Origin of the sequence: Mesorhizobium sp. ES1-6, from assembly GCF_020164775.1 — a bacterium.
Taxonomy (GTDB): Bacteria; Pseudomonadota; Alphaproteobacteria; order Rhizobiales; family Rhizobiaceae; genus Mesorhizobium.
Map to the genome: position 1 here is coordinate 112,051 of NZ_JAIUGU010000015.1, position 56,533 is coordinate 168,583.

The following is a 56,533-nucleotide window of genomic DNA, read 5'->3' on the forward strand; positions in this document are numbered from 1 at the left end:
GTCCGCCTGTACGAATTCGACGCCATCGATGGGCTCCAGGGTTCCGCGGGCGGAAGTGATTACCCGGGCGCCGCCTGCCAGGAAGCGTTCGACGGTGGCGCGGCCCAGACCCTTGGTGCCGCCGCTGATAAGCACGCGCTTTCCCGTGAACTCGGTCGGATCAGCCTTGATGGTCATGCCGTGATCTCCAGCGCTTTGATGGCGTTGCTTTCGAGTGTGAAGCGGTAAGTGAAGCGGATCGGGCTGCCCCTGAAGTCGCCATGGGCAGGGCCTTCGACGACGACCTGACCGTTCTCGTGGCGAACGGCATCCGGCGTGAAGATCGCCTTGACCGGGATCACCGCTTCTTCGAACAAGGCCCGCATTCCGGCGTAGCCCTCGTGACGGCCTCCATCAGCAAAAAGGACCGCGTCGCGCGTGAAGGGGCTCAACATTCCGTCCACATCGAGACGGGCGTTGGCGGCGACATACGCGGCGATGGGCGATGGAAGTTCGAGCGTCATTGTTTTTTCCTTCTTACTGCGGGTGCAGCCTTGAACGCTGCAAGTGTGTTTGCCCTGCCAAGATAGCGATGGACAAATGGCGCGATAATCAGGACAATTCGGGATGTTGCATCACGAAGTTCGGGATAATTGTGCAAAGTAGCCTGATGGACTTAAACGCAGTTCTCATGGTTGCGCGCCGGGGCAAGTTTCGCACGGCTGCGCTTGAGCTAGGGGTTTCAACGACCGCGCTCAGCAATGCGGTGGGAAAGCTGGAGCGCACGCTCGGGGTACGGCTCTTCAACCGGACGACGCGAAGCGTCTCCTTAACGGAGGCAGGTCAGCGGTTCGTTGCGCAAGTCGCACCTGCCGTGCAGGACATTCATGAGGCGATGGAGGTTGCGCGCTCTCAACAGGCTACCCCTTCGGGCACGCTGCGCATCAACGCCTTTCCGACAGCGGCACGGGAAATCTTCTCGTGGCTCGTCCTACCGTTCCTGTGCGTGCACCCTCAGGTCCACATCGACATCGTCACAGAGGGTCGCCTGGTGGACATTGTAGCGGGCGGCTTCGACCTTGGCGTCCGTAGCTCAGACCTTGTACCGGCCGACATGATCGCATTGCCGTTAGGTGTCGCGCGGCGCAACGTTGTGGTAGGCGCACCGAGCTATTTGAAAGCGCACGGGACGCCCCTGATCCCCCAGGACCTCGCCGAGCATTCCTGTCTCCGCGTCCGGCTTCCCGATGGCGCGATCTACCGTTGGCCGTTCGAGAAGGATGGACAATCGGTCCATATCGACGTTGAGGGCCCCGTCACCCTCGACGAAGCGAGCCTCGCACGTACCGCCGCCCTCGCTTCCGTCGGCCTCACTCTGGCGATGGAATTCGACGTCCGCGACGACATCGAGGCAGGCCGCCTTGTGCGCGTGCTTGAAGATTGGACACCCACGCTCTCTCCCTTGAGCCTCTACTATCCCAGTCGCCGCAACCCAACCGCTGCCTTCAAGGCGTTCGTCGATTTCGCGCGGCGGCAAAGTGGAGCCAGCAACACCCTGAAGCCATCCATAGGTTGGGAAGCGCCATGAGCCCGCGCATGCTTTCCATGCTGGCGGCATAAAGCAGACCGGCAGCTTCCGACCCCGAATCAGTCATTGCCAAGAAGTCCGTGCCAGCTCGGTCGCAACTGGTATTTGTCACGGGTTCATGCTCCAGGCATGCTACGTTACGATGAAAATAGACAAACAGAACAATGGGTAAGTGGATCGTGCGCTGCATCTCTTCGGGCGCGCCAAATCGTCCTTGGACTTCAATTTGTTGGTTGCGCGGTCGATGGCATCGGCTTTGCGGCCCGTCCTTTCACCCCACCGAGCGTGCCGCCGCCCTTCCCGCACCGCGCCCCGAGAAAATACAGCCGCCGAGGAACGTGCCTTCGAGCGCCGCATAGCCATGCACGCCGCCGCCGCCGAAGCCCGCGGCCTCGCCGACGGCATAGAGGCCCGGCACCGGCTGGCCGTCGGTATCGAGCACGCGGCTGTCGAGATCGGTCTGCAGGCCACCCAGCGTCTTGCGGGTCAGGATGTTGAGGCGCACGGCGATCAGCGGGCCGTTCGCCGGGTCGAGCATCTTGTGTGGCTTGGCCGTGCGGATCAGCCGGTCGCCCAGATAGGCGCGGGCGCCGCGCAGCGCGGTGATCTGCATGTCCTTGGAGAACGGGTTGTCGAGTTGCCGGTCGCGGGCGCGGATTTCGCGCTCGACCGTTGCGACGTCAAGCAGCGGTTCGCCGCCGGCCAGCGCGTTCATGCGCGCCACCAGCTTCGAAAGGTCGGCCTCGACGATGAAATCCTCGCCCTTTTCCATGAACGCCTTGACCGGGCCAGGGATGCCCGACGTGGCCCGGCCGAGCACCTGGCGCCAGCTTTTTCCCGTCAGGTCGGGGTTCTGTTCGGAGCCCGACAGCGCGAATTCCTTCTGGATGATTTTTTTGGTCAGGATGAACCAGGAATAGTCGAAGCCGGTGCTCATGATGTGGCTCAGCGCGCCCAGCGTGTCGAAACCGGGATAGAGCGGCACCGGCAGGCGCTTCCCCCGGGCATCGAGCCACAGCGAGGACGGGCCGGGCAGGATGCGGATCGCATGCTCGGTCCAGAGCGGCGCCCAGTTCCTGATGCCCTCGACATAGTGCCACATGCGGTCGCGGTTGATGATCGAGCCGCCGGCTTTTTCTGATATGGCCAGCATGCGGCCGTCGACATGGTCGGGCACGCCGGTGATCATGCGCTTTGGCGCGCTGCCCAGCCGCTTGGGCCAGTTTGCCCGCACCAGCTCATGGTTGCCGCCGATGCCGCCGGAGGCGACGATCACCGCTTGCGCATGAAGCTCGAAATCGCCCGATATTTCGCGTGAACTCTTGTGGCCGCGCTCGACGGTGCTCGGCTCAAGGATATCGCCGCGTACGCCGGTCACGCCTGCGCCAGTCCGCGTCAGCTCATTGACCCGGTGACGGAACCTGAAGTAAATCAATCCACGCTTTTGCGCCTCGCGCACGCGCAGCACAAAAGGTTCGAGCACGCCGGGGCCGGTGCCCCAGGTGATGTGGAAGCGCGGCACCGAATTGCCGTGGCCAATGGCATTGCCGCCGCCGCGTTCGGCCCAGCCGACGACAGGAAAGAACTTCAGTCCGCGCTCCGTCAGCCAGGAACGCTTCTCGCCGGCGGCGAAACCGACATAGGCCTCCGCCCATTTGCGCGGCCAGTGGTCTTCGGGCCGGTCGAAGGCTGCGGTGCCCATCCAGTCCTCGAGCGCCAGATCATGGGAGTCGCGGATGCGCATGCGCCGCTGCTCCGGGGAATCGACCAGGAACAGCCCACCGAACGACCAGAAAGCCTGGCCGCCCAGCGACTGTTCCGGCTCCTGGTCGACGATGATGATTTTCTTGCCGGCCTCGGCAAGCTCGGCAGCGGCGACCAGCCCGGCAAGGCCGGCGCCGACAATGATGACATCCGCGTCGTCAGCCATTTTTCCTCCCCAGGATTAGCCGGCAAATTTAATACGAGGGCTTAGACGTTTTCCCAGCCGCCCTTGTTTTCGCCGGCGCGGAAGATGGCGTCGATGACCTTCTGGTTGGCGACCGATTCCTCCAGCGTGAAGACCCGCTCCTTGCCGCCCTGCGCCGCCCGCGCGAAGGTCTCGACCTCGAGCCTGTATTGCTGCGTGCCGGGGAAGCGGAACACCTGCGCTTCGCTGTGGTTCTGGTTGTGCAATTCGACGCGGTGATGGTCGTAGAGCCCGGCATTGAACGGCGAAAACACCTCGATGAAACCCTTCTCGCCGTGGAACACCATCACCTGGCGCGCCGCCATCTGGGTCGACAGGTAGAAGGACAGTTCGAAGTCGCCGAAATCGGCGCGGATCGAGGAGTAGATGTCGGTGCCGAATGTCTTGTCGCGCTCGATCGTCGCCTGGACGCGCAGCGGCTCCTTGCCGGTCGAGAACCGCGTCGACACGGTCGGGTAGACGCCGATGTCGGGCAGCGCGCCGCCGCCGAGATCGAGTTTGTTGCGCATGTTGTTGGGGTCGACATTGTAGTAGGAGAAAGCGCCCTGGACATGGCGCAGCCGGCCGATAGCGCCGCTGGCGATGAGGTCGCGCACCTTGATCCATTGCGGATGGTAGATGACCATGAAGGCTTCGCAGACCAGCACTTTCTTGCTGTCGCGCAGCTTGATCAGCGGTGCGATGTCCTTGGCGTCGAGCGCCAGCGGTTTTTCGACCAGCACATGCTTGCCGGCCTCGATGGCTTTTTCAGTCCATTCGACATGTTGCGAGGTCGGCAAGGGGATATAGACGCCGTCGACCTGGTCGGACGCGAGCAATTCCTCATAGGAGCCGAAGGCGTGGCGCGCACCGAAGCGCTCGCCCAAGGCCTTGGCCTTCGACAGGTCGCGGCTGGCGATCGCCGACAGCACGCCGTTCTCCGCCTCGACCATTGCCGGCAACAAATGCTCGCGGCCGATCTTGGCCGTCGACAACACACCCCATCGGAACATCTGGCTTCTCCATGTCGATTTATCGGTGACGAGGTTTGCCCGAAATCGAGGGAAAAGCCAATGAAAGACACGGGTCACAATGCACCTTCGTCCGTGACTTCGCCGAAGGATGCAACGGCGCAGAATTTTGGAGCGCCGCGATGCCTTGAGGTCACGGAATGGATCCTAGGGTTTCCGCGACGTCGCTTCGCGACTGCTCCACCCTAGGATGACGAAGTCACGGATGCCCGCTCTGAACCTATCCTCGCTTCCCCGTCAGCGTCATGTCGAAGTCGACGACATTGGAATAGAGCGGCGTGCCGACATCCATGCCGTAGCGCGACCTCAGCACCTTGCCGGTGACATGGAATTTGATCGTCCCGCCCTTCAGCCCATCGAGCTCGGCGGTGAATTTTTCCGCAAACGTCTTGCCGCGCGCCGTCAGCCGGCCGGTGACGAGCGCCGTCGTGTCGCTGGTGCGGGTCACGCTTGTCGAACGGAACTGGATTTCGGGGCTGTTGGCGGCATCGAACACCGCGTCGGAGCGCAGGAAGGCGTCGATGCGGCCTTGGCCGGTGGCGACGCTTTCGGGATAGATGGTGAGGTCGACCTTCGAGCGACCGACATCATTGTTGTCGATGCGGATCGTGCCCTTGAAGCGGGCGAAGGCGCCATCGAAGCCGCCGCCACCGGCTTTGCCGATGGTGAAGCGGATCGCGGAGCCGGCCTGGCTGATCGTGTAGCTGCCGGCGGCATCGCCGAGCATGACCGTCGCGTAGACGGGCATGGCAAGGCAGGCGGCGGCAGCCGCCAATCCGAGGATTCGCGCACGCATTGGGGTGTTCCTTGTTTAGGAGGCAACGCTCTCTCGCGTCCTCATCTCACAAACGAGACCAAAGCCCGTTCTATTCCCCGGCTGACGAAGGCGTGATCATGCGCGTGAGCACTTGGTCGCGCAGCAGGAAGTGGTGGCGCAGCGCCGCGGCGACATGCAGGGCAACAAGTGCCGCGCCGGCATAGGCGAGATACCAGTGCGCCGACGCCCAAAAGCCCTCGGCGGCGTCGGATTCGATGAGCGGCAGGTTCGGCATGACGAACAGGTTGAACGGCATGCTGGGGATTTCCAGTGTCGAAACCGACACCAGCGCCCAGCCGGACAGGGGCAGGGCGAGCTGGAAGGCATAGAGCGCCAGATGCGCCAGCGGCGCCGTCCGCCGCTCCAGGGCGCCAACGGAAGGCGGCAAGGGAGGCGCCTTGTTGCCGAGCCGCCAGGCGATGCGCAGGATGATGAGGCCAAGCAGCAGAAAGCCGAACGATTTGTGCAGTTGGATCAGTTCGAAGGCCGTGCGTTGGCTCTGGGTCCTGACCATGACCAAGCCGAGCATGAACTGGGCGATGAAGACAATCCCGATCAGCCAGTGCAGGACGATGGTTGCCCAGCCATAGCGGGTGGAGGTGTTGGTGATGGTCCGCATGGGAGGCGAACGAATGCCGGCGCGGGTTTCTTCCATCCCGCGTAGGGAAGGCGGCCTATCCGCTCACCTTGAAGAAATCCACGAAAGCCCTCAGCGCCGGCCGCATCTGGCGGCGGCTGGGATAGTAGACGAAGAAGCCGTCGAAGGACGGACACCAGTCCTCCAGCACGCGGATCAGCCGGCCGTCGGCGAGCGGCGCCCGCACATAGGGCTCGAAGACGAAGGCGACGCCGGCGCCGTCGATGGCGGCCTGGGCGATCAGATGATCCTCGTCGAGGATCAGCGGCCCTTGCGCGGCGATTTCGATCTCCTCGCCGCCCTTCTCGAATTCCCAGCGGTAAAGGATGCCGCTGGAGAAGCGGAAGCGGATGCAGCGGTGCTCGGCCAGCTCTCGCGGATGGCGCGGCGGCGGCATGGCCTTGAAATAGGAGGGCGCGCCGACGACGGCGCCGCGAAGATCGGGGCCGATGCGCACGGCGATCATGTCGCGCTGCAGGCTTTCGCCGAGCCGCACGCCCGCGTCGAAACCGCCTTCCACCACGTCGGTAAAGCGGTCCTCGATGACGATCTCCAGCACGATCTGTGGATACGCCGCCGCAAAGGCGCCGAGCCGTGGCGTCAGCGTCAGATGCGCGGCCGTGCGCGGCACGGTCAGCCGCAGGTTCCCGGCTGGTCGGTCGCGCGCCTCGACCGCTGTTTCCAGCGCCAGATCGATCTCGGACAGGGCCGGGCGCAATCGCTCCAGCAATTGCGCGCCTTCCTCGGTCGGGGCGACACTGCGCGTGCTGCGCGCCAAAAGGCGCACGCCAAGCCGTGCCTCCAGGCTGGAGACCGCATGGCTCACCGCCGAAGGCGCGATCGCCAGTTCCCTGGCCGCACCGCGAAAACTGCCGCATTGGGCAACGGTTGCCAGCACCGCAAGCTGTGAGAGATGTGCCCGATTCATTGATCTATTTCTTGGAACGACCCGTACTAAGAAGAGCCGATTATCGAACGGCCTGCAAGGCGCTATTTCTGCCGCATCACAACAAGGAGACGCGTGATGAAAACCCGCAAACTCGGTGCTGAACTCGAAGTCTTCCCGGTTGGCCTTGGTTGCATGGGCATGAGCTTCGCCTATGGCGGCCAGCCGGAGGCCGAGGCGATCGCCACCCTGCACCGCGCCGTCGAGATCGGTGTCACCTTCTTCGACACGGCGGAGGTCTACGGTCCCTACGAGAACGAGATCCTGCTGGGGAAGGCGCTGAAGCCGGTTCGTGACAAGGTGACGATCGCCACCAAATTCGGCTTCACGATCCTGGAGGAAGGCACCGGCTTGGATCGCATGGCCGGTGTCGACAGCCGTCCCGAGCACGTCAAGGCTGTTGCCGAGGCGTCGCTGAAACGGCTGGGCACCGATGTCATCGATCTCTACTACCAGCACCGCGTCGACCCGAACGTGCCGATCGAGGATACCGTCGGCGCCATGGCCGAGCTGGTGCGTGAGGGCAAGGTGCGCGCGCTCGGCCTGTCGGAGGCAAGCGCCGCCACCATCCGCCGGGCGCATGCCGTCCACCCGATCGCGGCCGTGCAGAGCGAATATTCGCTGTGGAGCCGCGACCCTGAAGACGATGTCTTCGCTGTCTGCCGCGAGTTGGGCATTGGCTTCGTGCCTTACAGCCCGCTCGGTCGCGGCCTTTTGACAGGAGCGATTGCCAAGCCCGAAACGCTTGACGACGGCGACTGGCGCCGCACCTTGCCGCGCTTCCAGGCCGAGGCCATGGAAGCCAATGCTGAGGTGATCGCCACGCTGGGAAGACTGGCGGCCGAAAAGGGCGTGACCTCGGCGCAACTGGCGCTCGCCTGGGTGCTGCACCAGGGCGATTTTATTGTCCCCATCCCGGGTGCCCGAAAAATCCGTCATCTGGAGCAGAACACGGCGGCGGCCGGGATCGAGCTGAGTGCCGCGGAGGTGGCGGCGATCGGCGATGCGCTGTCGCCTGACAAGGTGATGGGCAAGCGCTATACGGAGGAACTGTTGGCGCTGGTGAATGGGTGAATATCTAGGTCATGTGCGATGAAAAGGGCGCTTCGGCGCCCTTTTTGCGTAGCGCGCAACTCGGAAGATCGTCAAATCTCGGCGCGCGGCGCCTCGCGCCAACCTTTCTTCCTACCAAGGCACAACCGAAATCTCCGGCCAGTTCGCCTTTGCCCGCGCGCCCTTCACTTCATGCGTCCGCTGGTTGTCCATCACCCGGTTCGGCGTCATGCGAAAGGAGAAGAGATCGTCGAGCCCGAACGGCGCCACCAACTCAAACTGCCCATTGCCGTCGTACCGCACCCCCACCGCATGCGTCTTCGAGGCAAAAAAGCTGACGGACTCGCTGGCGCTCGCATAACGCGGGCAAGGCTGCCCGAATTTCCGCGGATACCACAGATGCACCCGGGCCTGGTTGCGCACCTCGACCGGCAGCGGCAGTCCCTCGAAATGTGCCGCCGCCCGGCGGATCACCGCGTCCTCGGCCTCGTAGGACAGGTCGGAGTCATCGAAATAGAAAAGGTCGACATCCCTGATGCCGTAGCCTGATGGCTTGCCGGTCAGGTGATTCCAGACGCTGTTGTAGAGAGCGCCGGACACGACCAGCCAATCCGGCAAGGCAAGTTCACGCACCCGCACCAGTGTATCGGCGAGCAGCGGATCAGCCGCCACGATGTCGAGGAACACCATGCGTTGCGCTTCGAACGGCAGTCCGGAATGGCGGAGATGGTTCATCGCCCTTTGGAGAGCGATTCGCCATGCTCCGGCAATCCTGAACTCATTATGCCCGCAGCACGCCGCCCGTCTGCTTGCCGACATTCTCGACGATGCGCTTGGCCAGCGCCTCGAAATCCTCGTCGGTCAGTGTTTTCTCGACCGGCTGGATCGACACTTCGATGGCAATCGATTTTTTGTCGGCGCCGAGCGACGCTCCCTCGAAGATATCGAAGACCGAGACGCCAGTGATCAGCTTCTTGTCGGCGGCCAGTGCGGCGCGAACAAGCGTGCCCGCCTCGACCGGCTTGTCGACGACGAAAGCAAAATCGCGCTTCACCGCCTGGAAGGCGGAGAGCTCCAGCTTCGGCTTGGTCTTGGTCGGCTTGGCCTTCGGCTCGGGCACGGCGTCGACGAACACCTCGAAGCCACAGAGCGGTCCGGAGACGTCGAGCCCTTCCAGCGTCTTCGGATGGAACTCACCGAACGTGCCGAGCACGGTCTTCGGACCGAGCTTGATGGTGCCGGAACGGCCGGGATGATACCAGGCCGGTCCGCCCGCCTCGATCTGCAGTCGGTCGACCGGCGCGCCGCAGGCTTCGAGCGCGGCGATGGCATCGGCCTTGGCGTCGAACACGCCAACCGGACCGGAATTGCCGGCCCAGCTACGACCGGAGCCGTCGAGCTTTGCCGTGCCGCGGCGCACGCCGGCGGCGACGCGGCGTTGCTGGTCGGCGCCATCGCCCTCATAGGTGCCCGAGACCTCGAACAGCGCCACGTCGCCAATGCCCTTGTCGGCATTGCGTTGCGCGGCCGAAATCAGCCCCGGCAGCAGCGAGGGCCTCATGTCGGACATGTCTGCGGCGATCGGGTTGGCGAGCTTCAGCGCCGTCTGGCCGCCGCCGAACAGTTCGGCGTGCCTGGCCGGAATGAACGACCAGGTAACGGCCTCCATCATGCCGCGCACGGCAAGCGAACGCTTGGCGGCACGGGTGCGGATCTGCAGCGTCGTCAGGATCTTGCCATTGACCGCGTCATGCGCGCCGAGCGGCTGCGGGGCGATGTTGTCGACGCCATGGATGCGCATCACTTCTTCGACCAGGTCGGCCTTGCCGTCGACATCGGGGCGCCAGGAGGGCACGGTGACGTCGACGACGTCGCCCGATCCCTGCGCGTGGAAGCCGAGCCGCGACAGGATGTCGAGGCTCTCCGCCCTCGGCACCTCTATGCCGGTCAGCCGCTTCACTTCCGACAGCGGCAGCGAAACGATCTTCGGCTGATGTCCGGCATAACCGGCCACCTCTGTCTCTGTCGGCGTGCCGCCGCAGAAGTCGATCACCAGCTTGGTTGCCAGTTCGATGCCTGGAACCATGAATTCGGGATCGACGCCGCGCTCGAAGCGGTAGCGCGCATCGGTGATGATGCCGAGCGCGCGGCCGGTGCGGGCCGTGGTGATCGGATCCCAAAGGGCGGATTCGATCAGCACCTCCGTCGTGTTCTCGTCGCAGCCCGAGTGTTCGCCGCCCATGACGCCGGCAATGGATTCGACGCCATTATCGTCCGCGATGACGCACATCTCCGGCGTCAGCGTGTATTCGCGCCCGTCGAGCGCCTGAACCTTCTCGCCATCCCTGGCGCGGCGCACCACGAGGTTGCCGGCGACCTTGGCGGCATCGAAGACGTGCAACGGCCGGCCACGGTCGAAGGTGACGCAATTGGTGATGTCGACCAGCGCGCTGATCGGCCTCAGACCAATGGCGATCAGCCGCTGCTGCAGCCATTTCGGCGAGGGGCCGTTCTTCACCCCCTTGACCAGCCTGAGCGCGAAGCCCGGGCAGAGCTCCGGCGCCTCGATCGTCACCTTCACCGGGCACATGCCGCTGCCGACATGCGGCATGATCGCGCCGCCGACCAGGCGGCCAAGCCCGCTCGCCGCCAGGTCCCTGGCGATGCCGTACACGCTGGTGGCATCGGGCCGGTTCGGCGTCAGATTGATCTCGATGACAGGATCGTCGAGATGGGCATAGGCGGCAAAGCTGGTGCCAACCGGCGCATCGGCCGGCAGGTCGATGATGCCATTGTGCTCGTCCGACAGTTCCAGTTCGCGCTCGGAACACATCATGCCATGGCTTTCGACGCCACGGATCTTGCCGACCGTCAGCGTCACGTCGATGCCTGGCACATAGGTGCCCGGCGCAGCGAAAGCGCCGATCAGGCCCGCCCGCGCATTGGGTGCGCCGCAGACGACCTGCACCGGCGGCCTGCCGTCACCGGTGTCGACGGTCAGCACGCGCAGCCGGTCGGCATCGGGATGCTGCACCGCCGTCAGCACCTTGGCGATGACGAAGGGCTTCAAGCCCGCCTTGTCGTCGACATGCTCGACCTCGAGGCCGATCGAGGTGAGCCGCTCGACGATCTCGGCGAGCGTGGCGTCGGTCTCGAGATGGTCCTTGAGCCAGGAGAGGGTGAATTTCATTGGGCTGTTCCGTAATAGATGGCAGCGGGAGTAGTCGGGACTGTCACGCGCTCAGGCCCCCGAACAAGGTCGGCATGTCGAGCGGCCGGAAGCCGTAATGCGACAGCCAGCGCACATCCGCGTCGAAGAAGGCGCGCAGGTCCGGCATGCCGTATTTCAGCATGGCGATGCGGTCGATGCCCATGCCCCAGGCAAAGCCTTGATACTCGTCGGGATCGAGCCCGCCGGCCCTCAGCACGTTCGGGTGGACCATGCCGCAGCCGAGGATCTCCATCCAGTCGGAGCCTTCGCCGAAGCGCACTTCGCCCGGCCGCGAGCGGTCGCACTGGATGTCGACCTCGAGGCTGGGCTCGGTGAACGGGAAGAAGGACGGCCGGAAGCGCATCTTGACCGAAGGCACCTCGAAGAAGGCCTTGCAGAACTCTTCCAGCACCCACTTCATGTTGGCGACGTTGGCGGACTTGTCGATCACCAGCCCCTCGACCTGATGGAACATCGGCGAGTGGGTGGCGTCGGAATCCTGGCGGTAGGTCTTGCCCGGAATGACGATGCGGATCGGCGGCTTCTGCTTCTCCATGGTGCGGATCTGCACGGGCGAGGTGTGGGTGCGCAACAGCTTGCGCTCGCCCTTCTCGTCCGGCTGGAAGAAGAAGGTGTCGTGCATCTCGCGCGCCGGATGACCTTCGGGGAAATTCAGCGCGGTGAAGTTATAATAGTCGGTCTCGATATCGGGACCTTCGGCGATGGCGAAGCCGAGATCGCCGAAGATCGCCGCGATCTCGTCGATGACCTGGCTGATCGGATGGATGCGGCCGCGCTCGGCCGGTGACTGCCGCACCGGCAATGTCACGTCGACCTTTTCTGCCGCCAGCCGCGCGGCGATCGCCACATTCCTGAGTTCAGCCTTGCGGGCAGTCAGCGCCTCGGTGACGCGGTTCTTGAGACCGTTGATCGCCGGACCCTTCACCTGCCGTTCCTCGGCGCTCATCGCGCCAAGCGTCTTCAGCATTTCCGAGACCGAGCCTTTCTTGCCAAGGGCCGCGACACGCACGGCCTCGATCGCCGGCTCGTCGGCGGCCGAGGCGATGTCGGCGAGCAGCGAAGCTTCCAGGGCTTCAAGATTTCCAGCAGTGGCGTTCACGGCGAAACTCTCTCGATCGGGTGACCACCGGTCACCAATTTGGTTACATCAGGCATAAGAAAACCCGCGCCAGCCGTGCCAGCGCGGGTTCCCCAAATCAAGTGTCGAAAGTGCTTGGGAAGCGCTGGTCTTAGGCGACAGCGCTTTCAAAAGCGTTCGGCGTGGTGTTCTTCAGATATTCGAGCGCGACCTTGGCCTTGGCGACCAGGGCGGCGAAAGCCTGCGGCTCGTGGATGGCCATGTCGGACAGGATCTTGCGATCGATCTCGATGCCGGCCTTGTTCAAACCGTCGATGAAGCGGCCATAGGTCAGGCCGTGCTCGTGGGTCGCGGCGTTGATGCGCTGGATCCACAGCGCGCGGAACGAGCGCTTGCGGTTCTTGCGGTCGCGGTAAGCGTACTGCAGCGACTTTTCCACCGCCTGCTTGGCGATGCGGATGGTGTTCTTGCGGCGGCCGTAGAAGCCCTTGGCGGCTTTCAGGACCTTCTTGTGCTTGGCGTGCGAGGTGACGCCTCTTTTTACGCGTGCCATGTCATGATCTCCTTAAAACTTAAAGGCCGTTCGGAAGAAAATTCTTGATGACCTTCTTGCCATCCGGTTCAGCCAGAACCATCGTGCCGCGGGCATTTCGAATGAACTTGTTGGAACGCTTGATCATGCCGTGACGCTTGCCGGCCGCAGCCGACAGGACTTTACCCGTACCTGTGATCTTGAACCGCTTCTTGGCGGCTGATTTGGTCTTCATCTTGGGCATTTTGCTACTCCGTATTGTTGGCGCACGATCGCGCTTCTTGTTCGCTTCGGGCCAACCAAAGCCCGAAAAGCAAATGAAACCGCCACGGCATGCCCTGCCGGGCGGTTTTCTTGGAACGGCGGTGCTATAGATCAAACAGAGCCGGCGCGCAACACCCACCCCGTCGCGCCGATGCGCGACGGGCAATCCCGATCAGGGCAGCGTGAACCAGACCGGCAGCATGCCCGACAGTTGCGCGCCATCGATCAGTTCGAAGGCCGGCAGCGCGATCAGGAACACCAGCCCGTCGAGCAGCGTGGTCAAAAGCAGGCGCGGCTTGAAACTGCCGGTGTCGCCTTCCTGGTAGAGCGAGAGCTTGGGAAAGAAGCGCGGCACGCGCGCCAGATAGTCGGCATAGGGTGCGCCGAGCGCTTCCTTGAGGAATTTCTCCTCGCGCAGGATGACGATATGGAAGGCACCGGCGCACAGGACGGCGAAAAGGATGATGCCGGAGAACGAGCCGATCTGCGCGCCGACACCGGCGGCAGCCACGGTCGAGAACACGTAGAGCGGATTGCGGGTGATCGAGTAGGGGCCGCCGGTCACCACCTCGGACGACTTGCGCCCGCCTATATAGAGCGTCGCCCAGAGGCGCCCGACGATGCCGAGGAAAATCAACAGCACGCCGAACATCTCGATCGTTTCATGCACCGGCGTGTCCGGCGGGAAGGTCGACTGGCCAAACAGCAGCGCCAGAAACAGCACCACCACGAGCACCGCAAGCACCAGCCGGCGCATCTGCTGGTAGTTGCCCAGCCCGTGTTTGACGTCCTTGACGTCCGAAACCTTCTCGTTGGCCATGCCGGGAATCCGATCGTCGAAGAGCTTTGCCGGCGATCACGGCTTTGAGCTAAGAACAGGGCGTCCCGCCGATCGCCGGGACGCCCTGTAGCACGATTCAGGCGGATTTAGAGCGCGGTTGCCCGCCTAACCTTTTCGTGACCGTGCCGTGATGTCAGGCACGTCAAACAACGCAGGCCTAGCGCGGCGCCAGCACCATCATCATCTGGCGACCTTCGAGCTTTGGCTCGGCTTCCACCTTGGCGATGGTCGCTACTTCCTCGCGCACCTTGTTCAGGAGCTGCATGCCGAGTTCCATATGCGCCATCTCGCGGCCGCGAAAACGCAGCGTCAGCTTGACCTTGTCGCCTTCCTCGAAGAAGCGGCGCACCGCCTTCATCTTGGTCTCGTAGTCATGGCTGTCGATGTTCGGGCGCATCTTGATCTCCTTGATCTCGATGACCTTCTGGTTCTTGCGCGCCTCGGCCGCCTTCTTCTGGTTGGCGTATTTCAACTTGCCGAGATCGAGGATTTTTACGACGGGCGGCACTGCGTTGGGCGATATTTCGACGAGATCGAGCCCGGCCTCTTCGGCAAGCAGCAATGCGTCGTTTATGGAAACATCGCCGCGGTTCTGGCCTTCGGCGTCGATAAGCTGGACCCGGGGAACCCGGATGTCACGGTTGGAGCGCGGCCCATCCTTGGTCGGCGCCGCTGCTTTGAAAGGTCTGCGAATGGTCGTGGTCTCCTTGGCCGTTTCGTTCAGGATTTGTCAGTCTTGATGCGTGGACGCGCCAATGTGGTGAGCGCGCGGGCGGAGTCAATAGCATAGCATTGACAGAAAATCACCCTGATCGCTGGCCTGCACCAAACAAAGAAACAGCGCGAGCACTTTTCGCCACGCTATCGGCTGTGTCACAAGGGCCGCGTGTCAAAAGACGGGCCCGAGGAAAAACCATGACCGCCACGCTCCCACCCCTTCTGGCTCCAACCTTTCTGGACGTTGAGGGATCACGCATCGCGGTGCGTCATGCGGCCGGCGCCGCACCCGGCATCGTCTGGCTCGGCGGCTACAAGTCGGACATGCTGGGCACGAAGGCGCAGACGCTGGCGGACTGGGCGGCACGGGAAGGCCGCGCCTTCCTGCGGCATGACTATTCCGGCCATGGCGAATCCGGCGGCGTCTTTGCCGATGGCACGATTTCGACATGGTTATCGCAAAGCCTTGCTGTCTTCCGGCATTTCGCCAAGGGCAGCCAGATCCTGGTCGGCTCCTCCATGGGGGCCTGGATCGCACTGCGCATGGTGCGGGAATTGCGCAAGACGGGCGACGCAAGCGTCGTCGGCCTGGTGTTGCTGGCGCCGGCGCCAGATTTCACCAGCGACCTGATCGAGCCGGTGCTGACCGAGGCGCAGAAGCGCGACCTCGCCGAAAAGGGGTTCTTCGCGGAGCCATCGGACTATTCCGCCGAGCCCTACATCTACACACGCGCCCTGATCGAGGACGGACGCGAAAACCGGGTGATGACCGGGCCGATCGACACGCATTGCCCGGTTCACATCCTGCAGGGACTGGCCGATGCCGATGTGCCGTCGAGCCACGCTCTGAAGCTCGCCGCCCTGCTGCCGGCCGACGATGTCACGCTGTCGCTGATCCCTGACGGCGACCATCGCCTGTCGCGCCCGCAAGACCTCGACATGCTGGTGCGGGCGGTCGGCGACATGGCCAAGCGAGGCGAGTGACGATGCGCCTTTCCATCCCGATTTCGGCTTTCGTCGCGGCCATCGTCGGCTTTGGCGGCACGCTTGCCATCGTCATTGCCGCCGCCAAGGCGGTCGGCGCGACGCAGGTCGAGACGGCGAGCGGCGTGACGGCGATCTGCCTGGCCATGACGGTCGAGTGCCTGTGGCTGTCATGGCGCACGAAAATGCCCGTCATCACCGCCTGGTCGACGCCGGGCCTGGCGCTGGTCGCCGCATCGAGCGGCTTCTCGATCGGCGAGGCCGTCGGCGCCTATATCGTCACCGGCGTCCTTTTGGTCGCCACCGGCCTGTTTGGGCCGCTGACCCGCCTGATATCGAGAATACCGGCCTCGGTCGCTTCCGGCATGCTGGCCGGCATCGTCGTCACCTTCGCCATCAATGCCATGAAGGCGATCCCGGCGGACCCATGGCTCATCCTGCCGCTGATCGCGGCGTTCTTTGTCATCCGGCTGTTCAATCCGGCCCTGTCGGTTCTGGCGGTGCTGGTTGGCGGCGGCCTTGCCGCCTTTCTTACGGGCCGTGTCGGCGGCTTGCCCGCGCCCGAACTGTCGACGCTGACGTTCATTGCTCCCCAATTCACCGCCAAGGCGATCATCGGCCTGGCGCTGCCGCTTTATCTCGTTACCATGGCCTCGCAGAACCTGTCGGGGCTGGCGGTGCTGCGGGCGGCCGGCTACCACCCTGAACCTGGGCCGCTGATCGGCGTTACCGGCCTGTTTTCACTTCTGTCTGCGCCGTTCGGGGCCGGGACAACCAATCTGGCGGCGATCTCGGCGGCGATCTGCACCGGACCTGACGTCCATCCCGATCCGGCCGAGCGCTGGAAGACCGGCCCGTTCTATGCGCTTGCCTACCTCATCTTCGCGATTTTCGGCGCTTCGCTGGTGGCGATCTTCGCCGTGCTGCCGCAGAGCCTGATCGTGCTGGTGGCGGGTCTTGCACTGATGGCCTCACTCGCCAACGCACTGTCCATCGCGCTGAAGGATGAAGGCGAACGCATGCCAGCCACCGTGACCTTCGTCGTCACCGCCTCCGGGCTGACGCTGTTCGGCGTCGGTGCGGCATTTTGGGGCCTGGTCGCCGGCTTGGTCGTGCTTTTCCTCGATATGCTCAAAAAGCGATAATCATTTCAGGCCCTTGTTCGGTTTTAGCCGACATTGTCTTGAATCGCCGTTTTCGCCTTCCCATTTCGATTCCACGCAGCCGGTTCTGGCTGTCTCCAACCGAAGGAATGGGAGAAAATGAACACATCTGCATTGATCCGCCCGGCCTGGACGCCGGCGACCATCGCGTTGATGGTGATCGGCTTCATGGTGTTCTGGCCGCTCGGCTTTGCCATGCTCGCCTACATCATCTGGGGCGACCGGCTCGAGGGCTTCAAGCGTGACGTCAACCGCGCGACCGACGGCATCTTCGCCGGCTGCCGCCGTGGTTCCGACAAGGCCGCGCGCTGGGGCAACGGTTCCGCCCGCACGGGCAACGTCGCTTTCGACGACTGGCGCGAAAAGGAGCTTGAGCGTCTGAACGAAGAGCGCCGCAAACTCGACGAGATGCTGACGCAGTTCGACGAGTATGCTCGTGAATTGCGCCGCGCCAAGGACCAGGACGAGTTCGACCGCTTCATGGCCAACCGCAACAAGTCGACGGCTCCGGCCAAGACCGATCCGGACACCGGAACGACCCCCACCAAGCGTGGTAAAGGCTCGAACCTGCTCGACGACTGAGGCCCAGCGACAGGGCCAAGGTATGATGACGGCGTCGCGCGAGCGGCGCCGTTTCTTTTTTGTTCTATTCGTTTTCCTCGAATCGCGTATCGTCCCGCCATGACCATCGGGTTCTTCCGCAATCTGACGAAGCCCAAACCCACGCCTGTCGTGGAGCGGGAATATTGCGTCGCCGGCCGCACGCTGCCGCTCAAGATCGTCGAGAGCGCCAGGGCAAAGCGCCTGACGCTGCGCATCGATTCCGGCGGCCAGGGCCTGCGCATCACCGTGCCGCCGGGCCTGCGCCGCGGCGAGGTGGACAGATTCCTCGACCGCCACCAGGACTGGCTGGAGCAGCGCTTGGCCAAGGTGCCGACGCGGCCGCAGGTACGGCCCGGCATCAAGATTCCGGTGCGCGGCGTGCCGCACCGCATCGTCCACGAACCGTCGAAGCGTGGCACCGTCACCATATCGCGCGACGAGCGCGGCCCGCTGCTGATCGTGCATGGCGACCGGATCCATCTGCCGCGCCGCATCGCCGATTTCCTGAAGCGCGAGGCCAAGAAGGAAATCGAGAAGCTGGTGATCAAACACACCGAGGCGCTTGGCAAGCGCGCCAAGGCGATCCGTTTCAAGGACACATCGAGCCGCTGGGGCTCCTGCACCTCCGAAGGCAATCTCTCCTTCTCCTGGCGCATCATGATGGCGCCGCAACCGGTCATCAACTACCTCGTCGCGCATGAAGTGGCGCATCTCAAGGAGATGAACCACGGGCCGAAATTCTGGAAACTGTGCGAAAAGCTTTGCCCCGACACCGACCGCTGCAAGGACTGGCTGAAGCGCAATGGCGGGGCGTTGCAGGCCATCGTGTTCGAGTGAGGGGTTTCAGCCGATTGTAGCCTTGGATGGCAGGTGTTTCAGAAGATCATGGAATTCCTCTATCCAACGACCAATTCTCTTAGTGGTCTCATCCACCATTTCTGAGGTTAATTTGTTATTGTTCGCTCTGATATCCAAATTATTTTGTTTCTTAGTCAGGTTTTTGGACTGAACTAAAATATCTCTATTTAGCTGAATATATCGCCCATCGTCGTCGCGAGCCAAAGCCGTATGTGCATACTTGTTTCGCAGCTTTCCAATCGCTTCATGCGCCTTCAAAATTTCCTTGATTTTTCTCCACCACTCTTCTGAGATATGGTGCTCATCAAATCTCGCATCGGCGATATTCTCAGCTATTTTCCGCCGTCCGCGAGTGCTGTCGATGGCTAGAAATATCGAGAATATCGCGTTTGTATCTGCGATCAAGCTGACCGGTTGCCCGCTAGCAGCGGCCTGGACTTTATCAGCATCTGAAAGATCGACATGGCCCATTAGCCTCATAATTAAGAGTCCCAGATAGTGTTCGGATGAACTCCAAGCTATTGTCATTCGCCCAAATGCGTAAATGATCTTGTCCTCGTCCTCTGGGGTTGGAGCGCCAGGAAATTTCAATTTTAGGGATTTGCCCATTCAGCCGCACTCCGATCCTCAAGGTCAATAAGCCTGCGCCTTAGAGTTATCGCTCGTCTGTCAGGTGGTTCAATCGTCATTCGCCGCATTCAACTCCTCCGGCCGCAGCCCCTCATCGCCATGGTGCGGCCACGGCAAAAAATTGCCATCGAATTCATCGCCGCCGAAATAATCCAGCGCCCGATGCGCCTCGGCGCCGTTGAAGGCGGCCTTGTCCATGAGATGCGCGATGACCTCGCGCGCCTGCGCGATCTTCTGCTTCAGTTCGGCAACGGTCTGGTCGGCCATGGCTGTGCTCCCGCCTTGCATGCTGTCCATCAATAGGTAGCGCCTTTGGCCTTGCCGGCAAACAGCATGCTTTTTCTCGACTCTTGCAGCTTTTCATGTCAATTCCCGCGCCATGGCGCTCGACATCAAGATCTGCGGCTTGAAGACCGACCAGGCAATGGCCGCGGCCCTGGCCGGCGGTGCCAGCCATGTCGGTTTCATTTTCTTTCCGAAAAGCCCGCGCTATGTCGAACCGGCCGAGGCCGGTCGTCTGCGCGAGCTGGCGCGCGGCAAGGCCCTGGCGGTTGCCGTCACGGTCGACACCAGCGACGCCTTCCTCAATGAAATCGTCGAGAAAATGCAGCCCGACATGCTGCAGCTGCATGGTTCGGAAACGCCCGACCGGGTAACCGAGTTGAAAGCGCGTTATGGCCTGCCGGTGATGAAGGCGCTGCCGCTCAGCGAGGTCGCCGACCTCGATCGGATCAAGCCGTTCATCGGCATCGCCGACCGGTTCCTGTTCGATGCCAAGCCGCCAAAGGGTTCCGAACTGCCGGGTGGCAATGGCGTCGCCTTCGACTGGCGCATCCTCGCCGGCCTTGACGCCGGCGTCGATTACATGCTTTCCGGTGGGCTCAACGCCGCCAACATCGGCGATGCCCTTCGGCTTGCCAATCCGCCCGCCATAGACATTTCCTCTGGCGTGGAAAGCGCGCCGGGCGTCAAGGATCCGGCGCTGATCGAACAGTTTTTCCGGGCCGTCAGGGCCGCGCGCGACGACCGCGCCGCCTGAACAACTCTTTCAAAGCAGGAGATCGGCGATGAACAAGCCGGCGACACCCAATTCCTTCCGCACCGGGCCCGACGAACAGGGCATGTTCGGCATTTTCGGTGGTCGTTTCGTCGCCGAAACGCTGATGCCGCTGATCCTCGACCTGGAGAAGAACTGGAACGAGGTCAAGAACGATCCGGATTTCAGGGCCGAGCTGACCGATCTCTCGACCCATTATGCTGGGCGGCCGTCAAAGCTGTATTTCGCCGAAGGCCTGACGAAGCACCTTCGTGAGGTCTCCTCGGCGAAGGGCCTCGGGGGCGGCGCGAAAGTCTATTTCAAGCGCGAGGATCTGAACCACACCGGTTCGCACAAGATCAACAATTGCCTCGGCCAGATCCTGCTCGCCAAGCGCATGGGCAAGAAGCGCATCATCGCCGAGACCGGCGCCGGCCAGCACGGCGTCGCATCCGCTACGGTCGCGGCCCGCTTCGGCTTTCCCTGCGTCGTCTATATGGGCGCGACCGATGTCGCCCGCCAAAGCCCCAACGTCTTCCGCATGAAGCTGCTTGGCGCCGAAGTACGGCCGGTGACCGCGGGCCACGGCACGCTGAAGGACGCCATGAACGAAGCCCTTCGCGACTGGGTGACCAATGTCGAGGACACCTATTATCTGATCGGCACCGCCGCCGGCCCGCATCCCTATCCCGAACTGGTGCGCGACTTCCAGTCGGTGATCGGGACCGAGGCACGCGCGCAGATCCTCGAACAGGAGGGCCGGTTGCCCGACACCATCATCGCTGCCGTCGGCGGCGGTTCCAACGCCATCGGCCTCTTCCATCCCTTCCTTGATGACAAGGATGTGCGCATCATCGGCATAGAAGCCGGCGGGCGCGGCCTCGACGGCATCGAGCATTGCGCTTCCATGAATGCCGGCTCGCCCGGCGTGCTGCACGGCAACCGCACCTATCTCCTGCAGAATGCCGACGGCCAGATCATGGACGGCCATTCGATCTCGGCCGGCCTCGACTATCCCGGCGTCGGCCCGGAACATTCCTGGCTGCGCGATTCCGGCCGCGTCGAATACGTGCCGATCCTCGACGACGAGGCGCTGGAGGCCTTCAAGCTGACGACGCGCGTCGAAGGCATCATCCCGGCACTGGAATCCGCGCACGCCATCGCCCATGCGGTCAAGATCGTGCCAGCCATGGACAAGGACCAGATCGTCATCGTCAACCTGTCCGGCCGTGGCGACAAGGACGTGCACACGGTGGCTTCGATGCTGGGCATGGAGATCTAGGCCCTTTGGACCGTTTCGATTTGGAGTTTGATTATGAGCAAAATTCGTCCAAAGGGCCTGTCATGACCACCCGCATCGACCGCCGCATGGCGAAGCTTAAGGTCGAAGGCCGCCCGGCGCTCGTCACCTATTTCATGGGCGGCGACCCGGACTACGACACCTCTTTGTCGATCATGAAGGCGCTGCCCAAGGCGGGCGCCGACGTGATTGAGATGGGCATGCCGTTCTCCGATCCGATGGCCGACGGCCCGGCGATCCAGGCTGCGGGCCTCAGGGCGCTCAAGGGCGGCCAGACGCTGGTGAAGACGCTGAAATTGGCGTCCGACTTCCGCGCCGGCGATGACGAGACGCCGATCGTGCTGATGGGCTATTACAACCCGATCTATATCTACGGCGTCGACCGCTTCCTCGTCGACGCCAAGGCGAGCGGCATCGATGGGCTGATCGTCGTCGACCTGCCGCCGGAGATGGACGAGGAGCTCTGCATTCCGGCGCTGAGGGCCGGCATCAACTTCATCCGGCTGGCGACGCCGACCACCGACGACAAGCGCCTGCCCAAGGTGCTGCAGAACACATCGGGCTTCGTCTATTACGTCTCTATGACCGGCATTACCGGTGCGGCACTCGCCGACACCGGCAAGGTGGCGTCGGCGGTCAAGCGCATCAAGGGTCACACCGACCTGCCGGTCTGCGTCGGCTTCGGCGTCAAGACCGCCGAACAGGCGCGCGTCATCGGCGCCAACGCCGACGGCGTGGTCGTCGGCACGGCGATCGTCAATGCGGTTGCCAATGTGCTGGGCCCGAAGGGCGAGAAGACCGCCGATCCGGCCGAAGCCGTCGCCACGCTGGTCAGCGGCCTCGCGCAAGGCGTCCGCTCGGCCCGCCTTGCTGCCGCCGAATAGTTTTCTTATTTCTTCCCACTCTTCGTCAGGACAGGAGCCGAAGCGATGAACTGGATCACCAATTACGTTCGCCCGAAGATCAACTCGATGCTCGGCCGGCGCACCGACATGCCCGAGAATCTCTGGATCAAGGATCCCGAGACCGGCGAGATGGTGTTCCACAAGGACCTGGAATCCAACCAGTTCGTCATCCCATCATCCGGTCATCACATGAAGATCTCGGGCAAGGAGCGGCTGAAATTCTTCCTTGACGACGGCAAGTACGAGCAGCTCGACAATCCCAAGGTCGTGCTGGATCCGCTGAAGTTTCGCGACGAGAAACGCTATGTCGACCGGCTGAAGGACGCCAAGGCCAAGACCGGCCTGGAAGACGCCATCATCAATGCGCTTGGGACCGTCGAGGGCCTGCCCGTGGTGGTGACGGTGCAGGATTTCGCCTTCATGGGCGGCTCGCTCGGCATGGCCGCGGGTGATGCCATCGTACATGGCTTCGAGGTTGCCTTGCAGCGCAAGCGGCCGCTGATCCTGTTCGCCGCTTCCGGCGGCGCCCGCATGCAGGAAGGCATTTTGTCCCTCATGCAATTGCCGCGCACCACGGTCGGCGTCGACCGGCTGAAGGAAGCCGGCCTGCCCTATATCGTCGTGCTGACCAACCCGACCACCGGCGGCGTCACCGCCTCCTACGCCATGCTGGGCGACGTGCACATTGCCGAACCCGGCGCGCTGATCGGTTTTGCCGGGCCGCGTGTCATCGAGCAGACCATTCGCGAGAAACTGCCCGACGGCTTCCAGCGCTCCGAATATCTGATGGAGCACGGCATGGTCGACATGGTGGTGTCGCGGCTGGAGCTACGCCAGACCATCGCGCGCCTCTTGAAGATGCTGCTCAAGATGCCGGAAGAGCAAAAGCCGCTGGAGCCGGAAATCCTGCCTGCCGCCGTGGTTGCCGCCGAAGCCAGGCCCCAGGCCTGATGCGACACGAGGCCTGAGGACGCGACACCAACTGCCGCGAACTGCGATTGCGCCGCCTCCATGGCGCGCTGTAGCCTTCTGATTGCCATGGCCGTTTCGGGATGATTCTGCTTCTCGGGCCATGCGCCGGGATTGTGCCATGACGACGCTTGCCGCCGACCGCGAAATCGAAGCCCTGATGGCGCTTCACCCGAAAGGCTTCGACCTTTCGCTCGACCGGATCACACGGCTGCTGGAGCGGCTGGGCAATCCGCAGGACCTGCTGCCGCCGGTCATCCACATCGCCGGCACCAATGGCAAGGGCTCCTGCGCCGCCTTCTCGCGGGCGCTGCTGGAAGCCTCCGGTCGGCTGGTCCATGTCCACACCTCGCCGCATCTGGTCAGCTGGCACGAGCGCTACAGGCTGGCCGCCGAGAGCGGCGGCAGGCTGGTGGACGATGACATCTTCGCCGAGACCATCGCCCGCGTCGCCGAGGCCAATGCAGGCCAGAAGATCACCGTCTTCGAAATCCTCACCGCCGTTACCTTCATCCTGTTTTCGGAGCATCCGGCCGATGCCGCCATCATCGAGGTCGGTCTCGGCGGCCGTTTCGACGCCACCAATGTCATCGCGCGGCCAGCCGTGTCGGTGATCATGCCGGTGTCGATGGACCACGAGGCGTATCTGGGCGACCGTGTCGAACTGATCGCCGCCGAAAAGGCCGGCATCATGAAACGCGGCTGCCCGGTGGTCATCGGCGCGCAGGAAAGCGAAACGGCGCTGCAGGTGCTGATCGACACCGCCGAGCGGCTCGACTGCCCGACCCTCGTCTACGGCCAGGATTTTCTCGCTTTCGAGGAAAACGGCCGCATGGTCTACCAGGACGATGACGGCCTGATGGACCTGCCGCCGCCGCGCCTGCCCGGTCGCCACCAGTTCGCCAATGCGGCGGCTGCGATCGCGGCGGTCAAGGCGGCCGGCTTCGAGATCAGCCACCGCGCCGCCGAGAAGGCGATGACAAACGTCGCCTGGCCCGGCCGCATGCAGAAGCTGATGCAGGGCCGGCTGGCGGAACTGGCGCCGAAGGGCGCCGACATCTGGCTCGACGGCGGCCACAATCCGGGCGCCGGCGTGGTCGTCGCCGAAGCGCTGGCCGAGCAGGAGGAAAAGAACCCGCGTCCGCTCTTCCTCATCTCGGGCATGATCAACACCAAGGACCAGAGCGGCTATTTCCGCGCCTTCAAGGGCCTTGCCCGCCATGTCTACACCGTGCCGGTGAGTATGAGCGACGCCGGCGTGCCGAACGACGAACTGGCCATCCGCGCCACCGAGGCCGGGTTGACGGCCGAGCCGGTCAGTTCCGTCGCCAGCGCGCTGATGCTGCTGCGCGACACCTGGGACGGCCCACCGCCGCGCATCCTGATCGGGGGTTCGCTTTACCTGGCCGGCGCGGTATTGGCGGAAAACGGCACGCCGCCGACCTGAGGCACGACAATTACGTTTTAGGTGGCTTGCGGTGGCGATAGGGGAAATGCGGCCCAGTAGGATCTCACCCGTTTCAGAAATCCCACGGCGAGATCAGGTCAAGGCTTGTGGCGCTGAAGTCGTTAAGATTGCGCGTCGCCAGCCGGCCTCCGTTCACGCGCGCTATCGCTGCGATCATGCCATCGGGCGCTGACATTCCACGGCCTTGGCGCGCCGCGGCCCCCATGATGTCGCCGTAAGCCAAGGCAGCCTCTTCCGTCAGTCCAAAAATTCGGTCGGCAAATCGACGGCGCCATTGTGAAAGGCCCTGCTCCAGCCGATCGGCACGTTCATCAGGTCTTATCCTTTGAATGCCGAAGGCAATTTCTGCAATCGCCACTGTGGGAAGGGCCAATTCGGCATCATTGCGGACAAGCCACGCCAGGACGGCCGCATCCGGCGCCTTCCTAAGGGTCTCCGAAATCACATTGGTATCGACAAAAATCAAAGTTCAGGCCCTGGATGGACCTGGCGACCTTCGCGGATAATCCTCTCCAGATCGATGTCGGTGCCGGTTGATGCAAGCCGGGCATAGAAGGTGGATGCCGGTTCGCGGCCCGCTTCACGAATCTCGTAGGATTCAAGCGCACGTTCGACCACATCGGCGATCGAGCGATTTTCACGGCGAGCAAGCCTATGAGCCAGGTCGCGCGCTTTTGCGCTGCGGACTGAGAGCTGTGGTTCGGCCATTTCAAACTCCCGTTCGAAAATGGACATATATGCCGATCGGGGCCTGCCATCAAGATGGCAGACGATGGCATGCCATCATCTGCAGCTATTTCAGCTCGATTTCGATAAACGCGTACTCGCCGTCATTGGCGCTGATGACATCATGTTCGACGCCCTCCTTGCGGAAATAGGGTGCGCCTTTCTTCATCTCGGCGAAGGATTCGCCGTCCTTGGTCACCAGCTTCACCTTGCCGTCCATCAGCGGCACGACCACATAGTCATGGCCGTGTCGATGCCAGCCGGTGTTGTCGCCCGGCTGGAAGCGGTACTCGGTGACGATGACGCGATCATTGTGGATGAAGACGGTGGCCTTGGCGGATCCGGTCATTTTCTCGCTCCCTGTTCCTGCTGCCAACAGAAGACATGGGGTGTCCCGACGTCAGGGCCAGAGCGTCCGACCGATGACGCCAACAAAAAGCCCGGCGCGACGGCCGGGCTCGTTGCATGACAGGATTAAGGCGCTCAAAGGCTGCCGTTGATCCAGTGTGACAGCGCGGTCTTGGGGGCGGCGCCAACCTTCATGTCGGCCATTGCGCCGCCCTTGAAGATCATCAGGGTCGGAATCGAGCGCACGCCGTACTGGGCGGCAAGTTCCGGATTCTCGTCGATGTTCAGCTTGGCGATCTTGACCTTCGCGCCGAGTTCAGTGGCGATATCCTCAAGCGCCGGCGCGATCATCTTGCAGGGGCCGCACCATTCCGCCCAGAAATCAACCACGACCGGTACCTGGGCATTGAGCACATCGGCCTGGAAATTATTCTTGTCGACCTTGACGGTGGTCATGCGGAAATCCTTTCGAAAATTTTCGTCCCACCAAATGTGGTGGCTGCCGCGCCCTTCTTCAAGCAGTTCTTGTGTCACGCTCCCGTGAGTCGGGCAAGGGCGTCGTCCATGGCCCGGGGCGGCAGCTCGATCAGCCTTGGCGCTTCGGTGAACAGCAAGGCCGCCTTGATTTCCCGCCCGGGATAAAGCGGCTTGAGCAGGGCGCGATAGAGCGCGAGCTGAAGCAGATAGGCCGGCGGGACTTCGGCCAGTGAGGCGGGTGCGGGCCGGTTGGTCTTGTAGTCGACGATCGAGACCGTATCCGGTGTCACCGCCAGCCGGTCGATCTTGCCGGAGATGGAGCGGACTTTGCCCTTGACCTCCAGGCTGCCCATGATCGCCACCTCGGCACGCGACGACGGCGCGAACAGTTGACCGAGGCCGGGGTCGGCAAGGATGGCCATGACCGATGCCAGGGCTTTTTCACGCTCGGCTTGCGGCCACCCCGCACCCGTTCGCGAGAGGTAACGCTCCGCCGCAACTTGGCGGTCGCTCTCGGCCATGCCAGGCAGCATCTGCAGCAGCCTGTGCAAAGCGAGCCCGCGCAGCACGGCAAAACCCGGTTCGGCATCGGCGTCCAGCACCGGCGAGGCCTTGTCGACAACCGCTTCCTTGCCTTCCTCGATCAGCGCCGAGGCGCCCGACGGCGACAACGGACGCGGCAGATCCTCGAAAGGCGGCAACGGCCGGAACAGGGTCTTCGGCAAGGGACCGAACGCATCGGCCCGCCGCGCCTGCTCGCCCGGACTTGGCGCAACGGGAGGCAGTTTGGTGACGTGGAACCGGTAGACAGGCTCGCCGCCGGCCGGATGCGGGCGCTGTTCGCTTTCGGGCGCGCCGGTCAGCGCGCGGCTGACGATCGAATGCCAGGTGCCGGTGTTCGGCGCCCGCTTGCCGTGATAACCGCAGACAACAAGCCGGTCCTCGGCGCGCGTCATGCCGACATAGAGCAGCCGGCGGTATTCGTCGTCGGCGAGTTCGCGGGCGCGAGCGGCCGCCGTTTTAGAGAAGCCGTTGGCGACGTCGCTGGCCGAGCGCCAGAGATAGCCTTTGCCGTCCCAATGCCGGCCCGTACCGTCGAAATGCATCAGCCGCGGCAAATGCTGGTCGCTGAACGGGGCCGACCCGCCGTCGACCAGGAACACCACCGGCGCCTCCAGGCCCTTGGCCGCGTGCACGGTCATGACGCGCACCTCGTCACGGGTCTGGTCCATCTCTCGCTTGATCTCGGGGCCGGCGTTTTCCAGCGTCGACAGGAAGGCTTCCAGCCCGGGCAGGCCGGTCCGCTCCTCGGCAAGGCAGAAGCTCAGGAACTCGTCGAGAATATCGCCGGCCTCCGGCCCCAGCCGCGCGATCATCCTGCGGCGCACGCCATCGCGTGCCAGCAGGGCGGCATAGAATTCGAACACCGGCTTGAAAGCGGCCTCATCAGCCCAGGCGTCGAGCTGTGCGACGATCGCCGCGAGCGCTTCGCTTTCGCCGGCATGCCGGCGCAGCGATGCCGCCAGCGACAGGCCGGGCGGCCTTTGCCCGGCGAGCGCGAACAGCGCCTCCTCCTGTAGGTCGAAGATCGGGCTGCGCAGGACTGCGGCGAGCGACAGGTCGTCCTGCGGCTGGATCAGTAGATGGCCGAGCGCGATCAGGTCCTTGACCGCTATATGGCCTGGCAGGCTCAGCCGGTCGGCGCCGGCGACCGGAATGTCGCGACGCTTGAGCGCCCGGGTCAGCGCATGAACGAAGCTGTCGCGCTTGCGCACCAGCACCAGCACGTCGCCTGGCTTGAGCCGCTTGCCACGGCCCTCGATGATTTCGCCCTTGCCGATCCACCCGGCAATGGTGGCCGCGACATTCTCGGCGACGCGCACCGCCGGCGCATGGGCATGGTCGATCGCCTGTGACCAGTCGTCGGGCTCGTCGACGGCCTCGGCGCCGATTGACGGCCACACCTCTACATATCCAGGCGCATCGGTGCGGATCGCCTTGTGGTTCAGCGGATCGGGGTCGTGGCTGATGCCGCGCCGAACGATCGGATCGGCAAAGACGCGGTCGACGGCGGCAAGGACATCGTCGGTCGAGCGGAACGACCAGGTCAGCTTGAGGTCGGCGAAGGATGCCTCGGCATCGCGGACCCGTCCGGCGAACAGCATCCGGCTGTCGGCGAAGGAGTCCGGCGCGGCACCTTGGAACGAATAGATTGACTGCTTCTCGTCGCCGACGGCAAAGACCGTGCGGTGCACCCGGTCGCGTGCACCGAAGCCGGCAAAGAATTCTTCCGCCAGCCGCTTCACCACCTCCCATTGATCCGGGCTGGTGTCCTGAGCCTCGTCGAGCAGGATGTGGTCGATGCCTTGGTCGAGCTTGTATTGCACCCATGGGCCGGCATCGGGCCGCGCCAAAAGGTTCACCGTGCGGGTGATCAAATCGTTGAAGTCGAGAAAGCCGCGGCCGCGTTTCAATACTTCGTAGCGTGCGATCAGCCAGTCGGCGATGGTCAGGGCCGCGCGTGTACCCTCCAGCATCCGGAACAGCGCCAGCCGGTCGACGGTCTCGATGATGGCGCTAGCCGCCGACAGATAGCGCTCGGCGAGATACGGCAGCCGGTCGGCCAGCGCCTTCTTGAAGGCCTTCGCCGGATCATAGGGATCGCCATCGGTCTTGAGGAAGGCTCTTGCCAAGAGTTGCAGCCGGCGAACGGGATCGACCTCGGCGAAAGCCTGACACGCATAGGGCAAGATGTTGTTCAGCACCGATCTGGCGTCGGTCGCTTCGGCTGCCTGGACAAAGCCGGCAAAAAAGTCCGGCAGGAAGCCGGGCAGCGGCCATATCGACGCCGCTATGCCCTCGGCGGTTTGGCCGGAGTTGAAATGGAATTCATCGAACAAGGGCTGGAAGCCGTCGCGCCCGACAGCATCGAGGAAATCGCGCAACCCGTCGCGCTTGCGCACGATCTCGCCGAGGAGGGCGTCGAGACCGGCCTCGCCCCCACGTTCCAGCACAGTGGCGAAGGCCTCGGCTAAATTCCTGTCGCCCGCGGCGGAAATCATCTCGCGGCGCGCGGCGGCAAAAAGCGAGGCCTCCATCTGGCTGTCGAGCATTTCGAAATGGGCGGGAATGTTGGCTTCCAGTGGGAATTGGTGCAGCACGGATTCGCAGAAAGCGTGGATCGTCTGGATCTTCAGCCCGCCAGGCGTCTCCAGTGCCTCCGCGAATAGGCGGCGGGCTCTGCGCATGGTGTCGCGATCGGGCCGGCGACCCTCCAGCGCCTCGACCTTGGAAGCCAGCTCGGCGTCGCCAAGCGTCGTCCACTCCGACAGCGTCGAAAACACCCGGTTCGACATGTTGGCGGCGGCGGCGCGGGTATAGGTCAGGCACAATATCTTCGACGGATCGGTGCCGTTGAGCAGCAGCCGGATGACACGCTGAGCCAGTACATGGGTCTTGCCGGATCCTGCATTGGCCGACACCCAGGCGGAATTGCCGGGATCGGCGGCGCGGGCCTGGCTGGTCGCTGTGTCAGTGGGGATGGGGTAGGCTTTCTTCATACCTCCCCTCCCTCGTCCCCGGCGTCTCCGCCGGCGGACCATTCGAGCACGCGGGCGAGATGGTCGTAGGCGCCATCGGTTTCGCCTTCACGAAACGGCAGCGCGCGCGACAGGTAGCCGGTCGCCGGGTCGGCATAGTGGATCAGCAGCTTTTCCAGCCGCGCCCAGGCCTCTTCGGCGAGATCGGTTGCCGTGCGCGGCTGGCGGTTGTGTTCGAGTATGGACTCCTCGAACACCTCGCCATTCGGCTTCAGCCTGATGAAGGCCAGTTGCGACGGTTCGCGCGCGCCCAGATCCTTGAACGCGCCACGCCGCAGCAGCGCGCCCTCCAGCGCCAGCTGAGGCGCCAGCAGCGTATGCGCCTGCGCCTTGGAGGGCGAGGAGCCGGTCTTGTAGTCCAGAATGTCGGCCATACCGCCCGCCAGCAGATCGACGCGGTCGGCGTAGCCGGACAGCGTCACACCGGATTGGCCGACCACGGTTTTGCCGGCGCGCTCCTCGGCATGCCGCTGGACCACCGCATCGGCGCGCGTGCGCTCCCATTCGATGATGTTGGCGGCGAGCTTTTCGAAACGCGGCCACCACACGGCCTCGACATCGGCTGGAAGCGCCGCCTCGGCAAAGCAGGCGCGGCCGGCGGCGATGAGCCCGGCCAGCGCGTCCGGCGCGCGCGGGTCGGCCACCTCCGACGAGAAGAGATGCAGGATGGCGTGAAACAGCGTGCCGCGTTCGGCCGCGCCGGGATCGCGGATCAGCGGATCGAGCGGCAGCAGGCCGAGAATCCGTCTTGCATAGATGGCGTAAGGATCGCGGCGCAGCGTCTCGATCTCGGTGACCGAGAAATGGCCCGGGCGTACCGGCAATGGCGGTTTCGGCTGCGGCCGTGGCGCGAAGTCCCGCTTCGGTCCCGTGTCGAGCGCGCGCGCCCAGGCGAGCAGCTCGTCGCCGCGCCGGCGCAGTGCCGCTGCGTGCTCGTTGCCGATGAAGGTGGTGAGCCGCTGCAACCAGCGCGACGGCACCGCGGGCGCATCCCCGGCCCGCGCGGAACGCGCCAGCACCACGTGTCTCGCGCCCATGGCCATCTGGAAATCATGCGCGGCAAGACCGATGCGCCGCTCCGGCGGTTCGAGGTCGATGCCGGTCTTCATCAGCCGGGACATGAAGCGGTCGCTCTCCGGCTTGCGCGGCCAGACCCCTTCGTTGAGGCCGCCGATGACCAGTGTGTCGACATGCTGGAGCCGGGCTTCCAGCGCGCCCCAGATGGCGATGTTCCTGTCGGTGCCTTGCGCCGGCTTGACGGTCTCGGGCGCGATCAGCGCATCCATCACGTCAGGCCATTCGATTGCCGCGAAGGATAGCGGCGCGGCAGCCGCGACCAGCCCGCGCAAAAGTTCGGCGAGCTTTTCGCCGGCATCGCCGGCGTAGAGTTCGCCAAGACCGCCGTCCGCGGCGCGGCCGAGATTCTCCAGCGCAACGACGCTGGCCTCGACCAACGCGGCAAGGCCGACTTCCGCCTGGCCGCGAAAGGCCGAGAGCGGCGCCAGCGCTTGCTTGAGACGTTCAAGCAAATTCCGCGCGCTTTCGATGGAGCGCACGGTCAGGCGGGCAAACCAGAAGGGCGGCCGGCTGTCACCGCCGAGCCCGGTGAGGCGGGCCTCGAAAAGGTCCGGCAGCGAAGCGATGTCGGGGCGGCCGGTGCCGCCGCGCAGCGCCACCAGTTCGACCAGTTCCGCCGCGTGGCGCACATCGGCGCGTTCCAGGCCAAGGCCGAGCAAGGGATGCTTGAGCAGCGACAACAGGCCGACGGGATCGCCCGGCCGGAACACCGCCTCGAGCGCCAGTCTGAGCAGGCTGGCCGCCGGCGTGTTGGAAAGCGGCGTGCCGCCGGAATCGTCCGCAACGACGCCGAAGCGCTTGAGTTCGACGCTGACACGGCGTGCCAGGGCGCGGTCGCCGGTCACGAGAGCGGCCCTTTGGCCGGGTTCTTCCACTGCCTGCTTGAGCGCGACGGCGATCGCCACGGCCTCGTCGCGCTCGCTTGCCGCTTCGAGCAGCGCCACCTCGGCGAAGGCGCCCGTTATGTCGGGCGCCGAAAACCCGTTTCGTGTTTCCGCCCACAATTCGGTGGTCTCGGCCGGCCGCAGCGCCTCGCCGACAACGGCCGCACGGAGCGCGAGCTTCGGCTCGGCGGCGCCGATTTCCTCGACGTCGCCGCGCAGCACGCCGATCTTGCCGATCAGCTTTGCCAGGCCGTATTGCGGATGGCCAAGCACGGCTGGAGGCGCGCCGGGCGCGACGAGCGCCTGGAAGGAGGCTTCGTCGAGCATCTGGTCGAGCCCTGGCAGCACGATGGCGCCTCCGGACAGGCTGGCGATGGTCGCAAGCAGTTCCGCCGTGGCGGGTATGGAGCCGGTGGAACCCGCTGCTATGACCGGCCCGGCGGGCGGATTGCGCCGCAGCCGCGCCGCCTCGGCACGGATCAGGGCGCTGCGATGCGCGGCCGGGTTGGAGCGGTCGCGCTCTTCGAGGAATTTCGGCCAGGCATCGGTGACGATGCCGAGGAATTCAAGCGTGACCTGCCACCATCCGGCAAGGTTGCCGCTCACCAGGCCCGCGAGTTTGGCCCAGTCGGTGCCTTCGGTCTCGATCTCGTCCATCAGTCCGGCCAGATCGCGGGCCAGCCAGATCGCATCGGCGGTGGAGGCAGGCACGACGATCTCCTCGGCGAAGAGGGCGGCGACATGGGCGGGCAACCGCCGTTTCCACGCCCGCACCAGCGGGGTCAGCAGCAACAGCCTTTCGGTGGCGCTAATCGGTGGCGCGAGATCGATGGCCGCCGATGGATCGGCCTCGAACAGGGCCTCGTCCTCGTCGAATTCACCGAGCGGGCGGATCACCGGCAGGATCGCCGAACCGCCCCCGCCTCGCGCTTTCAGGCTGTCGACGAAAACGCCGCGCAAGGCGCGCGCCGCGCGGCGCGTCGGCACGTAGATGGTGACGTCGGCCAGAGCGAGCGGGTCGCCGTCGAAACGAAACCCGGGAACCAGGCGCCCGGCAAGCAGCGCCTCGGCCAGCGTCGGCAGAAACGGCGCTCCGGAGGGAATGGAGAAAACGCGGCTTGAGCCGCTCATTGCGATCCGATGAGCGCGCCGGCGACCGCCGCTTCGGCGAGCGGGATGGCATCGGGCGTGCCAACCGTTATCCAGTGGCCATGCATTGGCATGCCGAACAGGCGGCCGGCGGCAATCGCCTTGTCGAAATAGGCGTTGAGGGAATGTGGTTCGGCGGCCACGTCCTTGAACAGGCGCGGATGGATGATCGCGGCGCCGGCATAGATCAGTCCCGCCGGATCGCCTTTCGAACGCCGCAAGGCACCGTCCGGCGCCACCAGAAAATCGGTGGAGCCGCAATGTCCGGTCGCCTGATGGAGATCCGCCAGCATCAGCAGAATATCCATTTTCGCCGCGTCCCACGCAAGGGCAAGCCGCCCGAGATTGAGCGGGCCGTGGTCGATCCAGAATGTATCGGCGTTGAGGATGTAGAACGACTCCTGGCCGAGTTCCGGCAGCGCCTTGACGATGCCGCCGGCCGAATCGAGCAGCCGGTCGCTTTCATCGGAAATGACGATGCGCGGCGCGCGGCGCGCGGCGACATGGGCGACGATCTGTTCGGGAAGGTAATGGACATTGACCACCGCCTTGCCGACGCCGGCCGTCGCCAGGCTGTCGAGGCCCCAGTCGAGCAGCGTCTTGCCGGCGATCCGGACCAGCGGCTTGGGGATGGTGTCGGTGATCGGCCGCATGCGCTTGCCGAGCCCGGCGGCAAGGACGATGGCGGTGTCTGGTTTTGTCGTCACAGCGCTCGTTCCTCCAGCAGCCCGTGCGCGTTGTAGAAATCCCGCAGCTCGGCGAGCGCGGGATGCGACAGTGCCCGCCTGAGATAGTCGCGGATGCGCGGCAGGTGCTTGAGATAATAGGGTTTGCCGTCCCGTTTTTCGAGGCGCACGAAAATGCCCAGGATCTTGGAATTGCGTTGCGCGGCCATGATTGCGTAGGCTTCGAGGAAGCCTGCTTCATCGAAGCCGCCCGTTGCACGACGCGCCGCGACATAGGCATCGAGCGTCCGCTTTTCGATCTCGGGCGGGATGGTGACGCGCGCATCCATGGCCAGCGAGGCGACGTCATAGGCGGCGGGACCAATCAGCGCGTCCTGGACGTCGACGATGCCGAGCCGGTCGAGGCCGGTCCGCTCGCCGCGCCAGATGATGTTGGGCGAGTGGAAGTCGCGCAGCATCAGCGTGTATTCGCTGCCTTGCAGCCGGTCGAGAAGCGCATTCCATGTCCTGTGGTAGCCGGAACGCAGCGCCTCGCTCGCCGGGCCGTCCGATATCGCCGGCACGTACCAGTCGATCAGCAGGTTTGCCTCGATCAGCATGGCATCGCGATCGAAGGGCGGCACGTCATGAACGACGCCGGGAGCCGCCTCCATGTGATGAGACCAGGTCTTGCCGTGCATCATGGCAAGCAGTTCGGCCGCCGCCTCGTAACGTTCGGCGACCGGCTCGCCATTGCCGGCGAGGAAGCCTTCCGAGCCCAGATGCTCGAGCAGCAGGAAACCCTGGTCGAGATCCTGAGCGTCGATCCGGGGCACCGCGACCCCTGCGGCCAGCAGCGCACGGTCGATGGCGACGAAAGCCGACACCGACTGGGCCGTGTGGGCGATCACGGCATAGGGGTTGCCGTTGCGCACGGGAGGGCCGAGCACCAGCCGTGGCGAGTTCATCAGCACGCGCGGCGCCTCGCCGGCGAGCGAGACGATCTCGTAGGAGCGGGCCGAGGCATCGCCGATGAAATGCCGGCGCCGCGCTTGCCCCCATCCCGCGCCGTCGAGGAAGCCGCGCATGGCCAGCGAGCGCGCGAAACGGTCGAAGGTCGCGCCTTGCCCGGACAATCGCGCCAGCCGCCCCTCGCCATGCTGGGTAAGTTCGATCAGCACCGTCGACTTGGGCAGATAGCCGTCGGCGCGCTCCGGCCATTCGACCAGGGCGGCACCTTGCGCCAGCGCCTCATCGAAGCCGAGTTCGTCCAGTTCGGCCGCCGAGGACAGCCGGTAAAGATCGAAATGATGGACCGGGATGCGCGTGTCGTAGCTCTGAACCAATGTGAAGGTAGGGCTCGGCACTTCGAGGCCGGCATCGTCGGCCAATGTCCTGATCAGCGCCCGCGCCAAGGTCGACTTGCCGGCGCCGAGATCGCCTTTGAGCGCCAGCACGTCCCCCGCGCGCAGCGCCAGTGCGAGATCCTCGCCCAGCCGCGCTGTCTGGGTCTCGTCGGCGAGCAAGCGCTCCAGCACCGGTTGCGTCATCGAGCGCGCTACTCGGCCGCGGCGCGGATGCCCGGCATGTCGGGGAAGGTGCAGATGACGGTCGTGCCCTTGTCCCTGCCGGTTTCGATACGAACGGCGCCGCCATGCAGTTCGACAAAGCTCTTGACGATCGACAGGCCGAGGCCAGCGCCGCGCCGGCGGCCGCCATTGGCGCGCGGCTCGAAGCGACGGAACACCGAATCGAGTACGTCGGGCGGCATGCCGGGCCCGTCGTCGTGAACCGAAAACTCGACTCCGTCCGCCAGCTGGCGGCAGGCCAGCCGGATGGTGCTGGCCTCCGGCGCGTAGTTGGCGGCGTTGCTCAGCAGATTGTAGAGGATCTGGCGGATGCGGGTTTCGTCGCCATGGAACGTCTTCGGCGCCGCGGCGGCGTCGACCGCGAGGCGGATCGAATGCTCCTCCAGCCGGTCGGCGACCAACTCGGCGGCGGCCGCGATGGTGCGGTCGACACGCACTTCGGAAATGTCGAGCTGCATGATGCCGGCGTCGACCGTCGCAAGGTCCAGTATGTCGTTGACGATGGTCAGCAACACCGAGGAGGACGAGCCGACATGCTCGACATATTCGCGCTGCTTCTGCGTCAAGGGGCCGGTCGTGGGTAGCGACAGCAGCTCGGTGAAGCCGATGATGTTGGTCAGCGGCGAACGCAGTTCGTAGGACACATGCTGGACGAAGTCGTTCTTGAGCTGGTCCGATTTCTCCAGCGCCTCGTTCCTGTCCTTGAGCGCGCGTTCGACATGGACGCTGTCGGTGACGTCGACGAAGGTCATCATCACTTGCCCGTTGGGCAGCGGGATCATGGCGTAACGCAGCACGGTGCCGTTGTTGAGCTCGGTCTGGCCGTGGCGGTCGCGGCGCTCGTCGTCGAAGCCGGTGATGGCGGCGACGAAGCCGGGCCACGGGCTCTCGACGGCTTGCCGGTCGCAGAGGTCGCGTATGGCCGATACATGCACACTGGGCTTGGCGGCTTCCTTGTCCAACCCCCACAGCGTGGCAAAAGCCGGGTTCGACAGGCGCAACCGGCCGTCGGGGCCGAACACCGCGACGCCCTCAGCCAGATTGTCGAGCGTTTCGCCCTGGACCCGGACCGCGGTCCGGTAGCGGCTTTCCAGGTCCATCTTCTCGGTCAGGTTCTCGAACACCCAGGTGACGCCGCCCTTGGGTTGCGGGTTGGCGAGGACGCGGATCGTCTTGCCGTCCGGCAAATGCCACCAGTGTTCCTGCGATTCGACCGCACGGTAGGCGCCGAGCAGGCTTTCCTTCCAGCGGCGCCATTCCGGCTGCTCGGCGATCTTGCCTTCGCTGCGTAGCCGGTCGAGCAGAAGGGCGTTGTCGGGCGCGCTGTGCAGGAAGCCGCTGTCCAGCCCCCACAGTTTCTGGAAGGCCTGGTTGAAGAAGCGCAGCTTCTCGTCGGTGTCGAAGATGGCGACCGCGGTGTTGAGCTGGTCGAGCGTATCGGCGTGGCTGCGCACGGTCCGCTCATATTCGCCGCGGATGGCCTCGATGGCGCTGGTGTCGCAGGCAAGGCCGGCCGAACCGTCGGCGCCGGCAAAGTCGGTCACCGCGAACACGCGGCGGTCGCCTTCGATCACCGTCGAAAGCGACTGCTCGAACACCGGATGCGATTTGTGTTGCGTGGCGATGGCTTCGCGCGCCTGGCCGCCGAGGAATTCCTTGGCGTCACGCACGGCGACCTCGGCGCTCTCGGCTTCGACCGCGTCTGCATAGGCCCGGTTGACCCATTTAAGGCGGCCATGCTCGTCGCGCAGCCATGCCGGCATCTTCAGGGCCTCGAGCAGGCCGATCATCGTGTCATGGTCGGCTGCCAGCCGCTGGTTGTCGATCTTGAGCCGGGCCTGGCTGCGTTGTGTTTCGGAAAGCGAGACAAACCGCACCAGCACATGGGCCGCGCTCTTGCGGCCATGCACTTCCAATGGGGCGCCGGCCTGCGATTCCATCACCAGGTCGAACGGCCTGCCCTTTTCGCGCAAACCCGCTATGGCATGTTCGAGTGCGGCCGCCGAACGCGGCATCAGCCAGCGGCCGAAGGCCAGGAACGCGGCCCGCTCCTCCGGTGCGCCGCTTTCAGTCGGCAATGTGCCGATGAGTTCGGGTTTCTTGTTTTCCGAAGCCCAGACGACGACACGCTGGTCGCGCAGATTGAGCAGCGCCTCCGAACGCCGCAACGCGGCGCTGACATCGGCGACGCGGCTTCTCAGGTCGACATTTTCCGCCGATGCGCGCGCGCGTTCGCGGATCAGAACGATGGCTGAGAGGAACGCCGCTCCCATCACCCCGGCAAAGACGGCCAGTTGCATGACCTCGACGGTGTTGATCGAGAGGCTGGCTACCGCCACTTCGGCGCCCTGGGCGCGCCCGGCTCCGCCAAACAACGGACCGGCGAGCGTGGAGCCGGCAAGCAGCAGTCCCGCGCGGCCACGCCACGAACGGCGCCCGCTAGGCCTGGCCGAGCCAGTGGCCCTCGAATCCTGATGGCCGCCGGAAACGGCCTGTCCCGCGTGAAGCGGGTTATCCCCCGGCATGTCTTGGTCCTCTTCGCCGCCTGAATGCAAGACCGCCCTGATGCGTACGCCGACCCTCGTCCCCGAGCCCGCGAATCACAACAATAGCGCCTGCCGGAATCGGCGTGAAGAATCATTCGGCGCAAAAATAAAGCCGGGCGAAAAGTCAATCGCCCGGCGTCAATATCTGGTAGTAAATTTAGCTTTGGTTAATAGCGGTAGTGTTCCGGCTTGAACGGACCCTGTGGCGTGACGCCGATATAGGCGGCCTGCTCACCCGACAGTTCGGTCAACCGGGCGCCGAGCTTGTCGAGATGCAGGCGCGCGACCTTCTCGTCGAGATGCTTGGGCAGCACATAGACCTGATTCTGGTACTGCTCGCCCTTGGTGTAGAGCTCGATCTGCGCCAGCACCTGGTTGGTGAAGGAGGCCGACATGACGAAGCTCGGATGACCGGTGGCGTTGCCGAGATTGAGCAGGCGGCCTTCCGACAGAAGGATCATGCGCTTGCCATCCGGGAAGGTGATCATGTCGACCTGCGGCTTGACATTGGTCCACTTCAGATTGCGCAGCGACGCGACCTGGATCTCGTTGTCGAAATGGCCGATGTTGCCGACGATCACCATGTCCTTCATCGAGCGCATATGCTCGAGGGTGACGACATCCTTGTTGCCGGTGGTGGTGATGACGATGTCGGCGGTCGGTGCCGCATCTTCCAGCGTGACCACTTCAAAACCGTCCATCGCCGCCTGCAGCGCGCAGATCGGATCGACCTCGGTGACCTTGACGCGGGCGCCCGCGCCCTTGAGCGAGGCCGACGAGCCCTTGCCGACGTCGCCATAGCCGCAGACGACCGCGACCTTGCCGGCCATCATCGTGTCGGTACCGCGGCGGATGCCGTCGACCAGCGATTCCTTGCAGCCATATTTGTTGTCGAACTTCGACTTGGTGACCGAGTCGTTGACGTTGATGGCGGGGAAAGGCAGCAGGCCCTTCTTCTGCAGCTGGTAGAGCCGGTTGACGCCGGTGGTCGTCTCCTCGGTGACGCCGCGGATCGCTTCCCGCTGCTTGGTGAAGAAGCCCGGCGAAGCCTTCAGGCGCTTCTTGACCTGGGCGTAGAAATATTCCTCTTCCTCGCTCTGGGGATTGGACAGCACGTCCTCGCCGGCTTCGGCGCGGGCGCCGATCAGGATATACATGGTGGCATCGCCGCCATCGTCGAGGATCATGTTGGAGAGGCCGCCATCGGCCCACTGGAAGATCCTGTCGGTGTAGTCCCAGTACTGTTCGAGGCTCTCGCCCTTGACGGCGAAGACCGGAATGCCGGCCTCGGCGATGGCCGCGGCGGCATGGTCCTGGGTCGAAAAGATGTTGCAGGAAGCCCAGCGGATATCGGCGCCGAGCTCCTTCAGCGTCTCGATCAGCACCGCCGTCTGGATGGTCATATGCAGCGAGCCGGTGATGCGCGCGCCCTTGAGCGGCTTCTTGGCGCCGAATTCCTCGCGGCAGGCCATCAGGCCCGGCATTTCGGTCTCGGCGATATCCAGTTCCTTGCGGCCCCAGCCGGCAAGCGAGATGTCGGCGACCACATAGTCCTTGCTACCCGTCATGGCAGTGCTCCCTGCGAATTGTAATGCGTGCGAATTGTTTGCGGATGCGTCCGAGCCGGAAGACATTTCCAGGGGCGCGAATTGCCGGCCTGACTAGCAGATCAGGCTTCGTACGACAATGGGATATAAAGAAATCTTTATTCGTGCATGTCCCGGCGGATTGATTTCCGGGTCAGCACTCCTCGCCGAAACGGGACGCGACGAGTTGCTCCAGCGCGTCCATCACCTCGAGTGCTTCGGGGCCGCTGGCGGTGACGCGGATCGAGTATCCCGGACTTGCCGCCAGCATCATCAGGCCCATGATCGAGGTGCCGCCGACCTTGACGCCATCCTTCTCGACATGGACCGAAGCGTTGAAGCCGCTGGCAAGCTGGACGAACTTCGCCGATGCGCGCGCATGCAGGCCACGCTGGTTGACGATCGGAAACTCCCGGATGATCTGGTCTTTTTCCGGGGATAGCGCGTTCATTTGCTGCTCAGAAGCTGGCTGGCGACATTGATGTATTTGCGGCCGGCGGCCTGCGCCTCATCGAGGGCGGCGGCCATGTTGTCGCCCTTGCGGATCGAGGACAGCTTGATCAGCATCGGCAGGTTCATGCCGGCGATCACCTCGGTGCGGCCCGACTCCATCACCGAGATCGCAAGGTTGGACGGCGTGCCGCCGAACATATCGGTCAGCACGATCACGCCCGTCCCTGTATCGACGCGGGCGACGGCGTCGACGATGTCGCGGCGACGCTGCTCCATATCGTCGTCGGCACCGATCGCCACGGTTTCGAAATTGTCTTGTGGCCCGACGACATGTTCGACGGCATGTCGGAACTCGGTGGCCAGTTGACCGTGCGTTACAAGCACGAGTCCGATCATTCTATGGTGGCTCCCGTCATCGCCGCTTCACAGGCGCATTTTATGCTCGCCAGCCAATCCAGGCGGCGGGAGCGCTATCTTGTCGACGCGCGGCCCGTTGACAAGCCCAAAATTGCGCCGGCCCATGCCATTTTGACGCATTGCAGCAAAAAACCCGGGGCGGATCATGGAAAAGGCGCGATCGACAGCCGCGCCATCACGGCCGGCAAGGCGGCCGCCACATTGCGCTCGGCCAGATCGATCCGCGCCACCGCGCAGCCGGCGATGTCGTCGCTGGCGTCCTCCTGGAAGCGCGCGATTTGACCGGCCGGCAGCAGCCGCAGATGCAGGTCGACTATGCAGGCCGGCTCGAATGGGAGAGGCCGCGGCCCAAGCCCCGGCACTTCGGCCAGGCCCGCTATGGTGGTGGGCGCGCGGCAGACCAGCCGCCCCGCACGAGCTTCGACGAAGAGCTGATCGTCGCCGACGAGCCGCGAGAACAATCCGTGCTGCTGGCAATGGCCGATCAGCGTCAGCGCCAGCGTTGTCTTGCCGGAACCGGACGCGCCGGTGATGAAGACGCCGCGCTCGCCGATCAGCAGCGCCGTCGCGTGAATGTTTTCAGGCCGCACGTCGCAATCCCCGGCGATCGGCGCTCATCCCTCGGCTGGCAGCGTCACGACGAAGCGTGCGCCCTTGATCTCGCCGGGCTTGGTGCCGGGAATGTTTTCGGCGGTCAGCGTACCGCCGTGAGCCTCGACGATCTGCCTGGAGATCGACAGGCCCAGACCCGAGTTCTGCCCGAACGCCTCGCCGGCCGGCCGGTCGGTATAGAAGCGTTCGAAGATGCGCTCGATGTTGTCGGCGCGGATGCCGGGACCATTGTCGTCGACTGTCAGGATGTTGAACTTGCCGGCGCGCGCCAGCGACAGGCTGATGTGACCGTGGTCCTCGGGAACGAAGGAGCGCGCGTTCTCGATCAGGTTGGTGATGACCTGGCCGATGCGCAGATCGTGGCCGACGACCAGATAGCCTTTGGCGCCCTGCGGCAGCTTGGCCACCTTGAGTTCGATCTCGACCGCCTTCTTGTTGCGCGTCGTCTCACGCGAAACAGCGACGAGGTCGGTGACGAATTTCTTCAGGTCGACGGTTCCGGCATCTTCGCGGGCCAACTCGGCGTCGAGCCGCGAGGCGTCGGAAATGTCGGTGATGAGGCGGTCCAGCCGTTTGACGTCATGCTGGATGATCTCCATCAGACGCGCGCGTGAATTATCGTTTTTCGCCAGCGGTAATGTTTCGACGGCGCTGCGCAGCGATGTCAGCGGGTTCTTCAGCTCATGCGAAACATCGGCGGCGAAGCTTTCGATGGCCTCGATGCGCGCGTAGAGCGCGTTGGTCATGTCGCGCACGGCGACAGACAGATTGCCGATCTCGTCCTGGCGGTCGGAAAAGTCGGGGATTTCCTCGCGGCTCTTGACACCGCGGCGCACCCGAACGGCAGCGGCGGACAGCCGGCGCAGCGGATTGGCGATGGTGGAGGCCAGCAGCATCGACAGGATGGCCGTGACGAGCGCCGCGATGCCGAAGACGCGCAGGATCGCCTTGCGTTCGGCGGCGACGATCTTGTCGATGTCGCCGCCTTCGGTCGACAGCATCAGCACGCCGAGAACGGCGCGAAAACGCTGGATCGGCACCGCCACCGAGACGATCTGCTCGCCCTGTTCCGAGACCCGCACGATGGTCGACGGGCTGCCGGTCAGCGCCTTGACCACTTCGGGGAAGGTAGCGCCATTGCCGCCGGGCTGCTCGTGATAGACCGGCAGGTCCGTATTGCGGAAGAAGTCGAAGATGAACTTCTGGACGCGCTCGACAAGATCGGGCTCTTCCTCGTCGACCGGCGGCAGGTCGTAGCGCAGGATCTGGCCGCGCGAATAGAGATGGCGCGAATCGAGCAGCAGGTTGGCGTCGCGGTCATAGATGCGGGCGCGTGTGCGGGTCGGCGAGATCAGCCGCCGCAGCACCGGCGCCACGCGCTCGGGATTGATCGGAAAATCCAGATTGTCGAGCTGGTCCGAGCCCGGCCCCAGGCTTTCGCCGGCCTGCAGCTCGAGCAGTTTTTCCGGGTCGATGCTGATCGAATCCGTCTCGACCGTCGCCGATGCCGCGATGGCGCCGGCGATGATCTCGCCCTGCGTCATCAGGCTTTCGACGCGCGCGTCGATCAGCCCGTCGCGGAAGGTGTTGAGATAGAGGATGCCGGTGACGAGCACCGCCAGCCCGGCGAGATTGAGAAAAAGGATACGCCGCGTCAGGCTGGAGAAGATATGGTGGCCAAGGAAGCGGCGCATCGGCACCGTGAATTTCGACACGAAGGACGGCATGATGCGCGACGGCCGCCTGGCAGCGGCCGCTGGTCTGCTTCGTTGTGCTTCCACTGCCATCGAATAGCAGCTCCTGACTAGGCTTTACGCTTCGCGGAACCGGTATCCGACTCCGTAAAGGGTTTCGATCATTTCGAAGTCGTCGTCGACGGCCTTGAATTTCTTGCGCAGCCGCTTGATATGGCTGTCGATCGTGCGGTCGTCGACATAGACCTGCTCATCATAGGCCGAATCCATCAGCGCATCACGGCTTTTTACCACGCCCGGGCGTTGCGCCAGCGAATGCAGGATCAGGAACTCGGTGACCGTGAGCGTGACCGGCTCGCCCTTCCAGGTACAGGTATGGCGCTCCTGGTCCATGACGAGCTGGCCGCGCTCGAGCGAGCGAGCCTGCTGGCTGGGCGTTTTTGCCGCGGCCTCGCGGGCGCTGGCCCGGCGCAGAACGGCGCGCACCCGCTCGACCAGCAGGCGCTGCGAGAACGGTTTGCGGATGAAGTCGTCGGCGCCCATCTTGAGACCGAACAATTCATCGATCTCGTCATCCTTGGAGGTCAGGAAGATCACTGGCAGGTCGGATTTCTGGCGCATCCGGCGCAGAAGCTCCATGCCGTCCATGCGCGGCATCTTGATGTCGAGGATGGCAAGATTCGGCGGTCGGGCCGCCAGGCCTTCCAGCGCGGACGCACCATCCGTATAGGTCTCGACGCGATAGCCTTCGGATTCGAGGGCGATCGACACCGACGTCAGAATGTTGCGGTCGTCATCGACAAGCGCGATTGTTGCCATTTCAAGTGGCTCCCTCATGAGCTGTCCCTTCTGTCGTAAGAGAAGGGGCTTTTGCAGGACAAATTAGGTACAAAATGTGGCATAGGCCTTATCCGCTGTCACGCGCGGGGTGCCGGCGGCCACAATCCTACCTCGACACGGATTGGACGAACGGACACGTCCAATCCTTTGGGCAACCATGAAACTTTTCGCATATATAAACGATTTAAACAACTTTCAAAATATTTAAATCGATTAATGATTTGATATCATTTGGCTTTTCTGGTTCTGACCATCCTAGCCTGCTTGGCAGGTGTGCCGGAAATGTGCCGGCAAAGATGCGGCAAATCTCAAGAAGGGTCACCAATGTCGGAAGTCGGCAAACGCAATCCTGCCTGCGCGATCGATCATGTCGGTCTGAAAACCTCCGGCGTGGTGCGCTACAATTTCGGCGCGGCCGCCCTTTATGAGGAAGCGATCCGGCGGGGCGAGGCCAGGCTGACCGCGCATGGCGCGCTCGTCGCCGAAACCGGCCAGCACACCGGCCGCTCGCCCAAGGACAAGTTCGTCGTGCGCGACGCCGCCACCGAACTGCCAGTCTGGTGGGACAACAACAAGGCGATCTCGCCGGCCCAATTCGACGCCTTGCTCGCCGATTTCCAGGCCCAGGCCGCCGACAAGGATCTCTATGTGCAGGATCTGGTCGGCGGCGCCGACGCGGAGCTCAAGCTGCCCACCAGGGTGATCACCGAATTTGCCTGGCATTCGCTGTTCATCCGCAACCTGCTCATCCGTCCCGACGCGGCCGAATTCGAACAGTTCGTGCCGGGGATGACGATCATCGACCTGCCGTCCTTCCGCGCCGATCCCGCCCGCCACGGCAGCCGCACCGAAACGGTGATCGCCGTCGACCTGACGCGCAAGATCGTGCTGATCGGCGGCACCTCCTATGCCGGCGAAATGAAGAAGTCGGTGTTCACCATGCTGAACTACCTCTTGCCGGAAAAGGGCGTCATGCCGATGCACTGCTCGGCCAATGAAGGTCCGGCAGGTGACGCCGCCATCTTCTTCGGCCTGTCGGGCACCGGCAAGACCACGCTGTCGGCCGATCCGTCCCGCACGCTGATCGGCGACGACGAGCATGGCTGGGGTCCGCACGGCATCTTCAATTTCGAAGGCGGCTGCTATGCCAAGACGATCAAGCTGTCGGCGCAAGCCGAGCCGGAGATCTTCGCCACCACGCAGCGCTTCGGCACGGTTCTGGAAAATGTCGTGCTCGACGCCGATGGCGTGCCGGACTTCGATGACGGCCGGCTCACCGAAAACACACGCTGCGCCTATCCGCTCGACTTCATCCCCAATGCCTCGAAGACCGGGCGCGCCAATCACCCGAAGAACATCATCATGCTGACCGCCGATGCTTTCGGCGTGATGCCTCCGATCGCCAGGCTGACACCGGCGCAGGCGATGTATCATTTCCTTTCCGGTTACACGGCCAAGGTCGCCGGAACCGAAAAGGGCGTGACCGAGCCCGAAGCCACCTTCTCGACCTGCTTCGGTGCCCCTTTCATGCCGCGCCACCCCTCTGAATATGGCAATCTGCTGCGCGAACTCATTGCCCGCCATGGCGCCGATTGCTGGCTGGTCAACACAGGCTGGACCGGCGGCGCTTACGGCACCGGCAAGCGTATGCCGATCAAGGCGACGCGCGCCTTGCTCGCCGCGGCCCTCGACGGTTCGCTGAAGACGGCCAGGTTCCGCACCGACGCCAATTTCGGCTTCGAGGTGCCGGAGGCCGTGACTGGCGTCGACAGCGCCATTCTCGACCCGCGCTCCACCTGGGCCGACAAGGCCGCCTATGACCGGCAGGCGGCAAGGCTGGTCGGCATGTTCGCCGTCAACTTCGAGAAATTCGAAAGCCATGTCGACGCAGTGGTGCTGGGGGCCGCACCGCGGATGCAGGAGGCGGCGGAGTAATCATCACGCCGCTCGACGTTCTCTCATGCATGTCGTCATCCCGGAACCGACGTCACTTCTGGGCGACATGCATTGGAAGGCCACGGCTTCGATCGGGCCTTTTCTTTTTTAGTCCGCCGCGCCATGACTGCGGCATGCCGATCGACGACGACATCATCATATCGGGCGAAGCCGTGATCCATCCGGGCGATCTGCACGAGGATTTCATCCGCTCGTCCGGTCCTGGCGGCCAGAACGTCAACAAGGTGGCGACAGCGGTGCAGTTGCGCTTCGACGCGCACAACGCGGAGGGCCTGTCGGACCGCGTGCGCGAGCGGACCATAAAGCTTGCCGGTCAGCGCGCCACCAAGGACGGTGTCATCGTCATCGAGGCCGGACGCTTCCGCACCCAGGAACAGAACCGGGCGGATGCCCGGGCAAGGCTCACGGCGCTGGTCGCCAAGGCGGCCGAACCGCCACCGCCGCCGCGCAAGAAGACAAGGCCGTCAAAGGGGGCGGTCGAGCGGCGACTGAAGAGCAAGGCGGGGCGCGGTACGATCAAGAAGCTGCGCGGCCGGGTAGAGAACGATTAAGCAACGCGCCAGTCGCGTGCGCAAAACCGCTTTCAATTTTGCGTTGCAGATGCAAGTTTCCCTTTTGCCACAGCAAGGGAGACCTAGAAATGGGTATGTTCGATTTCGTCAAGAGCGTCGGCAAGAAGCTCGGCATAGGCGGCGACGAGGAAGCCGCACCCACCGCCGACACCCTCAAGAAAGAGCTCGATTCGCACAAGCTCGGCACCGATGGCGTGCAGGTTGTCGTCCAGGGCGATACCGCGGTGCTGAAGGGCGTGGTCAAGGACCAGTCGATCTTCGAAAAGGCGGTCATCGCCGTCGGCAACACGCTCGGCGTCTCCAAGGTACAGGCTGACGAGTTGCAGGTCGCGCCGGCTTCCGGCACGGCCGCCCCGGCCAAGGAGCCGACCTTCTACACCGTCCAGAAGGGCGACAATCTCTGGAAGATCGCCGAAAAGAGCTATGGCAAGGGCCAGGGTGCCAAGAACACGGTCATCTTCGAGGCCAACAAGCCGATGCTGACCCATCCCGACAAGATCTATCCGGGCCAGGTCCTGCGCATCCCCGAGCTTGGCTGAACCGCCGAGCCGGGTCGCATCCAAACGGTGGAATCAATGCGCCGCGCGTCCGAAAGGGCGCGCGGCGTCGCCTTTACCAGCGGCGCTTCAGCGAAGCCGTGACGTTGCGGCCCTGGCCCATGTAGCAATAGCCGCTGTTGCATACCGTCGCGCGGTCGTCGGCGATGTTGCGGACGGCAAAGGCGGCCGAGACACCTCCATACTTCTTGTCGATGGCGCCGAAATCATAGGACGCCGACGCATCGAGATAGACGGCGGAATCGTTCTTGGCGGTGTTCGACGTATCGGTATAGGTCGCGCTCTGCAACCGCACGCCCGCGCCCACCGAAAGGCCTGGAGCGGCGCTGCCCTCGTCGAACTTGTAATTGGCCCAGAGGCTCGCGACATGCTCGGGGGTGACGGCGGGGACCTTGCCGAGCTCCGTCGAGCCAGCGGCGGCGCCCGTGATCTCGGCATGGTTGTAGTTATAGGCCGCGATCACATCGAGTCCGTCCATGACGGCCGCGCGGGCCTCCAGCTCAAATCCATTGCTGGTGACCTCGCCCAGTGAACGATAGGTTCCCGCATTGGGATCCACGACGACCGGCTTGTTCTTCTCGACGAGGTGATAGGCGACGGCCGAGAGCAGGATATCGCTTCCCGGCGGCTGGTACTTGATGCCGAGCTCGACCTGTTCGCCCTTCGTCGGCTGCAGGATGCCGCCACCATCGGCCGACCGGTTCGAGATCGGCTCGAACGAAGTCGCATAGCCCGCGAAGGGCGCGAAGCCATTGTCGAACAGATAAAGCGCGCCGGCCTGCATGCTGAAGGCGTTCTTGTTCACCGCTTCGGAGCCGCCCCCAACGTAGTCCCGCGTCTGCTCGACCCAGGTCTGGCGCCCGCCAAGGGTGAAGCGCCATCTGTCCAGCTCGACCTGGTCCAGCGCATAGATTCCGGTCTGGCGCAAATCCGCGTCGGAGGCCGAGAACGTGGTGGCCGGCGTCGGGCCGGAGACACCGTAGGTCGGGTTGGCAATGTCGAAATCATAGGCCGGATCGGCCGCATCGAATCCATAGCCGAAGGACGAGGTCAGGTTCGTATAGTCGAGGCCGAGAAGCAGCGTGTGGGCGAGCGCGCCAGTGTCGAATTTGGCCTCGACCTGGTTGTCGGCCTGGAAGACGTTCATTTCGTCGCGAATCGCGGTCGCATAGCGATGCGCGACCGTACCTGTCCAGCCGGAGACCGCGAGATAGCGCGACCTCAGGTCGAGATGGGAGTATCGAACATTCTGGCGCACGGTGATGCCGTCGCCGAAATCGTGCTCGAACTTGTAGCCAACCTGCTGCTGCCGGATCTTCTGGTAATCGTAATCCGGGTCGCTCTCGCGCAGGGCATGCACCTTCCCCGACGGGTCGGTGATCACGCCAGGATTAGAATCCGTCTCATCTGCCTGCACCAGCCCGTAGACCGTGAAGGACGTCGCGGCATCCGGGTTCCAGGTGAAGGACGGTTGCAGGAGATAACGGTCGTCGGCGATGTCGAAATTCGTGTCGCCGTTTCGCGCCAGGCCGACGATCCTGTAGAGAAAATCGTCGCTGCCCTCGGTGACGGGTCCGCCGAAATCGAAGGCGGCCTGCGCCCTGTCCTTCGTGCCATAGAGCAGTTCGACTTCCCGTATCCTGTCCTCGGTCGGCAGCTTGGGCACCTTGTTGACGATGCCGGCCGGCGTTCCCGCGCCGTAAAGCACCGACACCGGCCCCTTGATCACCTCGACGCGTTCGAGCGAATAGGCGTCGGTGCGGAAAGTGCCGTAGTTGATGTAGGGCTGGCGCAGGCCGTCCTTGTAGTCGCCGAGCGTGGTGGCGTCGTAGCCTCTGATGTAGATCTGGTCGAAGCGCGGGTCGAACCCATAGGCGCCGGTGCTCACGCCGGCGGAATAGCGCACCGCCTCGATGATGTCCTGCGCGCCGCGCTCCTCGATCTCCTTGCGCGTCACCACCGAGACGGAGCGCGGCGTTTCGATGAGCGGCGTATCCGTCTTGGTCGCGCCGGAGCTGCGCTTGGCGGCCACCGTCTTGTCGTCTTCTCGGGAAGTATCGCTGCCGGCCTTGCCGCTGATCGTGATCGGTTCGAGCACCCCCGTATTGTCGGATGCCTGGGTGCCGGCCTGCTGTGCCGATGCATGGCCAACGCCAAGCACCGTCGACAGGCACGTCGTCGCCACAAGCCCTCGCCGGAACCAGATACCGCCGCGCTTGACTGCTCCGAAGTCTCGAAGAAACACCACTTTTATATACCTCGCTCTCGTCATTCGTTCCCCATGGCCTCCGTCCGGCGCCGGGGTGAAATTGTTGCCTAGCCACTCAAGTTCAAAATCTTGACTAAGTTAATCATCTTTACCCGTCAACGCCTCTGGCTTATTGGTGAGACGAATTCACCGCGCATTCCCGCCTCGGCAATTTCAGTGAAATCGACGACTGCTTTCGGGTCGCCCTCGGCGTCCGATGGTGGCATCTTGCGGGTCCGAACATTCGAAAGGTGAGCCAATTGCTCGTTCTGCCCAAGGGCGTCCGCCACATGCCGGCCCATCTGTCTCGCGAGGTGCAGGAGGCGCTGGTCGAGGATGTCAGGGCCATCGTCCAGCAGGCGCCGCTGTTCGTGCCGGCCATGCCGCGCACCGGCAAGGAGATGAGCGTGCGCATGACCAATTGCGGTCCGCTCGGTTGGGTCACCGACAAGGAACGCGGCTACCGCTACCAGCCGACGCATCCCGTGACCGGGACGCCATGGCCGCCCATCCCCGGCAGTCTGCTCGATCTGTGGCGGCAGGTGGCGGGCTATCCGTCTCTACCGGAGGCCTGCCTGATCAATTTCTACACGCCCAACGCGAAGATGGGCCTGCATCAGGATCGCGACGAGGCCGACCTCTCGGCCCCCGTCGTCTCCGTCTCGCTCGGCGACGACTGCCTGTTCAGGGTCGGCCAGACGACGCGCGACGGCGCCACCAAATCGTTTAGGCTGAAAAGCGGCGATGTCGTCGTGCTTGGCGGCGAGGGCCGTCTTGCCTTCCATGGCGTCGACCGCATCTACCCTTCGACCTCGGCGCTGCTCAAGAACGGCGGCAGGATCAACCTGACGCTGCGGCGGGTAACGAAGCCTGAGGGAAACACCGTATAGCCGCGGGCGCCTCTACCGCGCTCCGGCCCTGCTGCCTTTGGCGGCAACGTCTCAGCGCAGCGGCGAAAAAGCCGCCGAGACCAGCTGGAAAGGCAGCGCGCCATAGGCCGCGACCGTTGCCTGGTCTTCCCATTGGCGGAATTGCCGGGACGGTCGCGCCTCCAGCGTCAGGGCATGCTGTCGGCCGTCGAGCGTCACCTTGCCGCGAAAATGTAGCACCCGGTCGCCTCCGGACCGGCTGATGGCCATGGCGCGCAGGCGCGCGACATGATGATCGTCGGCATTGATCTCCATTTCGATGCGGCGCCGGATCGGCGGAACACTGACCCGGATCGTGATGTCCAGCATCATGTCTCCGGCCGTCGGTGGGCAGGGTATGGCTTGGGAGAATGCCGATGGCGAGGCCGCGCCCAGCGACACGCGGCTGGCACGACGGCCACGCCAGGCTTTGGTCGGCGGTTCTTGCCGCAGCCGGCCGCTCTTGCGTCTCAGCCGCAACTGCTTGGCAAAACCGCGCGACAGCCAGGCCAGCCTGCCGAAATCGGTTCGCGGCTTGGCCTGCAGCACGGCCGACCAGCGCGACAGGCCGGTGCGGTCGGCCATCTCCAGCACGCGCGCCAGCACGCTGTCCGGCACCGTCACGCCAATCTCGAGCGCTAGGTAGGAGAGCGCCACTGCCGCGGCAACGGCAAGGCGCCGCCTGGCGACAATATCGAGGAACACGTCCCAGTCGACGTCGCCGGCGCGAATGGCCACCGCGCAATCGACCAGCCAATCGCTGTGCGTGTGGGCGTCGAGCCCGCCATGCGCTATCGCCAGCGCGATGCGGTCGGCGGGCGACGGCACCAGAACGCCGACGCCGCTGAACTCGGCCGCCGCCGCCCGCCGCCAGATGGCCCCGTCGTCCTCGTCGCTTTGCTGGGAACCGTCATAGGCGAGTTGGTGCAGGTCGATATCGCCATAATTGCCCTTGAAGAAGTTCATCGAGCGCAAGGACGCCAGTCTTGTCCTCAGATATTGCGGGCTCACCCCGGTGGCGATCTGCCAGTCGCGCTCGCGCAGCACGTCGAACGCCGCCGGCATGTCCTGCGACCGGACCAATATGTCGATGTCGTGTGCCACCCGGCCCCGCTGCGCCGACGCGTTCAAGGCAATGCGGCTGGCACCCTTGATCAGCATCACCATGCATCCGGCCTCGGTCATCGCCTGCAGCGCCGGTTCGGCCTCGCGCATCGCCATGCGCGACTTGGTCCACAGCATCTTTTGCAGGCCGACAAGACGTGGATAGGCGGAATGCCCGGCCAATTTCCGGCCGAACCGGTCGCAGATGGCGGCCAGCAGCCGATGCTCCCTGAAGGAGACGAGGTCGATGTCGTTCGCGCTCAGCCACTCCATCGCGCAACCGGCGGCCGCGTCGTCGTCGGCAAGAAGCGCCGCCTTGAGCAACTGGTCGAGCCCGCCCGTCGGCCAGGACCAGCCATAGTCCGGGAAGCGTCGGCCGATGCGGCGAATGCGCGCCATCAGCCCGCGCCGGCCTTGTTTCGGGCCCGCCGCAGCATGGCCAGCCGCGCCACTTCCAGGTAGCCCCGGTCGCGCGTGGCATCGCGCCCGTAGGACAGGCTGCCCGGTCTGATTCGACGCAGCGCCAGCACCTCCTCGATCATGTCGAGGGCAAGGCCCGCCTCGCGTGCCCGCGCGATCCAGTCGATCATCTCGCCACGGCCGCCCGGCGGATCGACGACGGGTCCGACGGTCTCGGCAACCTCGCGCCGGATCAGCATCGTGGTCCGCGACCAGCCGGGCAGAGCCGCGCCTTCGGGCGCATCTGGCCGATCATTGCGGAAATTCCGCCATTGGCAAAAAACTCCCGATGCCGTGGGAAATCTTTCGAGATGCGCGAGCTGTGTTCCGATCTTGGCGGGCAACCACAGATCATCGGCGTCGAGCGTCGCGATGAACGGCGTCGACAGCGCGGCGATGCCCCTGGTCGTGGCGCTGCCCGGACCGGCATTTTCCTGGCGCAGCAGGCGCAGCGGCAGGTCCGTTCCGCCGATCGCCGCGGCGAGGTCGTCGGTCGATCCGTCGTCGACGATCACCACCAGCTCAGGCCGCACGGTCTGGGCAGCGACCGACCGCAGCGTCTCGGCGATGGTGCCGGAGGCGTTGAAGGCCGGTATGACGACGCCGTATCCGTCCATCACAGGGAGTGCCAATCTGTCAGTTTGTCCAGCTCGAAGATACCTTCGATCGGCCGGAGCGACGGGTCGGCCTTGCGCCGCTTCATGGATTTATAGATAGCGCGCAGGAATTCCCGCGACTGGACGTCCTCTTGCCTCGTCATGTTGCCCGCATGCCGTCTGTAGTAGAGTGCGACCGTGTCGGGAAGCACGTATCTGGGGCCGATCTCAAAACCGCGCAGCAGGTAGTCGGTGTCTTCGGCCTGGACGAAATCCTCGTCGAAATCACCTATGCGCGCGACGAGCCGGCGCGCGAAGATCGCCGCCGACAGGTGAATGCCACGAATCGTGATGCTGTTGCTGTCCGCCGTGGGCTCCAGGATCCCGTCATCGATCTTGTCGACCAGCATCATCCTTGAGTAGGTCAGATCGAGATCGGGATTCTTCCGGAAAAGCGCGACATCGGCCTCGAAGCGCCCGGCCGGCGAGATGTCGTCCGAATCGAGGAACGACACCAGGTCTGCCTCGGGCTTGAGCAGCCTGAGCCCGCTGTTGCGCGCCCGTGTCACCCCCATGTTCTCTTGCCGGAACAGCCGGATGCAGGAATGATCATGCATCATCGCGCGCACGGCCTCGACCGAACCGTCGGTCGAACCGTCGTCGACGACGATGATGTCGAGATCGGCGGCGTCGCCTTGCCTGAGCAGCGAACGCAGCGCGGCGCCGACATAGGCTTCGCGATTGTAGACCGGCATGATCACGCTCAGCCTCATCCGTGACCTCGCGGCCGCTGCTGCACCATCCGATTTGATCGCGAGATATACCGCATTAAAGCCCCCGCCAGTCGGGCGAGCTCTTGAGCTCGAAAATGCCGGGAATCTCACGCAGGGATGGGTTGGCCCTGCGTCGCCGGATCGATTTGTGGATCGCCCGCATGTGGTCGCGGAGCCGGCTCTCGCGCTTCCCGGTGATATTGCCGGCATGGCGCCTGTAGTAGATCGCGACCGTCTCCAGAAGGCGGTAATTCGGACCCGTTTCGAAGATGCGCAACAGATAGTCAGTGTCCTCGCACTGATCGAATTCCTCGTCGAAATAGCCTATGCGATCGATAAGCGCCCTGCTGAACAGGCCGGTGCTCATTGAAATTCCGCGCAGCGTTACAGTGCGACTGCCCGCTACCGGCTCCATCGTGTCATCGTCTATCTGCTCGGCCAGGGTCATCAGGGAGTAGGTCAGGTCAAGGCCCGGCTCGGCCTTGAAGCAAGCCAGATCCGTCTTGAAGCGTCCGGCAAGCGAGATGTCGTCGGAATCGAGGAACGACACAAACCCGGCATCCGGCGGCAAGTGTCTAAGCCCGGCGTTGCGCGCCCTCGCGACGCCCATATTGGGTTGCAGGACCAGGCGGATGCAGGACGCCTCGCGCATCGCAGACCGTATCGCCTCCACCGAGGCGTCCGTGGAGCCGTCGTCGATGACGATGATGTCGAAGTCGGCGTCAGCGCGCTGCCTGATCAGGGAGCGCAGCGCCGAGACGACATAGCGCTCGCGATTGTACACTGGCATGATAACGCTGAGCTTCACGAGAGGCCTCGCGTCAGGAAATTCTCGATCGCGCCGGCGATTTCTGCCGGGTCGGTTCCGAGGGACAAACGAAAGCACGGCAAGAGGCGGGTCAATTCGCTGAAGAAGCGAAAGCCGCTTTCGCGCTCGCCCGGCATCTGGGCGATGCCGGACGGCGCCAAGGCAATCATGGCATCCCTGCGTGACACCGGCATGATCGAACTTGCTCCGCCACCGCTGATATGTGGCACCACCAGCGCGACGATGTCCAGCATCGCGGGCACCGGGCGGGGCGTTACGTCGCCAATGTGAAACGTGTGCTTGCCCTGCCAGTTCAGCGGGCCTTGCTCAGCCAGCCTCTGTTGCAGGCCCAGCCGCGCGAAACCTCGCGCGTCCTGTTTCAGGGTGGAGAAAAGGGGCCGCGCGGTCACGCCCCCGACGAGATCGATCAGCACATAGTCGTCGCCGACACTGTCGAGCCCATTGAGCAGGCCGGCGGCGACAGTGCCGGATTTCCCCGCCCCGCCCGCGCCGGCGAGCAGGATACCCTTGCCGTCGATGCCGAGCGTGCCGGCATGGGTCAGCCGCATGCCGCGCGCGGCATATTCCCAGTGCAGGAAGGCGCGCAGCGGCGCCCCCGGCTCCCAGGGCGGAAAGGCATCGGCCGACGCCATCAGCTGCACGCCAACGCTACGGTGCGGATCGTAGATCTGCCAGAAATCCAGGTCGTGGAAATAGTGGCCGCGCAACCCGGCTTCGGCGAGCCGTTTGGCAAAACCGTGCTCGGTGAAATGCGCGTCGCCCCATCGCGCGGGCTCCGGAATGCCGTGGATGCCGGGATGAGCGATGAAGACGCGGCACGCGGCCGGTTCGGGCCGATCATGCCCGGCCTCGACAAATGCATGGCCCAGTGCATCGGCAAGCACGCCGTGACCGAGATGCACGGTCAGTTCCAACAGGGGCAGGCTGACCTTGCGTGTGGTCGGATAGCGCAAGCCCGCATCTTCGGCGGCGGCGAGGAGATACCGGCCGTAATCGGGCAAGGTTTCCAGCGTGACGCGCGGCATCAAGCGCCTTCCATCACGGCAGCGGCCGGCCCGTCAGGAAGCCTGCTTGACCGCCGGCCAGCCGAGTGGTTCCTCGACCTCGTGGATGGGATCAATGATGATCAGGTCGGCGAGGTCGTCGTGAATGCTCACATCGAGCGGCTCGTTCGTGGCGGCCAGCTCGGCGGCCAATTCGTCCGGCAATGGCTGCACCGTCGCGTCGGAAGGCACCAGCAAGCCCAGTTCGAGCAATTGCGCTATGAAGTGATCGAGTTGGGCCTCGCCTATTGTCGAGCCGCCCGCGGTAAGCCCGACCAGAGCCCGGGCGTCCATTCCGGACGAAAGCGCCTGCCACACCTTGCTGCCGGAATCGGAGAAGCCGAAATACTTGCCATTCGCAAGGTTGAGCACCACGGCCTCGCCATCGAAGGATTCGAAAACGATATCCCGGCTCGCAACCGCATAGGCATGGGATTCATGCATCATTGTCGCCCCGCTTAGCATTCCTGCCCGCCAGCAGGACCCGTTCCACCGACAACGCCTGTAAACTTTCGGTTGTTCCTTGGCAAGGTAACCTTTGCCGGTAAGGCGCCGGCCATATGCGGGATCAGTCGAAGGCCAGCCGGATCAAACCTCGATTTCCAGTGCCGACAGTGGCTTGGAACAACAGGCCAAGATGAAGCCGTCGTCGATCTCGTGATCGAGGATGCCGCCATTGTGGCTCATCTCGACGGCGCCGGAGACTTTCTTCACCTTGCAGGTTCCGCACAGGCCGAATTCGCAGGCTGCCGGGATCCGCACGCCCGAGGCGCGGGCCGTCTGCAGCACGGTCTGGCCGGCGACGCACTCGGCATCGACGTCCGACAGCGCGAAGCGGATAGGTGTTGCTGCTTCGACGGGAGCTGCCGCACCGTCCTGCTCCGGCGAGGCGAACGGCGCCGGGATTTCCTCCACGGTCGGCGCGGCAAAGCTTTCCTGATGGTATCTCGCCATGTCGAAGCCGGCGGCCTCCAGCATGCCGCGCACGGCGCGCATGAAGGGATCGGGGCCGCAGCAGAAGATTTCGCGTTCACGGAAATCGGGCGCCAGCAGCGGCAGCCGGATGGCATCTATGCGGCCCATATGGCCGTACCAGCCCTCGCGGCTCGACCGCTCCTCGATCATGAAGCCGAGCGACAGGCCCGGCATGTGGCCGCCCAAAAGTTCGAGTTCCTTGCGGAAAATGATCTCTTCGGGACGCCGCGCGCAATTGACGAAGCCGACATCGGTCCAGGGCGCGCAATCGTTCAGCCAGCGCAGCATCGACATCATCGGCGTCACGCCGGAGCCGGCCGAGATGAACAGATATTTCGCCGCCGGATGGCTGTGCAACGAAAAATCGCCGCTCGGTCCATAGGCCTTGACGTGCGAGCCGGGGGTCAGGTGATCGAACATCCAGCGTGTGCCGATGCTGCCTGCCTGCGCCTTCACCGTCACCGCTATGGAGAACGGCCGCGACGGTGACGACGACAGCGTGTAGGTGCGCATCAGCGGACCGTCCGGCGTCGGCAGTTCCAGCGTCACGAACTGGCCCGGCTTGTAACGGAACCAGGTCTGGTTGTCGGAGCGGAAGGTGAAGGTCTTGACGCCGGGCGCCTCATCGCTGACGCCGGTCACTTCCAGCACCTGCAGCCTGTCGTTCCACGGCGCCATCTGGTCGAGATGGCGATAGAGGCCAAGGTCGGTCATGGCATTCATCCCTCAGCCTCTCATGCCACGCTGCGCAGCGCCGGCCGGCCGCCTTCGGCAAGGCGCGGGCCGATGAAGCGCGCGTACCAGTCGACGAACTGGATGACGCCGCCTTCATGCAGCTCCGAATAGGGGCCGGGCTCATAGGCCGGCGACAGGATGCCGAAGGCGTTTTCCTCGACGATGCGGCGGTCCTGGTCGTTGGTCTCGGTCCAGACATGGGTGAGTTCGGCGAGATCGTAGTCGACGCCCTCGACCGCGTCCTTGTGCACCAGCCATTTCGTCGTCACCGCCGTTTCTGTGGCGCTGACCGGCAGCACACGGAAGGTGACGGCATGATCGACCAGGATATGGTTCCAGGTCGTCGGATAGTGGTAATGCATCAAGGTGCCGATCCGGTCGGCCGAGACGCTGTCGGACAGGTTCTTCCTCACCGCCCGCTTGCCCGTCATCGTGTAGCTCTGGGCATCGCGCAGCAACGGCGCGCGGGTGGCACGGTATTGTCCAGCCGGGTCGATGCGGAATTTGCTGGGCAAGCCAACAGCCTCGCATTTGGCC

55 protein-coding genes (2 of these 55 running past the window's edge) are annotated in these 56,533 nt (G+C 64.1%); 15 read left to right on the top strand and 40 right to left on the bottom strand.

What is annotated here, in order from left to right; all coding sequences use genetic code 11:
* On the bottom strand, positions 1–177 hold the beginning of the coding sequence (locus LB564_RS27830) for an SDR family oxidoreductase (protein ID WP_140702978.1). 612 nt of this gene lie to the left of the window's left edge; the window shows 177 of its 789 coding nt (coding positions 1–177); the start codon lies at positions 175–177; its stop codon lies off the left edge, out of view.
* Entirely contained in the window at positions 174–503 is a 330-nt protein-coding gene (locus tag LB564_RS27835) for a nuclear transport factor 2 family protein (protein WP_140702976.1), read from the bottom strand. Before LB564_RS27835 ends, LB564_RS27830 begins: the two co-directional genes overlap by 4 nt.
* Before the next feature lie 68 nt (positions 504–571).
* On the opposite strand from LB564_RS27835, the gene LB564_RS27840 reads away from it, so the two are divergent.
* Positions 572–1,567: a LysR family transcriptional regulator gene (locus LB564_RS27840; protein WP_224542377.1), complete on the top strand. Its 996-nt coding sequence runs from the start codon at positions 572–574 to the stop codon at positions 1,565–1,567.
* 271 nt (positions 1,568–1,838) lie between these two features.
* Here the strand turns inward: LB564_RS27840 and LB564_RS27845 are convergent, their stop codons facing one another.
* The 5 genes from LB564_RS27845 to LB564_RS27865 form a co-directional block, all read right to left on the bottom strand.
* Positions 1,839–3,497: an FAD-binding dehydrogenase gene (locus LB564_RS27845; RefSeq protein ID WP_224542378.1), complete on the bottom strand. Its 1,659-nt coding sequence runs from the start codon at positions 3,495–3,497 to the stop codon at positions 1,839–1,841.
* Between the two features lie 41 nt (positions 3,498–3,538).
* A complete protein-coding gene (locus tag LB564_RS27850) occupies positions 3,539–4,528 on the bottom strand; it encodes a Gfo/Idh/MocA family protein (protein ID WP_140702972.1) in 990 nt (329 codons plus the stop codon).
* Positions 4,529–4,766: 238 nt separating this feature from the next.
* Positions 4,767–5,342, bottom strand: coding sequence for a YceI family protein (locus LB564_RS27855; RefSeq protein WP_224542379.1), 576 nt, complete (start codon positions 5,340–5,342; stop codon positions 4,767–4,769).
* Between the two features lie 70 nt (positions 5,343–5,412).
* Positions 5,413–5,982 carry a cytochrome b gene (locus tag LB564_RS27860; protein ID WP_224542380.1) on the bottom strand — a complete coding sequence of 190 codons (570 nt, stop codon included), beginning with the start codon at positions 5,980–5,982 and terminating at the stop codon, positions 5,413–5,415.
* Between the two features lie 55 nt (positions 5,983–6,037).
* Positions 6,038–6,928 (bottom strand): LysR family transcriptional regulator, encoded by an 891-nt coding sequence (locus LB564_RS27865; protein WP_224542381.1) that lies wholly within the window; start codon positions 6,926–6,928, stop codon positions 6,038–6,040.
* Between the two features lie 96 nt (positions 6,929–7,024).
* Here LB564_RS27865 and LB564_RS27870 point away from each other — a divergent pair, with 96 nt between their 5' ends.
* Positions 7,025–8,020 (top strand): aldo/keto reductase, encoded by a 996-nt coding sequence (locus tag LB564_RS27870; protein WP_224542382.1) that lies wholly within the window; start codon positions 7,025–7,027, stop codon positions 8,018–8,020.
* A 111-nt stretch (positions 8,021–8,131) separates the two neighbouring features.
* On the opposite strand, the gene LB564_RS27875 is transcribed toward LB564_RS27870, so the two are convergent.
* The 7 genes from LB564_RS27875 to infC form a co-directional block, all read right to left on the bottom strand.
* Positions 8,132–8,734, bottom strand: a complete 603-nt coding sequence (locus tag LB564_RS27875; protein WP_224542383.1) for a nucleotidyltransferase family protein — start codon at positions 8,732–8,734, stop codon at positions 8,132–8,134.
* 46 nt (positions 8,735–8,780) lie between these two features.
* On the bottom strand, positions 8,781–11,189 hold the full coding sequence (gene pheT, locus LB564_RS27880; RefSeq protein ID WP_224542384.1) for a phenylalanine--tRNA ligase subunit beta: 2,409 nt from the start codon (positions 11,187–11,189) through the stop codon (positions 8,781–8,783).
* A 43-nt stretch (positions 11,190–11,232) separates the two neighbouring features.
* Positions 11,233–12,330 carry a phenylalanine--tRNA ligase subunit alpha gene (gene pheS, locus LB564_RS27885; RefSeq protein ID WP_224542385.1) on the bottom strand — a complete coding sequence of 366 codons (1,098 nt, stop codon included), beginning with the start codon at positions 12,328–12,330 and terminating at the stop codon, positions 11,233–11,235.
* 130 nt (positions 12,331–12,460) lie between these two features.
* Positions 12,461–12,862, bottom strand: coding sequence for a 50S ribosomal protein L20 (gene rplT, locus LB564_RS27890; RefSeq protein ID WP_006201247.1), 402 nt, complete (start codon positions 12,860–12,862; stop codon positions 12,461–12,463).
* Positions 12,863–12,881: 19 nt separating this feature from the next.
* On the bottom strand, positions 12,882–13,085 hold the full coding sequence (gene rpmI, locus LB564_RS27895; protein WP_006201248.1) for a 50S ribosomal protein L35: 204 nt from the start codon (positions 13,083–13,085) through the stop codon (positions 12,882–12,884).
* Positions 13,086–13,277: 192 nt separating this feature from the next.
* A complete protein-coding gene (locus LB564_RS27900; protein WP_140702956.1) occupies positions 13,278–13,925 on the bottom strand; it encodes a methyltransferase family protein in 648 nt (215 codons plus the stop codon).
* Positions 13,926–14,103: 178 nt separating this feature from the next.
* Positions 14,104–14,640 carry a translation initiation factor IF-3 gene (infC, locus tag LB564_RS27905; protein WP_010912915.1) on the bottom strand — a complete coding sequence of 179 codons (537 nt, stop codon included), beginning with the start codon at positions 14,638–14,640 and terminating at the stop codon, positions 14,104–14,106.
* 221 nt (positions 14,641–14,861) lie between these two features.
* On the opposite strand from infC, the gene LB564_RS27910 reads away from it, so the two are divergent.
* From LB564_RS27910 to LB564_RS27925, 4 genes are all read left to right on the top strand, one after another.
* Positions 14,862–15,647, top strand: a complete 786-nt coding sequence (locus tag LB564_RS27910) for an alpha/beta hydrolase (protein ID WP_224542386.1) — start codon at positions 14,862–14,864, stop codon at positions 15,645–15,647.
* A gap of 2 nt (positions 15,648–15,649) precedes the next feature.
* Positions 15,650–16,792, top strand: coding sequence for a benzoate/H(+) symporter BenE family transporter (locus LB564_RS27915; RefSeq protein WP_224542387.1), 1,143 nt, complete (start codon positions 15,650–15,652; stop codon positions 16,790–16,792).
* Between the two features lie 117 nt (positions 16,793–16,909).
* Positions 16,910–17,392 carry a DUF2852 domain-containing protein gene (locus LB564_RS27920; protein WP_224542388.1) on the top strand — a complete coding sequence of 161 codons (483 nt, stop codon included), beginning with the start codon at positions 16,910–16,912 and terminating at the stop codon, positions 17,390–17,392.
* Positions 17,393–17,491: 99 nt separating this feature from the next.
* Positions 17,492–18,250, top strand: coding sequence for a M48 family metallopeptidase (locus LB564_RS27925; RefSeq protein ID WP_224542389.1), 759 nt, complete (start codon positions 17,492–17,494; stop codon positions 18,248–18,250).
* Positions 18,251–18,256: 6 nt separating this feature from the next.
* Here LB564_RS27925 and LB564_RS27930 read toward each other — a convergent pair whose 3' ends face one another.
* The gene (locus tag LB564_RS27930) at positions 18,257–18,880 is read right to left on the bottom strand and encodes a hypothetical protein (RefSeq protein ID WP_224542390.1); all 624 of its coding nucleotides are present in this window, start codon (positions 18,878–18,880) and stop codon (positions 18,257–18,259) included.
* Between the two features lie 69 nt (positions 18,881–18,949).
* Entirely contained in the window at positions 18,950–19,168 is a 219-nt protein-coding gene (locus LB564_RS27935) for a hypothetical protein (RefSeq protein ID WP_224542391.1), read from the bottom strand.
* Positions 19,169–19,280: 112 nt separating this feature from the next.
* Between LB564_RS27935 and LB564_RS27940 the strand changes: the two genes are divergently transcribed.
* The 5 genes from LB564_RS27940 to LB564_RS27960 all read left to right on the top strand — a co-directional run bounded on the left by LB564_RS27940 (position 19,281) and on the right by LB564_RS27960 (position 24,558).
* Positions 19,281–19,940 (top strand): phosphoribosylanthranilate isomerase, encoded by a 660-nt coding sequence (locus LB564_RS27940; RefSeq protein ID WP_224542392.1) that lies wholly within the window; start codon positions 19,281–19,283, stop codon positions 19,938–19,940.
* Between the two features lie 28 nt (positions 19,941–19,968).
* Positions 19,969–21,219 carry a tryptophan synthase subunit beta gene (gene trpB, locus LB564_RS27945; RefSeq protein ID WP_224542393.1) on the top strand — a complete coding sequence of 417 codons (1,251 nt, stop codon included), beginning with the start codon at positions 19,969–19,971 and terminating at the stop codon, positions 21,217–21,219.
* Between the two features lie 62 nt (positions 21,220–21,281).
* Positions 21,282–22,121, top strand: coding sequence for a tryptophan synthase subunit alpha (gene trpA, locus LB564_RS27950; RefSeq protein ID WP_224542394.1), 840 nt, complete (start codon positions 21,282–21,284; stop codon positions 22,119–22,121).
* A gap of 45 nt (positions 22,122–22,166) precedes the next feature.
* Entirely contained in the window at positions 22,167–23,093 is a 927-nt protein-coding gene (gene accD, locus LB564_RS27955) for an acetyl-CoA carboxylase, carboxyltransferase subunit beta (RefSeq protein ID WP_224542395.1), read from the top strand.
* 139 nt (positions 23,094–23,232) lie between these two features.
* On the top strand, positions 23,233–24,558 hold the full coding sequence (locus LB564_RS27960; protein WP_224542396.1) for a bifunctional folylpolyglutamate synthase/dihydrofolate synthase: 1,326 nt from the start codon (positions 23,233–23,235) through the stop codon (positions 24,556–24,558).
* Positions 24,559–24,631: 73 nt separating this feature from the next.
* On the opposite strand, the gene LB564_RS27965 is transcribed toward LB564_RS27960, so the two are convergent.
* The 15 genes from LB564_RS27965 to LB564_RS28035 all read right to left on the bottom strand — a co-directional run bounded on the left by LB564_RS27965 (position 24,632) and on the right by LB564_RS28035 (position 43,220).
* Entirely contained in the window at positions 24,632–25,045 is a 414-nt protein-coding gene (locus LB564_RS27965; protein ID WP_140702933.1) for a type II toxin-antitoxin system VapC family toxin, read from the bottom strand.
* Positions 25,042–25,287, bottom strand: coding sequence for a type II toxin-antitoxin system VapB family antitoxin (locus LB564_RS27970; protein ID WP_140703905.1), 246 nt, complete (start codon positions 25,285–25,287; stop codon positions 25,042–25,044). The genes LB564_RS27965 and LB564_RS27970 overlap by 4 nt, the downstream gene beginning before the upstream one ends.
* 85 nt (positions 25,288–25,372) lie before the next feature.
* Positions 25,373–25,654: a cupin domain-containing protein gene (locus LB564_RS27975; protein WP_224542397.1), complete on the bottom strand. Its 282-nt coding sequence runs from the start codon at positions 25,652–25,654 to the stop codon at positions 25,373–25,375.
* 134 nt (positions 25,655–25,788) lie between these two features.
* Positions 25,789–26,109, bottom strand: coding sequence for a thioredoxin (gene trxA / locus LB564_RS27980; RefSeq protein ID WP_140702929.1), 321 nt, complete (start codon positions 26,107–26,109; stop codon positions 25,789–25,791).
* 74 nt (positions 26,110–26,183) lie between these two features.
* Positions 26,184–29,690, bottom strand: coding sequence for a double-strand break repair helicase AddA (addA, locus tag LB564_RS27985; protein ID WP_224542398.1), 3,507 nt, complete (start codon positions 29,688–29,690; stop codon positions 26,184–26,186).
* Positions 29,687–32,821: a double-strand break repair protein AddB gene (gene addB, locus LB564_RS27990; RefSeq protein ID WP_224542399.1), complete on the bottom strand. Its 3,135-nt coding sequence runs from the start codon at positions 32,819–32,821 to the stop codon at positions 29,687–29,689. The genes addA and addB overlap by 4 nt, the downstream gene beginning before the upstream one ends.
* Positions 32,818–33,546 (bottom strand): nucleotidyltransferase family protein, encoded by a 729-nt coding sequence (locus LB564_RS27995; RefSeq protein WP_224542400.1) that lies wholly within the window; start codon positions 33,544–33,546, stop codon positions 32,818–32,820. The genes addB and LB564_RS27995 overlap by 4 nt, the downstream gene beginning before the upstream one ends.
* Positions 33,543–35,054, bottom strand: coding sequence for a tRNA (adenosine(37)-N6)-threonylcarbamoyltransferase complex ATPase subunit type 1 TsaE (gene tsaE / locus LB564_RS28000; RefSeq protein ID WP_224542401.1), 1,512 nt, complete (start codon positions 35,052–35,054; stop codon positions 33,543–33,545). Before tsaE ends, LB564_RS27995 begins: the two co-directional genes overlap by 4 nt.
* A gap of 8 nt (positions 35,055–35,062) precedes the next feature.
* A complete protein-coding gene (locus tag LB564_RS28005; protein ID WP_224542402.1) occupies positions 35,063–37,618 on the bottom strand; it encodes a sensor histidine kinase in 2,556 nt (851 codons plus the stop codon).
* Between the two features lie 188 nt (positions 37,619–37,806).
* Positions 37,807–39,207 carry an adenosylhomocysteinase gene (gene ahcY, locus LB564_RS28010; protein WP_140702918.1) on the bottom strand — a complete coding sequence of 467 codons (1,401 nt, stop codon included), beginning with the start codon at positions 39,205–39,207 and terminating at the stop codon, positions 37,807–37,809.
* 172 nt (positions 39,208–39,379) lie between these two features.
* Positions 39,380–39,676: an HPr family phosphocarrier protein gene (locus LB564_RS28015; protein ID WP_140702916.1), complete on the bottom strand. Its 297-nt coding sequence runs from the start codon at positions 39,674–39,676 to the stop codon at positions 39,380–39,382.
* Positions 39,673–40,074, bottom strand: coding sequence for a PTS sugar transporter subunit IIA (locus tag LB564_RS28020; protein ID WP_027032585.1), 402 nt, complete (start codon positions 40,072–40,074; stop codon positions 39,673–39,675). Before LB564_RS28020 ends, LB564_RS28015 begins: the two co-directional genes overlap by 4 nt.
* Before the next feature lie 164 nt (positions 40,075–40,238).
* Complete coding sequence (locus LB564_RS28025; RefSeq protein WP_224542403.1) at positions 40,239–40,685, bottom strand: HPr kinase/phosphorylase; 447 nt, start codon at positions 40,683–40,685, stop codon at positions 40,239–40,241.
* 24 nt (positions 40,686–40,709) lie between these two features.
* Positions 40,710–42,494, bottom strand: coding sequence for a sensor histidine kinase (locus LB564_RS28030; RefSeq protein WP_140702912.1), 1,785 nt, complete (start codon positions 42,492–42,494; stop codon positions 40,710–40,712).
* Between the two features lie 24 nt (positions 42,495–42,518).
* Positions 42,519–43,220 carry a response regulator transcription factor gene (locus tag LB564_RS28035; RefSeq protein WP_013528337.1) on the bottom strand — a complete coding sequence of 234 codons (702 nt, stop codon included), beginning with the start codon at positions 43,218–43,220 and terminating at the stop codon, positions 42,519–42,521.
* A gap of 345 nt (positions 43,221–43,565) precedes the next feature.
* Between LB564_RS28035 and LB564_RS28040 the strand changes: the two genes are divergently transcribed.
* The 3 genes from LB564_RS28040 to lysM all read left to right on the top strand — a co-directional run bounded on the left by LB564_RS28040 (position 43,566) and on the right by lysM (position 46,308).
* Positions 43,566–45,176 carry a phosphoenolpyruvate carboxykinase gene (locus LB564_RS28040; RefSeq protein ID WP_224542404.1) on the top strand — a complete coding sequence of 537 codons (1,611 nt, stop codon included), beginning with the start codon at positions 43,566–43,568 and terminating at the stop codon, positions 45,174–45,176.
* Between the two features lie 134 nt (positions 45,177–45,310).
* Positions 45,311–45,748, top strand: coding sequence for an alternative ribosome rescue aminoacyl-tRNA hydrolase ArfB (gene arfB, locus LB564_RS28045; protein WP_140702908.1), 438 nt, complete (start codon positions 45,311–45,313; stop codon positions 45,746–45,748).
* A gap of 89 nt (positions 45,749–45,837) precedes the next feature.
* Positions 45,838–46,308, top strand: coding sequence for a peptidoglycan-binding protein LysM (lysM, locus tag LB564_RS28050; RefSeq protein WP_224542405.1), 471 nt, complete (start codon positions 45,838–45,840; stop codon positions 46,306–46,308).
* 73 nt (positions 46,309–46,381) lie between these two features.
* Here lysM and LB564_RS28055 read toward each other — a convergent pair whose 3' ends face one another.
* The gene (locus LB564_RS28055; protein WP_224542426.1) at positions 46,382–48,580 is read right to left on the bottom strand and encodes a TonB-dependent siderophore receptor; all 2,199 of its coding nucleotides are present in this window, start codon (positions 48,578–48,580) and stop codon (positions 46,382–46,384) included.
* A gap of 254 nt (positions 48,581–48,834) precedes the next feature.
* Between LB564_RS28055 and LB564_RS28060 the strand changes: the two genes are divergently transcribed.
* Positions 48,835–49,464 carry an alpha-ketoglutarate-dependent dioxygenase AlkB family protein gene (locus LB564_RS28060; protein ID WP_224542406.1) on the top strand — a complete coding sequence of 210 codons (630 nt, stop codon included), beginning with the start codon at positions 48,835–48,837 and terminating at the stop codon, positions 49,462–49,464.
* Positions 49,465–49,515: 51 nt separating this feature from the next.
* On the opposite strand, the gene LB564_RS28065 is transcribed toward LB564_RS28060, so the two are convergent.
* The 8 genes from LB564_RS28065 to LB564_RS28100 all read right to left on the bottom strand — a co-directional run.
* A complete protein-coding gene (locus tag LB564_RS28065) occupies positions 49,516–50,985 on the bottom strand; it encodes a nucleotidyltransferase family protein (RefSeq protein ID WP_224542407.1) in 1,470 nt (489 codons plus the stop codon).
* Entirely contained in the window at positions 50,985–51,662 is a 678-nt protein-coding gene (locus LB564_RS28070) for a glycosyltransferase family 2 protein (RefSeq protein WP_224542427.1), read from the bottom strand. Before LB564_RS28070 ends, LB564_RS28065 begins: the two co-directional genes overlap by 1 nt.
* Positions 51,662–52,414 (bottom strand): glycosyltransferase family 2 protein, encoded by a 753-nt coding sequence (locus tag LB564_RS28075; RefSeq protein WP_224542408.1) that lies wholly within the window; start codon positions 52,412–52,414, stop codon positions 51,662–51,664. Before LB564_RS28075 ends, LB564_RS28070 begins: the two co-directional genes overlap by 1 nt.
* A 55-nt stretch (positions 52,415–52,469) precedes the next feature.
* A complete protein-coding gene (locus LB564_RS28080; RefSeq protein ID WP_224542409.1) occupies positions 52,470–53,222 on the bottom strand; it encodes a glycosyltransferase family 2 protein in 753 nt (250 codons plus the stop codon).
* Positions 53,219–54,268 carry a serine kinase gene (locus LB564_RS28085; protein ID WP_224542410.1) on the bottom strand — a complete coding sequence of 350 codons (1,050 nt, stop codon included), beginning with the start codon at positions 54,266–54,268 and terminating at the stop codon, positions 53,219–53,221. The genes LB564_RS28080 and LB564_RS28085 overlap by 4 nt, the downstream gene beginning before the upstream one ends.
* A gap of 33 nt (positions 54,269–54,301) precedes the next feature.
* The gene (locus LB564_RS28090) at positions 54,302–54,733 is read right to left on the bottom strand and encodes a PqqD family protein (RefSeq protein ID WP_224542411.1); all 432 of its coding nucleotides are present in this window, start codon (positions 54,731–54,733) and stop codon (positions 54,302–54,304) included.
* Positions 54,734–54,874: 141 nt separating this feature from the next.
* Entirely contained in the window at positions 54,875–55,975 is a 1,101-nt protein-coding gene (locus LB564_RS28095) for a hybrid-cluster NAD(P)-dependent oxidoreductase (RefSeq protein ID WP_224542412.1), read from the bottom strand.
* A 20-nt stretch (positions 55,976–55,995) separates the two neighbouring features.
* Positions 55,996–56,533, bottom strand: partial view of an aromatic ring-hydroxylating oxygenase subunit alpha gene (locus LB564_RS28100; protein ID WP_224542413.1) — the 3' end only. Its footprint extends 710 nt past the window's final position; 538 of the gene's 1,248 nt are visible here — the last part of the coding sequence; the start codon falls outside the window, past its right edge; it ends in the stop codon at positions 55,996–55,998.

What these genes read in the sequence shown, in the direction of transcription:
- LB564_RS27835 (WP_140702976.1), bottom strand. Translation starts at nt 503, where the DNA reads ATGACGCTCGAACTTCCATCGCCCATCGCCGCGTATGTCGCCGCCAAC.
- LB564_RS27840 (WP_224542377.1), top strand. Translation starts at nt 572, where the DNA reads ATGGACAAATGGCGCGATAATCAGGACAATTCGGGATGTTGCATCACG.
- LB564_RS27845 (WP_224542378.1), bottom strand. Translation starts at nt 3,497, where the DNA reads ATGGCTGACGACGCGGATGTCATCATTGTCGGCGCCGGCCTTGCCGGG.
- LB564_RS27850 (WP_140702972.1), bottom strand. Translation starts at nt 4,528, where the DNA reads ATGTTCCGATGGGGTGTGTTGTCGACGGCCAAGATCGGCCGCGAGCAT.
- LB564_RS27855 (WP_224542379.1), bottom strand. Translation starts at nt 5,342, where the DNA reads ATGCGTGCGCGAATCCTCGGATTGGCGGCTGCCGCCGCCTGCCTTGCC.
- LB564_RS27860 (WP_224542380.1), bottom strand. Translation starts at nt 5,982, where the DNA reads ATGCGGACCATCACCAACACCTCCACCCGCTATGGCTGGGCAACCATC.
- LB564_RS27865 (WP_224542381.1), bottom strand. Translation starts at nt 6,928, where the DNA reads ATGAATCGGGCACATCTCTCACAGCTTGCGGTGCTGGCAACCGTTGCC.
- LB564_RS27870 (WP_224542382.1), top strand. Translation starts at nt 7,025, where the DNA reads ATGAAAACCCGCAAACTCGGTGCTGAACTCGAAGTCTTCCCGGTTGGC.
- LB564_RS27875 (WP_224542383.1), bottom strand. Translation starts at nt 8,734, where the DNA reads ATGAACCATCTCCGCCATTCCGGACTGCCGTTCGAAGCGCAACGCATG.
- pheT (WP_224542384.1), bottom strand. Translation starts at nt 11,189, where the DNA reads ATGAAATTCACCCTCTCCTGGCTCAAGGACCATCTCGAGACCGACGCC.
- rplT (WP_006201247.1), bottom strand. Translation starts at nt 12,862, where the DNA reads ATGGCACGCGTAAAAAGAGGCGTCACCTCGCACGCCAAGCACAAGAAG.
- rpmI (WP_006201248.1), bottom strand. Translation starts at nt 13,085, where the DNA reads ATGCCCAAGATGAAGACCAAATCAGCCGCCAAGAAGCGGTTCAAGATC.
- LB564_RS27900 (WP_140702956.1), bottom strand. Translation starts at nt 13,925, where the DNA reads ATGGCCAACGAGAAGGTTTCGGACGTCAAGGACGTCAAACACGGGCTG.
- LB564_RS27910 (WP_224542386.1), top strand. Translation starts at nt 14,862, where the DNA reads ATGACCGCCACGCTCCCACCCCTTCTGGCTCCAACCTTTCTGGACGTT.
- LB564_RS27915 (WP_224542387.1), top strand. Translation starts at nt 15,650, where the DNA reads ATGCGCCTTTCCATCCCGATTTCGGCTTTCGTCGCGGCCATCGTCGGC.
- LB564_RS27920 (WP_224542388.1), top strand. Translation starts at nt 16,910, where the DNA reads ATGAACACATCTGCATTGATCCGCCCGGCCTGGACGCCGGCGACCATC.
- LB564_RS27925 (WP_224542389.1), top strand. Translation starts at nt 17,492, where the DNA reads ATGACCATCGGGTTCTTCCGCAATCTGACGAAGCCCAAACCCACGCCT.
- LB564_RS27930 (WP_224542390.1), bottom strand. Translation starts at nt 18,880, where the DNA reads ATGGGCAAATCCCTAAAATTGAAATTTCCTGGCGCTCCAACCCCAGAG.
- LB564_RS27935 (WP_224542391.1), bottom strand. Translation starts at nt 19,168, where the DNA reads ATGGCCGACCAGACCGTTGCCGAACTGAAGCAGAAGATCGCGCAGGCG.
- LB564_RS27940 (WP_224542392.1), top strand. Translation starts at nt 19,281, where the DNA reads ATGGCGCTCGACATCAAGATCTGCGGCTTGAAGACCGACCAGGCAATG.
- trpB (WP_224542393.1), top strand. Translation starts at nt 19,969, where the DNA reads ATGAACAAGCCGGCGACACCCAATTCCTTCCGCACCGGGCCCGACGAA.
- trpA (WP_224542394.1), top strand. Translation starts at nt 21,282, where the DNA reads ATGACCACCCGCATCGACCGCCGCATGGCGAAGCTTAAGGTCGAAGGC.
- accD (WP_224542395.1), top strand. Translation starts at nt 22,167, where the DNA reads ATGAACTGGATCACCAATTACGTTCGCCCGAAGATCAACTCGATGCTC.
- LB564_RS27960 (WP_224542396.1), top strand. Translation starts at nt 23,233, where the DNA reads ATGACGACGCTTGCCGCCGACCGCGAAATCGAAGCCCTGATGGCGCTT.
- LB564_RS27970 (WP_140703905.1), bottom strand. Translation starts at nt 25,287, where the DNA reads ATGGCCGAACCACAGCTCTCAGTCCGCAGCGCAAAAGCGCGCGACCTG.
- LB564_RS27975 (WP_224542397.1), bottom strand. Translation starts at nt 25,654, where the DNA reads ATGACCGGATCCGCCAAGGCCACCGTCTTCATCCACAATGATCGCGTC.
- trxA (WP_140702929.1), bottom strand. Translation starts at nt 26,109, where the DNA reads ATGACCACCGTCAAGGTCGACAAGAATAATTTCCAGGCCGATGTGCTC.
- addA (WP_224542398.1), bottom strand. Translation starts at nt 29,690, where the DNA reads ATGAAGAAAGCCTACCCCATCCCCACTGACACAGCGACCAGCCAGGCC.
- addB (WP_224542399.1), bottom strand. Translation starts at nt 32,821, where the DNA reads ATGAGCGGCTCAAGCCGCGTTTTCTCCATTCCCTCCGGAGCGCCGTTT.
- tsaE (WP_224542401.1), bottom strand. Translation starts at nt 35,054, where the DNA reads ATGACGCAACCGGTGCTGGAGCGCTTGCTCGCCGACGAGACCCAGACA.
- LB564_RS28005 (WP_224542402.1), bottom strand. Translation starts at nt 37,618, where the DNA reads ATGCCGGGGGATAACCCGCTTCACGCGGGACAGGCCGTTTCCGGCGGC.
- ahcY (WP_140702918.1), bottom strand. Translation starts at nt 39,207, where the DNA reads ATGACGGGTAGCAAGGACTATGTGGTCGCCGACATCTCGCTTGCCGGC.
- LB564_RS28015 (WP_140702916.1), bottom strand. Translation starts at nt 39,676, where the DNA reads ATGAACGCGCTATCCCCGGAAAAAGACCAGATCATCCGGGAGTTTCCG.
- LB564_RS28020 (WP_027032585.1), bottom strand. Translation starts at nt 40,074, where the DNA reads ATGATCGGACTCGTGCTTGTAACGCACGGTCAACTGGCCACCGAGTTC.
- LB564_RS28030 (WP_140702912.1), bottom strand. Translation starts at nt 42,494, where the DNA reads ATGGCAGTGGAAGCACAACGAAGCAGACCAGCGGCCGCTGCCAGGCGG.
- LB564_RS28035 (WP_013528337.1), bottom strand. Translation starts at nt 43,220, where the DNA reads ATGGCAACAATCGCGCTTGTCGATGACGACCGCAACATTCTGACGTCG.
- LB564_RS28040 (WP_224542404.1), top strand. Translation starts at nt 43,566, where the DNA reads ATGTCGGAAGTCGGCAAACGCAATCCTGCCTGCGCGATCGATCATGTC.
- arfB (WP_140702908.1), top strand. Translation starts at nt 45,311, where the DNA reads ATGCCGATCGACGACGACATCATCATATCGGGCGAAGCCGTGATCCAT.
- lysM (WP_224542405.1), top strand. Translation starts at nt 45,838, where the DNA reads ATGGGTATGTTCGATTTCGTCAAGAGCGTCGGCAAGAAGCTCGGCATA.
- LB564_RS28065 (WP_224542407.1), bottom strand. Translation starts at nt 50,985, where the DNA reads ATGGCGCGCATTCGCCGCATCGGCCGACGCTTCCCGGACTATGGCTGG.
- LB564_RS28070 (WP_224542427.1), bottom strand. Translation starts at nt 51,662, where the DNA reads ATGGACGGATACGGCGTCGTCATACCGGCCTTCAACGCCTCCGGCACC.
- LB564_RS28075 (WP_224542408.1), bottom strand. Translation starts at nt 52,414, where the DNA reads ATGAGGCTGAGCGTGATCATGCCGGTCTACAATCGCGAAGCCTATGTC.
- LB564_RS28085 (WP_224542410.1), bottom strand. Translation starts at nt 54,268, where the DNA reads ATGCCGCGCGTCACGCTGGAAACCTTGCCCGATTACGGCCGGTATCTC.
- LB564_RS28090 (WP_224542411.1), bottom strand. Translation starts at nt 54,733, where the DNA reads ATGATGCATGAATCCCATGCCTATGCGGTTGCGAGCCGGGATATCGTT.
- LB564_RS28095 (WP_224542412.1), bottom strand. Translation starts at nt 55,975, where the DNA reads ATGACCGACCTTGGCCTCTATCGCCATCTCGACCAGATGGCGCCGTGG.